The organism is Paracnuella aquatica (assembly GCF_003332885.2).
Lineage (GTDB): Bacteria > Bacteroidota > Bacteroidia > Chitinophagales > Chitinophagaceae > Flavisolibacter > Flavisolibacter aquaticus.
The window spans coordinates 57,672-115,156 of the sequence record NZ_QOWJ01000010.1 but is presented as its reverse complement, the minus strand read 5'-3'; the positions used below and the strand labels follow the sequence as shown (position 1 = coordinate 115,156).

The 57,485-nt window shown below is 50.1% G+C and carries 54 protein-coding genes (2 of these 54 cut by a window edge); 21 read left to right on the top strand and 33 right to left on the bottom strand.

The annotated features are described in order from the left end of the window. Positions 1–575, bottom strand: the 5' end (the start) of a protein-coding gene (locus DRJ53_RS14545; protein WP_241558561.1) for an LptF/LptG family permease. Its footprint begins 922 nt before the window's first position; 575 of the gene's 1,497 nt are visible here — the first part of the coding sequence; the start codon lies at positions 573–575; its stop codon lies beyond the left edge, outside the window. Positions 576–642: 67 nt separating this feature from the next. On the opposite strand from DRJ53_RS14545, the gene DRJ53_RS14540 reads away from it, so the two are divergent. Further along, positions 643–1,302, top strand: coding sequence for a hypothetical protein (locus tag DRJ53_RS14540; protein ID WP_114236378.1), 660 nt, complete (start codon positions 643–645; stop codon positions 1,300–1,302). Here DRJ53_RS14540 and DRJ53_RS14535 read toward each other — a convergent pair. Further along, positions 1,235–1,618, bottom strand: a complete 384-nt coding sequence (locus DRJ53_RS14535; protein ID WP_114236377.1) for an START-like domain-containing protein — start codon at positions 1,616–1,618, stop codon at positions 1,235–1,237. The two genes, DRJ53_RS14540 and DRJ53_RS14535, sit on opposite strands and share 68 nt — an antisense overlap. A gap of 280 nt (positions 1,619–1,898) precedes the next feature. On the opposite strand from DRJ53_RS14535, the gene DRJ53_RS14530 reads away from it, so the two are divergent. The 4 genes from DRJ53_RS14530 (at position 1,899) to DRJ53_RS14515 (ending at position 5,787) form a co-directional block, all read left to right on the top strand. Then, a complete protein-coding gene (locus DRJ53_RS14530; protein WP_206609796.1) occupies positions 1,899–2,777 on the top strand; it encodes a sigma-70 family RNA polymerase sigma factor in 879 nt (292 codons plus the stop codon). A 268-nt stretch (positions 2,778–3,045) separates the two neighbouring features. Beyond that, positions 3,046–4,368, top strand: coding sequence for a signal recognition particle protein (gene ffh, locus DRJ53_RS14525; RefSeq protein WP_114236376.1), 1,323 nt, complete (start codon positions 3,046–3,048; stop codon positions 4,366–4,368). A 285-nt stretch (positions 4,369–4,653) separates the two neighbouring features. Continuing rightward, complete coding sequence (gene rpsP / locus DRJ53_RS21835; RefSeq protein ID WP_114236375.1) at positions 4,654–5,103, top strand: 30S ribosomal protein S16; 450 nt, start codon at positions 4,654–4,656, stop codon at positions 5,101–5,103. Positions 5,104–5,268: 165 nt separating this feature from the next. Beyond that, entirely contained in the window at positions 5,269–5,787 is a 519-nt protein-coding gene (locus tag DRJ53_RS14515; RefSeq protein ID WP_114236374.1) for a ribosome maturation factor RimM, read from the top strand. Between the two features lie 93 nt (positions 5,788–5,880). On the opposite strand, the gene DRJ53_RS14510 is transcribed toward DRJ53_RS14515, so the two are convergent. Together DRJ53_RS14510 and DRJ53_RS14505 are read right to left on the bottom strand one after the other, a co-directional pair. After that, positions 5,881–6,498 carry a DinB family protein gene (locus DRJ53_RS14510; RefSeq protein ID WP_114236373.1) on the bottom strand — a complete coding sequence of 206 codons (618 nt, stop codon included), beginning with the start codon at positions 6,496–6,498 and terminating at the stop codon, positions 5,881–5,883. 179 nt (positions 6,499–6,677) lie between these two features. Continuing rightward, positions 6,678–7,256 (bottom strand): Crp/Fnr family transcriptional regulator, encoded by a 579-nt coding sequence (locus DRJ53_RS14505; RefSeq protein WP_114236372.1) that lies wholly within the window; start codon positions 7,254–7,256, stop codon positions 6,678–6,680. 160 nt (positions 7,257–7,416) lie between these two features. Between DRJ53_RS14505 and DRJ53_RS21145 the strand changes: the two genes are divergently transcribed. Further along, positions 7,417–7,677: a hypothetical protein gene (locus DRJ53_RS21145; protein WP_123893584.1), complete on the top strand. Its 261-nt coding sequence runs from the start codon at positions 7,417–7,419 to the stop codon at positions 7,675–7,677. A 106-nt stretch (positions 7,678–7,783) separates the two neighbouring features. Continuing rightward, the gene (locus DRJ53_RS14495) at positions 7,784–8,290 is read left to right on the top strand and encodes a c-type cytochrome (RefSeq protein WP_241558560.1); all 507 of its coding nucleotides are present in this window, start codon (positions 7,784–7,786) and stop codon (positions 8,288–8,290) included. A gap of 258 nt (positions 8,291–8,548) precedes the next feature. On the opposite strand, the gene DRJ53_RS14490 is transcribed toward DRJ53_RS14495, so the two are convergent. From DRJ53_RS14490 to DRJ53_RS14460, 7 genes are all read right to left on the bottom strand, one after another. Beyond that, positions 8,549–9,316, bottom strand: coding sequence for an ABC transporter permease subunit (locus DRJ53_RS14490; RefSeq protein WP_114236370.1), 768 nt, complete (start codon positions 9,314–9,316; stop codon positions 8,549–8,551). Next, positions 9,309–10,076: an ABC transporter ATP-binding protein gene (locus DRJ53_RS14485; RefSeq protein ID WP_114236369.1), complete on the bottom strand. Its 768-nt coding sequence runs from the start codon at positions 10,074–10,076 to the stop codon at positions 9,309–9,311. Before DRJ53_RS14485 ends, DRJ53_RS14490 begins: the two co-directional genes overlap by 8 nt. Positions 10,077–10,167: 91 nt before the next feature. Continuing rightward, a complete protein-coding gene (nosD, locus tag DRJ53_RS14480; RefSeq protein WP_114236368.1) occupies positions 10,168–11,400 on the bottom strand; it encodes a nitrous oxide reductase family maturation protein NosD in 1,233 nt (410 codons plus the stop codon). Positions 11,401–11,409: 9 nt separating this feature from the next. After that, positions 11,410–12,444, bottom strand: a complete 1,035-nt coding sequence (locus tag DRJ53_RS14475; RefSeq protein WP_114236367.1) for a nitrous oxide reductase accessory protein NosL — start codon at positions 12,442–12,444, stop codon at positions 11,410–11,412. A 101-nt stretch (positions 12,445–12,545) separates the two neighbouring features. Continuing rightward, positions 12,546–13,106: a fasciclin domain-containing protein gene (locus DRJ53_RS14470; RefSeq protein WP_114236420.1), complete on the bottom strand. Its 561-nt coding sequence runs from the start codon at positions 13,104–13,106 to the stop codon at positions 12,546–12,548. A 117-nt stretch (positions 13,107–13,223) separates the two neighbouring features. After that, complete coding sequence (nosZ, locus tag DRJ53_RS14465; RefSeq protein WP_114236366.1) at positions 13,224–15,233, bottom strand: Sec-dependent nitrous-oxide reductase; 2,010 nt, start codon at positions 15,231–15,233, stop codon at positions 13,224–13,226. 101 nt (positions 15,234–15,334) lie between these two features. Further along, on the bottom strand, positions 15,335–15,805 hold the full coding sequence (locus DRJ53_RS14460; RefSeq protein WP_114236365.1) for a c-type cytochrome: 471 nt from the start codon (positions 15,803–15,805) through the stop codon (positions 15,335–15,337). Between the two features lie 271 nt (positions 15,806–16,076). Here DRJ53_RS14460 and DRJ53_RS14455 point away from each other — a divergent pair, with 271 nt between their 5' ends. From DRJ53_RS14455 to hemN, 7 genes are all read left to right on the top strand, one after another. After that, on the top strand, positions 16,077–16,568 hold the full coding sequence (locus tag DRJ53_RS14455) for an RrF2 family transcriptional regulator (protein WP_114236364.1): 492 nt from the start codon (positions 16,077–16,079) through the stop codon (positions 16,566–16,568). Continuing rightward, on the top strand, positions 16,549–17,289 hold the full coding sequence (locus DRJ53_RS14450) for a DUF542 domain-containing protein (RefSeq protein ID WP_162303882.1): 741 nt from the start codon (positions 16,549–16,551) through the stop codon (positions 17,287–17,289). The genes DRJ53_RS14455 and DRJ53_RS14450 overlap by 20 nt, the downstream gene beginning before the upstream one ends. Before the next feature lie 160 nt (positions 17,290–17,449). After that, positions 17,450–17,830 (top strand): hypothetical protein, encoded by a 381-nt coding sequence (locus DRJ53_RS14445; protein WP_114236362.1) that lies wholly within the window; start codon positions 17,450–17,452, stop codon positions 17,828–17,830. Positions 17,831–18,105: 275 nt separating this feature from the next. After that, entirely contained in the window at positions 18,106–19,689 is a 1,584-nt protein-coding gene (locus DRJ53_RS14440) for a sensor histidine kinase (RefSeq protein WP_240040687.1), read from the top strand. Beyond that, complete coding sequence (locus DRJ53_RS14435) at positions 19,664–20,743, top strand: response regulator (protein ID WP_114236361.1); 1,080 nt, start codon at positions 19,664–19,666, stop codon at positions 20,741–20,743. Before DRJ53_RS14440 ends, DRJ53_RS14435 begins: the two co-directional genes overlap by 26 nt. A 291-nt stretch (positions 20,744–21,034) precedes the next feature. Then, positions 21,035–21,781 carry a DUF4114 domain-containing protein gene (locus DRJ53_RS14430; protein WP_114236360.1) on the top strand — a complete coding sequence of 249 codons (747 nt, stop codon included), beginning with the start codon at positions 21,035–21,037 and terminating at the stop codon, positions 21,779–21,781. A 283-nt stretch (positions 21,782–22,064) separates the two neighbouring features. Then, positions 22,065–23,441, top strand: a complete 1,377-nt coding sequence (gene hemN, locus DRJ53_RS14425) for an oxygen-independent coproporphyrinogen III oxidase (protein WP_114236359.1) — start codon at positions 22,065–22,067, stop codon at positions 23,439–23,441. A 276-nt stretch (positions 23,442–23,717) separates the two neighbouring features. On the opposite strand, the gene DRJ53_RS14420 is transcribed toward hemN, so the two are convergent. Beyond that, positions 23,718–24,635, bottom strand: a complete 918-nt coding sequence (locus DRJ53_RS14420; RefSeq protein WP_114236358.1) for a pirin family protein — start codon at positions 24,633–24,635, stop codon at positions 23,718–23,720. 353 nt (positions 24,636–24,988) lie between these two features. Beyond that, the gene (locus tag DRJ53_RS14415; RefSeq protein ID WP_114236357.1) at positions 24,989–25,399 is read right to left on the bottom strand and encodes an RNA-binding S4 domain-containing protein; all 411 of its coding nucleotides are present in this window, start codon (positions 25,397–25,399) and stop codon (positions 24,989–24,991) included. A gap of 187 nt (positions 25,400–25,586) precedes the next feature. Between DRJ53_RS14415 and DRJ53_RS14410 the strand changes: the two genes are divergently transcribed. Next, positions 25,587–25,895, top strand: a complete 309-nt coding sequence (locus DRJ53_RS14410; RefSeq protein WP_114236356.1) for a hypothetical protein — start codon at positions 25,587–25,589, stop codon at positions 25,893–25,895. 81 nt (positions 25,896–25,976) lie between these two features. Further along, on the top strand, positions 25,977–26,705 hold the full coding sequence (locus DRJ53_RS14405) for an energy transducer TonB (protein WP_114236355.1): 729 nt from the start codon (positions 25,977–25,979) through the stop codon (positions 26,703–26,705). 160 nt (positions 26,706–26,865) lie between these two features. Here the strand turns inward: DRJ53_RS14405 and DRJ53_RS14400 are convergent, their stop codons facing one another. The 5 genes from DRJ53_RS14400 to DRJ53_RS14380 all read right to left on the bottom strand — a co-directional run bounded on the left by DRJ53_RS14400 (position 26,866) and on the right by DRJ53_RS14380 (position 32,122). Then, entirely contained in the window at positions 26,866–27,168 is a 303-nt protein-coding gene (locus tag DRJ53_RS14400; protein ID WP_123893582.1) for a hypothetical protein, read from the bottom strand. Positions 27,169–27,365: 197 nt separating this feature from the next. After that, the gene (locus tag DRJ53_RS14395) at positions 27,366–28,733 is read right to left on the bottom strand and encodes a dipeptidase (RefSeq protein ID WP_114236353.1); all 1,368 of its coding nucleotides are present in this window, start codon (positions 28,731–28,733) and stop codon (positions 27,366–27,368) included. A 129-nt stretch (positions 28,734–28,862) separates the two neighbouring features. Beyond that, complete coding sequence (gene dinB, locus DRJ53_RS14390) at positions 28,863–30,026, bottom strand: DNA polymerase IV (RefSeq protein WP_114236352.1); 1,164 nt, start codon at positions 30,024–30,026, stop codon at positions 28,863–28,865. Positions 30,027–30,122: 96 nt separating this feature from the next. Continuing rightward, entirely contained in the window at positions 30,123–30,740 is a 618-nt protein-coding gene (locus DRJ53_RS14385) for a GNAT family N-acetyltransferase (protein ID WP_114236351.1), read from the bottom strand. A 50-nt stretch (positions 30,741–30,790) separates the two neighbouring features. After that, positions 30,791–32,122, bottom strand: coding sequence for a hypothetical protein (locus DRJ53_RS14380; protein ID WP_114236350.1), 1,332 nt, complete (start codon positions 32,120–32,122; stop codon positions 30,791–30,793). 278 nt (positions 32,123–32,400) lie between these two features. Here DRJ53_RS14380 and DRJ53_RS14375 point away from each other — a divergent pair, with 278 nt between their 5' ends. Next, positions 32,401–32,700, top strand: coding sequence for a metal-sulfur cluster assembly factor (locus tag DRJ53_RS14375; protein ID WP_114236349.1), 300 nt, complete (start codon positions 32,401–32,403; stop codon positions 32,698–32,700). Positions 32,701–32,785: 85 nt separating this feature from the next. Here DRJ53_RS14375 and DRJ53_RS14370 read toward each other — a convergent pair whose 3' ends face one another. The 4 genes from DRJ53_RS14370 to DRJ53_RS14355 form a co-directional block, all read right to left on the bottom strand. After that, entirely contained in the window at positions 32,786–33,859 is a 1,074-nt protein-coding gene (locus DRJ53_RS14370; RefSeq protein WP_114236348.1) for a hypothetical protein, read from the bottom strand. Then, the gene (locus tag DRJ53_RS14365; protein ID WP_114236347.1) at positions 33,856–34,287 is read right to left on the bottom strand and encodes an RrF2 family transcriptional regulator; all 432 of its coding nucleotides are present in this window, start codon (positions 34,285–34,287) and stop codon (positions 33,856–33,858) included. Before DRJ53_RS14365 ends, DRJ53_RS14370 begins: the two co-directional genes overlap by 4 nt. 240 nt (positions 34,288–34,527) lie before the next feature. Next, positions 34,528–35,511 carry an iron-sulfur cluster repair di-iron protein gene (gene ric, locus DRJ53_RS14360; protein ID WP_114236346.1) on the bottom strand — a complete coding sequence of 328 codons (984 nt, stop codon included), beginning with the start codon at positions 35,509–35,511 and terminating at the stop codon, positions 34,528–34,530. A 402-nt stretch (positions 35,512–35,913) separates the two neighbouring features. After that, complete coding sequence (locus DRJ53_RS14355; protein ID WP_114236345.1) at positions 35,914–36,219, bottom strand: hypothetical protein; 306 nt, start codon at positions 36,217–36,219, stop codon at positions 35,914–35,916. 109 nt (positions 36,220–36,328) lie between these two features. Between DRJ53_RS14355 and DRJ53_RS14350 the strand changes: the two genes are divergently transcribed. Then, complete coding sequence (locus DRJ53_RS14350) at positions 36,329–36,865, top strand: c-type cytochrome (protein WP_114236344.1); 537 nt, start codon at positions 36,329–36,331, stop codon at positions 36,863–36,865. Positions 36,866–37,123: 258 nt separating this feature from the next. Here the strand turns inward: DRJ53_RS14350 and DRJ53_RS14345 are convergent, their stop codons facing one another. From DRJ53_RS14345 to DRJ53_RS14305, 8 genes are all read right to left on the bottom strand, one after another. After that, positions 37,124–37,552, bottom strand: coding sequence for a DUF4440 domain-containing protein (locus DRJ53_RS14345; RefSeq protein ID WP_123893580.1), 429 nt, complete (start codon positions 37,550–37,552; stop codon positions 37,124–37,126). Positions 37,553–37,637: 85 nt separating this feature from the next. Next, the gene (gene trmD, locus DRJ53_RS14340) at positions 37,638–38,318 is read right to left on the bottom strand and encodes a tRNA (guanosine(37)-N1)-methyltransferase TrmD (protein ID WP_114236342.1); all 681 of its coding nucleotides are present in this window, start codon (positions 38,316–38,318) and stop codon (positions 37,638–37,640) included. A 611-nt stretch (positions 38,319–38,929) separates the two neighbouring features. Continuing rightward, positions 38,930–41,128, bottom strand: coding sequence for an ATP-binding protein (locus tag DRJ53_RS14335; protein ID WP_114236341.1), 2,199 nt, complete (start codon positions 41,126–41,128; stop codon positions 38,930–38,932). Between the two features lie 263 nt (positions 41,129–41,391). After that, on the bottom strand, positions 41,392–41,580 hold the full coding sequence (locus DRJ53_RS14330) for a hypothetical protein (RefSeq protein WP_114236340.1): 189 nt from the start codon (positions 41,578–41,580) through the stop codon (positions 41,392–41,394). Between the two features lie 375 nt (positions 41,581–41,955). Continuing rightward, a complete protein-coding gene (locus tag DRJ53_RS14320; RefSeq protein WP_114236338.1) occupies positions 41,956–42,654 on the bottom strand; it encodes a LytR/AlgR family response regulator transcription factor in 699 nt (232 codons plus the stop codon). Between the two features lie 254 nt (positions 42,655–42,908). Further along, the gene (locus tag DRJ53_RS14315; RefSeq protein WP_114236337.1) at positions 42,909–46,028 is read right to left on the bottom strand and encodes a WD40/YVTN/BNR-like repeat-containing protein; all 3,120 of its coding nucleotides are present in this window, start codon (positions 46,026–46,028) and stop codon (positions 42,909–42,911) included. 439 nt (positions 46,029–46,467) lie between these two features. Further along, positions 46,468–49,536: a VPS10 domain-containing protein gene (locus DRJ53_RS14310; RefSeq protein WP_114236336.1), complete on the bottom strand. Its 3,069-nt coding sequence runs from the start codon at positions 49,534–49,536 to the stop codon at positions 46,468–46,470. 158 nt (positions 49,537–49,694) lie between these two features. Continuing rightward, positions 49,695–50,414 carry a LolA-like protein gene (locus DRJ53_RS14305; RefSeq protein WP_123893578.1) on the bottom strand — a complete coding sequence of 240 codons (720 nt, stop codon included), beginning with the start codon at positions 50,412–50,414 and terminating at the stop codon, positions 49,695–49,697. Positions 50,415–50,600: 186 nt separating this feature from the next. Here DRJ53_RS14305 and ade point away from each other — a divergent pair, with 186 nt between their 5' ends. Beyond that, the gene (ade, locus tag DRJ53_RS14300; RefSeq protein WP_114236418.1) at positions 50,601–52,256 is read left to right on the top strand and encodes an adenine deaminase; all 1,656 of its coding nucleotides are present in this window, start codon (positions 50,601–50,603) and stop codon (positions 52,254–52,256) included. Between the two features lie 218 nt (positions 52,257–52,474). On the opposite strand, the gene DRJ53_RS14295 is transcribed toward ade, so the two are convergent. Next, positions 52,475–53,107: a YceI family protein gene (locus tag DRJ53_RS14295; protein ID WP_114236334.1), complete on the bottom strand. Its 633-nt coding sequence runs from the start codon at positions 53,105–53,107 to the stop codon at positions 52,475–52,477. Between the two features lie 205 nt (positions 53,108–53,312). After that, positions 53,313–54,404 carry an anhydro-N-acetylmuramic acid kinase gene (locus tag DRJ53_RS14290; protein WP_114236333.1) on the bottom strand — a complete coding sequence of 364 codons (1,092 nt, stop codon included), beginning with the start codon at positions 54,402–54,404 and terminating at the stop codon, positions 53,313–53,315. A gap of 431 nt (positions 54,405–54,835) precedes the next feature. Between DRJ53_RS14290 and upp the strand changes: the two genes are divergently transcribed. Both upp and DRJ53_RS14280 read left to right on the top strand, forming a co-directional pair. Further along, complete coding sequence (gene upp / locus DRJ53_RS14285) at positions 54,836–55,486, top strand: uracil phosphoribosyltransferase (RefSeq protein WP_114236332.1); 651 nt, start codon at positions 54,836–54,838, stop codon at positions 55,484–55,486. A gap of 90 nt (positions 55,487–55,576) precedes the next feature. Next, on the top strand, positions 55,577–56,590 hold the full coding sequence (locus DRJ53_RS14280; protein ID WP_114236331.1) for a PorP/SprF family type IX secretion system membrane protein: 1,014 nt from the start codon (positions 55,577–55,579) through the stop codon (positions 56,588–56,590). A 192-nt stretch (positions 56,591–56,782) separates the two neighbouring features. Here DRJ53_RS14280 and DRJ53_RS14275 read toward each other — a convergent pair whose 3' ends face one another. Beyond that, positions 56,783–57,485, bottom strand: partial view of an SLC13 family permease gene (locus tag DRJ53_RS14275; RefSeq protein ID WP_114236330.1) — the final stretch only. Its footprint extends 716 nt past the window's final position; 703 of the gene's 1,419 nt are visible here — the last part of the coding sequence; its start codon lies off the right edge, out of view; its stop codon occupies positions 56,783–56,785.

Sequence of the window (57,485 nt, the reverse complement as noted above, 5' to 3'; positions counted from 1 at the left end):
ATTACGCTGTCGTTCGGTTCTTTTTTACCGATCTTGATGGCGAAGCCCGAAATCTTATCGTAAAAAACGCCTTCCTTGATGTCGAATGACGGTTTTGCATAAACGATATCAGCCAGCAGGGTGCGGCTTTTGAGATTGGCTACGGGAATGATGTAGTTGGAAAAAAGAAACGCGATGAAACAAATGGTCAGCGTTACAAAAAAAAGAGGCCGCATAAACCGCAGCAGCGATATGCCTGCCGATTTGATGGCCACCAGTTCGTAGGTTTCGCCCAGGTTGCCAAAGGTCATGAGCGAAGACAGCAATACCGCCAGTGGCAGGGCCAGCGGCACCAGCACCGCACTTTGGTACCAAATAAATTCGGCAATGACACCGGCACCCAGGCCTTTGCCCACAAAATCGTCGATATACAGCCAGAAAAACTGCATCACCAGCACCAGCAGCGTGATGAAGAACGTGGCCACAAACGGGCCGATAAAGGCTTTTATAATGAGTTTATCCAGCTTTTTCAGCACCTGCGTAATTTTTTCTTTTGAACCACCAATACACCAAGACAGGAACGGTACACGAAGCAATCTTCTTTGTGTTGCTTCGTGGCCTTTGTGTCTTAGTGGTTCAAATTAATCCACTTAATTTCCGTTTATGGAGGAGGCAAAAATACAGCTTTCGGCTGCCGAGATGGCGTTGGTATACGATGCGGAACTGATTTTAACGAAGAACCGTATTATGGAAAAAGCAAAGGCGCTGCTGGCAGGGCTGCAACACCAAATGCAAGGGGTGCAGGTGGCGGCACCATTTGCCACTGTACCGCCCAAAATTGCCCGCGGCGAAAACTATGGCGGCCTTCCCTACCTGATGCTCGATTACCCAAGGCTGTTTGGACAGGAAGACATTTTTGCCATCCGCACATTTTTCTGGTGGGGCCGTTTTTTCAGCAGCACCCTGCACCTTTCGGGGGTTTGGAAAAATGAGCTGGCAAACCGCATTTCTGAAAGTTATCCACAACTGGCCCAGCGCGGCTATTTTGTACAAACGGGTCCCGATCCGTGGGCACATCATTTCGATGGCGGCAATTACCAGCCGGTCAAGGCATTTACAGCAACGGGCTTTGCAGAACTGGTGCATAGCCGGCCGCATATAAAAATTGCTGCATGGTGGCCGCTTCAAAGCTGGCCTCATGCAGCAAATAATTTATGGGAAAGCTGGTGCTTTTTGCTGGAACAGTGCGGGGCGCTTAGTTGCTACCCAGGCGGTGAAACAGGTCTTTCACCTGATAATCCCAAAGCATGCTCTGGTCTTTGATTTCTTTTTTTTCCGCAAAATCTTTGATCACCAAAATGGTCTGGTTGGTTACTTCCGATTTTTCGATGCGGAACTCAAAGTATTCTTCCTTCGGGGCATGCGTCCAGTGATACCGCACAAAACGGTCCTCTTCGCTTTCCACCACTTCGGCAATTTCCGAAGAGCCATTCCACGAAAAAATAAACTGCCCGTCCCGCTCATCTACCTTATCGGCAAACCACTCCTGCAGGCCGCTGGCCGTAGACAGGAACTCGTACAGGATTGCAGGAGAACAGCGAACCGGGTATTCTAATGTATAGAGTTGCTTTTTACTCATTTGCGCTAATTAAGCTTGTCGGGGGGTGCAATAACAGGAAAATAATTCAACCACCAAAATTTTTTCCTACCTGCCGATAGAAACGTATTTAAGCCTTTTTCAAAAAATGTAAAAGGAATCTTAAAATAATTTTTTTTCACATTGCAGGTTTTCTTAATTTGGACAAACGAACACACAACCTACGAACTGATGCACCCGGAAATGTGATGGAACATTTGGGATCCCTTAGCCAAGACGGACCTGAACTGCAACCTCAAATAACCATCTTAAATGCCATCCTATGAGCATGCGTCAACTGAAGATCACGAAGTCAATCACCAATCGTGAATCTCAAAGCCTGGAAAAATACCTTCAGGAAATTGGCAAAGTGGACCTTGTTTCACCAGAAGAAGAGGTACGCCTCGCCACACTCATCAAACAGGGCGATCAGCAAGCCCTCAACCGCCTCACCAAAGCCAACTTGCGCTTTGTAGTGTCTGTTGCCAAACAGTACCAGAACCAGGGCCTTTCCCTCCCCGATCTCATCAACGAAGGAAACCTTGGCCTGATCAAAGCCGCTCAACGCTTTGACGAAACCCGCGGGTTTAAATTCATCTCCTACGCAGTTTGGTGGATCCGCCAATCTATTTTGCAGGCTCTGGCCGAGCAGGCCCGTATTGTGCGGCTGCCGCTCAACAAAGTGGGCCTCACCAACCGCATCCAGAAAGCGTTTTCGCAACTGGAACAGGAATTTGAACGGGAGCCTTCCGCCGAAGAACTGGCCGACCTGCTGAACATGGACCTCGAGGAAGTGGCCTCCAGCCTGGGCATCAATGCCCGACATGTAAGTATGGATACGCCCCTTTCGGAAGGTGAAGAAAGCACCCTGCTGGATGTGCTGGAAAATACCAACGCCGAAAAAACCGACAACGAGCTGGAATACAAACAGTCGTTGCGGATCGAGATCAACCGGTCGCTGCAAACCCTTACGGAACGCCAGAAAGATGTGATCTGCTACTTTTTCGGCATCGGGGTTGACCACCCGCTGAGCCTGGAAGACATTGGTGAAAAATTCAACCTCACCCGCGAACGGGTTCGGCAGATCAAAGACAAAGCCATCACCAAACTCAAAGCCAACAGCCGCACCAAAGCGCTCCGGCCATACCTGGGTGGGAACTAGTTGGGTGTTGACAGTTGATAGCTTGGGGCATTATTGATTATTGGATTATTTATTATTGGCTGCAAAACAGAGCAAACTTCAGGTTTGCCAATCTTCTTATATTTGCAACTTGTACAAGTGAATAGGCTCTATTCACTTTTTTATTGCCCTGAAATAGAACCACAAAGGCACAAAGACAAACAAGATGCACCAAGAAATACTTTGTGTGCCTTTTGTTCCTTGGTGTCTTTGTGGTTCAAAAAACATAATTCAAAGCACTACTCATACTATGTTCGAATCATTAAGCGACCGGCTGGAAGGTGCCTTTAAAAACCTGAAAGGTGAAGGAAAAATCACCGAGCTGAACGTAGCGGCCACGGTTAAAGAAATTCGCCGGGCCCTGGTGGACGCCGACGTAAACTTTAAGATTGCCAAGGAATTTACCGACAAAATAAAAGACGAAGCCCTCGGCGAAAAAGTGATCAACGCCATTTCGCCCAGCCAGCTGATGGTGAAGATCGTAAAGGACGAACTGGTATCCCTGATGGGTGGCGAAGCAGCCGAATTCAATTCCAAAGGCGCACCGGCAGTCATCCTGATTGCCGGCCTGCAGGGTTCGGGTAAAACCACCTTTAGCGGCAAGCTGGCTAATTTCCTGAAAAAGCAAAAAAAGCTGTCTCCCATCCTGGTGGCTGCCGACGTGTACCGCCCTGCGGCTATGGAGCAGCTTCGTGTGCTGGGCGAGCAAATTGGCGTAGACGTGCACTTGGAACCGGAAAATAAAAACCCGGTGGAGATTGCACAAAATGCCATTCGCGAAGCCCGCGCTAAAAACAAAAACGTGGTGATCATCGATACTGCAGGCCGCCTGGCGGTAGACGAAGCGATGATGACCGAAGTGGCTAATATCAAGGCTGCTGTGGCCCCGCAGGAAATCCTGTTTGTGGTGGACAGCATGACCGGCCAGGATGCGGTAAACACTGCCAAGGCCTTTAACGACCGCCTCGATTTTAGCGGAGTGGTGCTCACCAAGCTCGATGGCGATACCCGCGGCGGTGCGGCGCTTTCCATTAAATACACCGTTGATAAGCCCATCAAGTTTATATCGAGTGGCGAAAAGCTGGATACCCTCGATGTGTTTTACCCCGAGCGGATGGCACAGCGGATCCTGGGGATGGGCGATATTACTACGCTGGTAGAAAAAGCCCAGGCGCAGTTCGACGAAGAGCAGGCCAAAAAGCTGGAAAAAAAGATCCGCAAAAACCAGTTCGATTTTGCCGATTTCAAACAGCAACTGGAGCAGATCAAGCGGATGGGTAACCTGAAAGACCTGATGGCGATGATTCCCGGTGTAGGCAAAGCCATCAAGGACATTGATATTTCCGACGACGCATTTAAAGGCATCGAGGCCATTATCAATTCCATGACGCCCATGGAGCGGGCCAACCCCGACAAAATTGACGGCAGCCGCCGCAAACGCATTGCCAAAGGCTCCGGCAAGGACATTTCGGAAGTAAATGCCTTTATGAAACAGTTTGAGCAAATGCGGGAAATGATGAAAATGATGAACAAAATGCCAATGGGCCGCATGATGCCCGGCATGAAAAGATAGTGGCCGCACACACCCATTTTAAGCCCCGCCAACAGCCGTTGCGCGGGGCTTTTTATTTGGGTAAAATGCGCTGCCTTAATCTTGCTGCTGTGCTAACTGATTAGAAATCATGCAAAAAATGGATCGTTTGCCACCCCGGTTTTACCGATTGTTCAGCCAGCGCTTTTTATAGCCGGCAGTTCTTAAATTTTTCCGTAAAATCCCCTCCGGTTTGTCTATATTGTCAGACGGCCTTACTTTTGCGCCGTTAACCTTATCATTCACGCATTTAAATGTCTATTTAAGATGCCAGTTAAAATCCGACTGCAAAGGCACGGGTCTAAGAAGCGCCCGTTCTATTTCATTGTTGTGGCAGATGCCCGCGCCCCACGCGATGGTAAATTCATCCAAAAACTCGGTACTTACAATCCCCTGACCAGCCCCGCTACCGTTCAGCTCGACCGTCAAAAGTCGCTGGAATGGCTGCACAAAGGCGCTCAGCCTACCGACACCGTACGGAAGATTTTATCTCAAAAAGGCGTACTGTACCTGAAGCACCTGTTGCGCGGAGTGAAACTGGGTCTGTTTGATGATGCTACCGCTATGGAGAAATTCCAGTCGTGGCACCTTGAGCACGAAGCCCAGATTCAAAAGCGCCAGCAGCAGGCCATGCAAGAAAGAAGAGCCCGCAGAAATCCACCCTATCGCCGTCAGGAGCGCCCAGCGCCCCGCGCCAGCGAAGGTCAAGAAGGATAACAAACCTGCCTGCTTGAATGTATTAAGGTGGTTTTGCCCGGTGCAAAACCACCTTTTTTTTATGGCGCATACCGCCCATGTTTGCGCCGCTGCTAACTTTAATCAGTTAAAAATCAACACCCCGGCCGGAACTTAGCTGTCCGATTTAAACTTTATCCTCCTGCAATGACCGATTATTTTAAAATTGGAAAACTGGTTTCCATATTTGGCCTTAAAGGCGAACTGATCCTGAAACACAGCCTGGGAAAAAAAACGGCGCTGAAAGGCCTTTCCGCATTTTTTATTGAAGAGCGGGCCAACTCGTTTATCCCTTATTTTATTGAAACGGCCCGCGCCAAAAGCGAGGAAGAAACTTATGTGAAAGTGCAGGATGTGGACACCCGCGAAGCAGCTGTGAAGCTGGCGCAAAAAGAAGTGTGGCTAAAGGAGGAAGATTTCAAAAAGTTTTCGGCAAAAACGGCACCCATCAACCTGCTGGGCTACACCATTGAAGAAAACAAGCAGCCGCTGGGCACCATCCTCGAAGTCATTGAGCAGCCGCACCAGGTAATTTGCCGCCTCAGCATCCAGGAAAAAGAAGCATTTATCCCGCTCAACGAAAGCACCCTGCTGCGCATCGACCACAAAGGCCGCCGCGTGGTGGTGGAGCTACCCGAAGGGCTGCTGGATGTGTATCTCCTGTAAGCAATGCTCTTCCCTATTTGTTATTTATAAAAAAATGCAGGGCACCGTGCCAACGGCACAACACCCTGCATCAAAAATATACAGGTCTTACTATTATCGGCCGGCCAGCGCCATGCCCGACATCAGCACCGGGAACTGGCTGGTAGAAATGCCCAAGGTTTTCAAAGCATTGCGGGCCTGCAGCATATGGCGCTGCTCGTGTGCCACCAAAAACCGGAACGTATCGCCCAATTTTAATTTCACCAGTTTAGAAATCGTGATCGGGATCCGGATCTCGTTGAGGTTGCGTTTCCGCGATATTTCCAACAGTTGGAGGAGCTTGTTCTGGTGTTGGATAAATTCGTCCAGCACGGCCTCGCTGTTCAGCGTTTTCTCGGGGCGGTAGCCCTTGGGCGCCTTCATTTTGTTCTTTACTTCGTACACGTTGCCGGGTAGCATCAGGCGGGTAAAATAATCGCCAAAGAAACCCGGGACAAACCAGGAGCTCCACTCCTTTGGAATAATGGCCACCGATTTTTCGATCTCGGGCAGGTAGTGGCGGTTGTACATATTGAGGTGCTCCAGCACCTGCACCACGCTCCACGAGCCCTCGGCCGGCGGGTAATTGAGCTTTATTTTGTCGATGCCGCGGAAATGCTCTGCGGCGGCAATGATCTGGCGTACGTCTTCCTGGAGTTTATGGATAAGGTCTTCGCTTTTAAACTTTTTCATACAAATGGCTTTTTGAAAACTATTTGAAATGGTTTTGCAAAATCTTTGCCCGCACCCACGCCTGTGGCGCAACACCCCAATCTGCCGACTTAACCAATAAAAAAAAGAATGTTTCCGGCAATTTGCCGCATCAATGTGGCGGAGGAAACGGCCATCAAGTGGCAGTTGTAAGCTTGAGCTTAAATACGTACCGAGCCCAGCAGCTTGCTGAATGTTGCGGGATCGATGCCGAGATACGACGCCAGGTATTTGTGTGGAATAAGTTGCAACACATGCGGGCTGCGTTGCAACAGGCGCCGGAACTTGTCCTCGGCGCTAAAATATTGCAGCTCTGCCTGCCGCTCCAGCAGGCCTTTAAAAGCCAGCGCCGTTGTTTTAAAGAAAAGCGTTTGCACATTGGGGTAATATTGCATCAACCGCTCCATTTGGCCGTAGGTGGTGCGCAAAAACCGGCTGGCCGTTAAGGTTTCAAACACATACTGGGTGGGCGTTTGCGTTAAAAAAGAATCGGCTACGCCGGAAAAGGAATAGGGGTAGGTAAATACCAGCGTGGCTTCGGCACCTTGGGGCGTAATGCAATAACAGCGCTGCACGCCGTCCAGCACAAAATAAAGATGGCGTTCGGTGGTGCCGGATGCGGTGAGTACCACTTTGCGCTTACAGGAAAGGGGCTCCCATTGCGCCAAAAATGCGTCGAGCTCTTCGCTTTTGAGTGGATGAATGGGCGCAATAAATTGTTGTAACAACTGCAGCGGCAACAGTAAATATTTGTTCTAAGATACCTTGCCCTTTTGTTATAAAAAGATGCGTTTTTGCAGGTTATAAAAAATGCGTTGCAACACTGATGCACGCAGTATTGCATATTGAATAAATGCATGCTATTTTTTTTGCACAACCAAAGCAAACAACGCGGTGTACATGCAGCAAAAACACAAAGCATTATGGCACCGCTTTTGGAGGCCTGTATGCATGAAACGGTTTTTATTCATTGTAGTGGTGGCAATGATGTTTGCCGCATGTGGCAACGATTCCGGAGCCAGGCTGGAAGATCCTTCCGGCACACAGCCGCCTTCGGAAGCCATACCTGATTCAATGACCATTGTCAACGATTCGGCTATTGTGCCGGACGCTGCAATAATCAGGGGCGATACAACAGATACGACTCACCAGCACCCATAACCGAAAATGCGATCTACTCATTTTTGTATAAACTATTGCGCTTAACTTTAGGATAAGCCTCAGAACAAGCCTCATATATATTTACTCACTCATCAAATTCATGATCATGAAACTCAACAAACTCATTCCCATCGCAATGGCAGTTGCTGTTGTTATTGGTATTGGTTGCGGCAACGACAGCAATAATGCAGCAAGCACAACAGACAACGATGCCACTGCCACAACGCCTACAACTACCGATGCAGCACCCACTACAGCAGATGCAACTGCCAGTGATAAAGGCATCGGCAAGTTTCAAAACGTGGAGCTTACCCACCCCCTCGATCAAAAAATGGTAGCCAGCGGCAAGGCCGTGTATGAAATGAAATGCCAGAGCTGCCACAAACTCACCGATGAAAAAATGGTGGGCCCGGGCTGGAAAGGCGTTACCGACCGCCGAACTCCGGAATGGATCATGAACTTTTCCACCAACGTGGATGAGATGCTGCAAAAGGACCCTGCTGCACAAAAAATGCTGGAAGAGTGCCTGGTGCGCATGCCCAACCAAAACCTCTCTGATGAGGACGCAAGGGCTATCCTGGAATTCATGCGCAACAACGACGGCAAAAGCTAACGACGATTTCTTAGGTTCCTGAAATCAGGAGTTTTGTACGCCATAACGGTTGTTTATTTTTTTACAAAAAAAGACCACTGTTTGGCTGTTTAAAATTTACCTCCCGAATTTCTCTATAAAAAAACGGGGTGCATACATTTTGAATGTATGCACCCCGTTTGCATTTTTCTCAGTGGCCTTCGGCAGCGCTACACGTCGTCTGGCTGTTTATCTATCGCCTTTTATCTTTTTCTTATTGTATATCTCCTATCGCAATAATCATAGGTCTTTTTTCTTAAACACCCGCACTGCAAGCAGCATGGGAATAATGGCCCACACTACCATGATGCCAATGGTATACAACGCACCAACAGACGAACCAAAAAAGTCTTTATAAGTAGCACCGGTATATCCCATCAAGGCACTGATGTCCATTTTCAACATCAGGAAAATGCGGCCCAGATCCACCGGGTTGAGCGATGACAAGGCTAGTGTCAAACTTTCCAGTGGATAGTCGGAAAAAGCAAACAGGATGCTCAGCACCAACCCATCGTAGATCAACGCAAAATAAAACCACAGCATCAGCGCAATGCCGATGCCCCGGGCTTTATCGCGGGCCAACACAGAAGCCAAAAAAGCCAGCGATGTGAATATAAACGTAAGCAACACACCGGTTAGCAGCAGCGCCATGCCTACCGCATCGGGCTGAAACAAGAGCACCGGGATACCCACACCTGCAAGGAAAGCAGTGGCCATCGAAAACGCAGTGCCGAAATATTCACTCATTAAAATGCGCGACCGGCTCACCGGCTGCGACAACATCAGTTCAATAAACTCGTATGAATTGTAATAGTGAATGGTGGCAAACACCATGCTTACCAGCGGCACTACAATCAGCACAATATTGGTCAGGCTCATCACCGCTTTACTGGTGTTGTCTTCCATGCGAAACAGCGTAACCGCCACTGCCAGCAAAAACAAAGTATAGGCAATCACTACTTTGCTGCGCAAAATATCGTGCAGCACATAACGCGATAGTTTAAGCATAACGCACCTCCATTGATTTTACAATTGCACCCGACTGCTCGGTCGGCTGCACATAACCACTTTTCATTACCGATGCAATGGCGCGGCCCAAACGTTCCTCGCCGGTCAGTTCTTTTAGTTTTCCAATGGATTGATACAGGCGTAGCTTACCATCCTGCAAATACATCACGTCGGTAGTTAGTTCATCCAGGTCAGCAAGTATATGGCTGGTGATCAGGATCAGTTTTCCTTTTTCCTTTTCCCGCATGATTTTTTCCTTTAAAATTTCGGAAGCCAGCGGGTCGAGGCCTGCAGTGGGCTCATCGAGAATCAGCACTTCGGGATCGAACAGAAACGCCAGCACGGCACTTACTTTTTGCCGCGTACCACCCGATAGCGACCGCATGTTTTTTTCCATCAACGCATGCATGCCGTATTGCTCAATCAACTCTTCATCCAGCTTGCGGGTGCCATGGTTGCGTATGTTTTTGATCATCGAAATCACCTGCCCGATGGTCATGTTATCGGGGTAGCGCCCAATCTGCGGCATATAGCCAATTTTATCGCGGTAAGCTACTTCGCTTTGTATGGGTTTACTGTTGAAATAGATCTGGCCCGCATCGGGCTGTACAATACCCAGTATCGATTTGATGAGTGTTGTTTTACCCGAACCATTGGGGCCCACAAGCGACACTACCTGGCCTTTGCGAAAAGCCGCAGAAACATCGTCCAGCGCATGCAGCTTTTTAAACTTTTTGGTGATATGCTCAATCGTGATCATGTCGTTTCATTTTTTATGTCAAAAGTCAAAAACCTGGTGTTTCATCCTGGTGCTTTTTTGCCTTTTATTTTTAATTTTTTACTGAATTGTGCTACAACTTCAATGCTTTTAAAAGTGGCCGTTCATCCCTTAAGTTTTCAGGTGTGAGGCTAGGCAAAGCCTTCTCAGCTTTTTCCAATAGCGCCACCATAAACGAACGCAGCAGCATCAGTGCATTGGGGTTTGTTTCAATGATGGCGGCATACATACTTACAGGATGATAGGGCACATCGCCCACGCCATCGCGGTTACGGTCGTAGCCTTCGTATTTATCCCAGTAGTTCTGGTTAAAGTCGTTCAGCACCAGCGACCCGTTGGTGCTGATGTCGAATGTATTGCGGTGAAAATTGTTGCGGTTAAATGCATTGTCCATACAGCTGGCCGATACTTTTGCGGCCCAGCCGTTTTCTTCAAAACTGTTGCTGGTGGCCTGTATGCGGCTGGTACCTTCCATCAGTATGCCTACGGTGTTTTTAAAAAAACGGTTGCCTTCAATGCGGCTGTCGTTGATGTCTTTCAGCAGCAGGCCATATGCCGCAGGGCCCCAGTTGTTGATAAACCGGTTGTGCAGCATCGTTACTTTTTTCGAATACATCACAGCTACACCGGCACCGTTGTTTTGAAACGTATTGGATATATAAGTATCGTCGTTGGAGAACATAAAGTGCAGGCCGTAGCGCAGGTTGCCTTCGCTCTTATTTTTACGGATCAGCGAGTGGCTTACAAATTCAAAGTAAATACCATCGCGGTGACCATGCACTTCGTTGCCTTCTACCAGCATGTTGTTGCACTTCCACAGATGTATGCCGTTGCCGGTGGTATTTTCTGTTTTGGTTAAGCCAAAAAAGTAATTGCCCCGAACGGTTGAATGCCGCGTGTTGGCCACGTGCACCCCGAAATATGTTTTGAAAAAGCGGTTGCCTTCGATGGTTACATTGGTGGCATCGATCACCTTGATGGCTGCATAATCGTTCATGGCCGAATAGCCCGAGTTGGTGAACTGAAAACCTTTTACCGTAATGCGGTCACCACTGAGGGTAAAGATCTCGTATTTATCATCGCCATGCAGCAGCGGCCAGCCTTCGCCAATAATGGTGAGCGGCTTGGTCACCACAATGTTATTGATATAATACAGCCCGTTTTTTACCAGCACCGTATCGCCGGCAGCTGCTGCTGCCACCGCCTGCCTGATGATGGCATATTGCTGGCCTTTGCCCACGGTAAGTGTGCGGCTTTGTGCCTGTATGCCCAGTGCAAAAAATAATATGGTCAGGAGTACTTTCATGCCGAAAAATTATTGGAGGCCGTTCCAGTCAACCGCTTTGCCGCCGCTTTGTGTCGCAGCCGCATCGGCCGCTTCTTTAGTGGCAAAACCAGCAGTGTTGCTGCCCATTGGGCTGCGCAATGCACCACCCTGAACAAAGTGGGCCGCTTCCACTGAAACGAATTGGTCTTTGTTGGCGTAATCGGTGGTGAGCACCTGCGCAATGTCGGATTGCGGCACGTCGCCGGCTTTTAAAAATCCTTTCATGCAATGCAGATCATCAAACTTAAACACCTTGCCTTTTTTGGTGATGACCTCGCCGCCAAACTGTGCGGTCATAAGGGTCATTTTGCAAAAATGACAACCGTCTTTGCCAATGGCAAACGGCTGCGGGCCGCTTTGGCAGGCCGACAACACAAAGGCCAGCATCAGCAGCGCTGCAAAACTTTTGGTTGAAGCAACGGTTCCTTTCAGCATCGGTGATGTTTTTAATTTTTTTCCGCGGCGCCATTCCAGCACCAGCACGGTAATAAAGATCAAACCTGCTACCACAATCACCCAACCGCCCGAATCGGGATAGGAATAAGCGTCGAAATTCAGCAGTTTTTTATGGCCGATGAGTGGTGGCTGATAGCTAAAACCGGGCACCTGTATGGCTGCCGTTGGATCGAGGTTGTGGCCGTAATCGTATCCCCACATCCAGAAATCGACCATGGCTGCCACGCCGCCGGCCAGCAATAAAATAACGTAAGCCAGCAGGGCTTTAAGGCGGCCCAGTGCGGCTACCAGCAATCCCAGTACAATAAATGCGCCTACCACGTAAACGAGGTAGGTAAACTCGGGAAACATTTCCACTTTAATATGCTTCATGCCGATGTAGTGGTTGAGGCCATTGATGATCTCCACCTGGCCGGTAAGCTGGTTCAACCAGATCTGCATGCTCAGCCCTTCGGGATATTGCGGGGCCATGAGGGTAATTTCCCAAACGGGTAAAAAATAAGTCAGGATCAGCAACAGCGACGCTGCTACCAATGCCATACGGTTGAAGGGGCTGATCTTGTTCATATCGAATCGTTTTAGAAAGTTGGAAGACCGATGTCCGAAGTCCGAAGAAGATTAACCAGAACTTTCTTCCGACTTCGGTCTTCAGACTTCGGACTTTCGGACTATTGGGGCAACAGCACGCCGTCGATTACATGAATGATTCCATTCGATGCAGGCACCGATGCAACCACTGTTGCAGTGCCGTTGATCACGGTCTTGCCGTCTTTTTTCGAAACAGTAATATTGCCGCCATTCACCTGGTTCAGGGTTTGGCCGTCCTGCAGCATTTCGGGTTTGATGATGCCTACATACACATGGTATTGGAGTATGTCTTGCAGGTCTGCTTTTTTATCATCTTTCATCAGTGCATCCAGCGTTGCTTTGGGCACTTTATCAAATGCAGCATTGGTGGGGGCAAACACGGTAAAAGGTCCGGCGTTGCTCAGCACATCTACTAGTTCGGCCTGCTTTACAGCGGCCACCAGCGTTGTGTGGTCGGGCGATGCCGCGGCAACTTTCACCACGTCTTTTGCCGATTCATCGTCCTGCACCGCCGACTGCCCGCCGAGGGATGCAGCTTCGGTATTGTCTGATGCTGTTGCCGTTTCGGCAGCACCGTTGCCACAGGCCGAAATACTTGCGGCGATCAGTGCGGTAAAAGCAAGGTGAACAATGCGTTTCATAATCATTTGTTTTGGCAAGTTGATGTTAGGAAATAGAGTCCGGCAAGTGGTAAAAGATTTTACTTTTTGCTAAATATGCTGTTTGGTCTTTACCGTCTTTCCGGACTCTTATTTTATTTAAGGTTTAACTGCTGATGTATCGGCAGGGGCGGCTTTGTTGGTGCCGGTGCTGAAGTGCAGCGCCACGCTGGAGCCCGCAGGCGATACCCTCAGGTAGCCTTGCATTTCCTGGTGCAGTGCCGAGCAGAAGTCGGTGCAATAGAATGGGAAGATGCCCACTTTTTCTGCTTTCCACTTCAGGGTTTGTGTTTCGCCGGGCATTACCAAAATCTCCGCAGTGTTGGCGCCTTTGATGGCAAAGCCATGGGGCACATCCCAATCCTGCTCCAGATTGGTTACGTGGAAATAAACCTCGTCGCCCACTTTAATGCCTTCAATGTTATCCGGCGTGAGGTGCGAACGGATAGCGGTCATCCACACATGCACCTGGTTGCCTTTGCGCTCCACTTTGGCCTGCCCTTCGCCTTTGGCTGCAAACGGATGGGTGTTTTCTTCGATTTTGAAAATTTTCCGTTGTTTGTCTTTGATTAAAGCGGCCGGAAGTGCTTCGGCATAGTGTGGCTCACCGGTGGTGGGGAAATCAAGCAGGAGCTTCATTTTTTCACCGCTGATGTCGTACAGCTGTGCGCTTTGGGTCAGTTCGGGGCCGGTGGGCAGGTAACGGTCTTTGGTAATTTTGTTATACGCTACCATGTATTTGCCGTGAGGCTTGGTGGTGGGGCCGCCCGGTACCGACAGGTGACCAATAGAATAGTAAGTAGGAACGCGGTCCAGCACTTTCAGGGTTTTGATGTCCCATTTTACAATCTCCGACGAAACGAACATCGAAGTGTAGGCATTACCGCGGCCGTCAAACTCGGTGTGCAAAGGTCCGAGGCCTGGTTTCTGAACCTCGCCATGCAGCACTGCGTCGTATTTCAACACGGGGATGCCGTCGTAGTTGCCTTCGAAAGATTTGTTGGCAATGGCTTCCTGCATTTTGGTAAAAGAAAATACAGGGATGGTAGCGGCCAGTTTACCCGAAGCTACAATGTACTCGCCGGTAGGATCGGTGTCGGTTCCGTGCGGGCTCTTGGGGCATGGGATCATGTAGAGCAGGTCGGGAAACTCGGTGGGATCCAGCACCAGCACTTCTTTCTTCATGGTTGAAGTAGCAGTGTGGGTGTTTTCGTCGTACACATTGTGTGCATAGTTCACCGCCTGTTTTTTAGCACGGCCGGCTTTTACATACTCCTCTGCTTTTTTCCAGTTTACTGCCATCACAAAGTCTTTGTCCCGGGCCGAAGCGTTTACTTCCAGCAGGGTGTTGGCTTTTTCGGAGTTGTAGCAGCTAAAGAAGAACCAGCCATGCGATTTGCCTTTACCGGCCCGCGACAGGTCGAAGTTGAGTCCCGGAGTGCGGATCTGGAACGCAATGTTCATTTCACCCGACTGCTGGTTGATGGAAACAAAGGAAATGGATCCTTTGAAATTGTCTTTGTACGTGTTGATGGGCACGTCGCCATTCTGGTCATCCAGCGGCACGCTGAAACGGGTGGCGGCTACGATGTACTCCGAGTTTTGGGTAATAAACGGAGAGGCGTGGTTGCCGGCGCTGTTGGGGATTTCCAGGATTTCCGAGGTGCGGAAAGTGGAAAGGTCGATACGGGCCAGGCGCGGTGTGTTGTTGCCGTTGGCAAATGCCCAGCGGCCATCGTGCTCGCCATTGGTTTGCGACAAGGCTATGTGGTGCAGGTCATCCCAGGGCACTTCGCCGTGCGATGTATTGAGCAGCGGTTTGGTTTCTTCGGAAAAGCCATAGCCGCTTTCGGTGCTTACCGAAAACACGGGAACAATGCGCAGCAGGCGGCCCGAAGGAATGCCGTAGATGCCGATCTGGCCATTGAAGCCGCCGGAAACAACATTATAAAATTCGTCGTATTTGCCCGGTGCAACATACACTTTGGAAGCTGCATCGGCGCTGGCTGTTGATGTAGCCCCGCCTTTTGGTTTACAGCTATGCAGGCCGCCCGCAAGGGTTGCCGCAGCCGCAGTGGCAAGGAACAATCGTGATGTGAAGCGTTTCATATTTGAACTTTGTTTGTGTGGGAAAAATTTGATTGAACTTTTTGTACAGCTTTCGCTTGTATTTGAAAGGTATTATTTAAAAATTTATCTAAGCTCATGCGTTACTTGGCGCCATCGTTCTGGCGCATAAACTCCAGCAATTGCATGGCTTCTTCTTTCGACACATTCTGGTTGGGCATTTTCACCAGGCATTCCTCCAGCAGCTTTTGCGCATCAGGGTCTTTTTGCAGCATTTCGTCGGGGTTGGTGGTCATGGCTACAATCCAGCCTGGTGTGCGGCGTTTGGTGATGTCTTTCCAGCCGGGGCCTACCAGTTTTTCGTCGGTCAGCTTGTGGCAGCTCTGGCATTTCATTTCGTACATGCTTTTGCCGGCGGCCACCCACTCCGCATTGAGCGGGCTGTTTACCTGCACTTCTTCAATGGCAAAACCCGAAGCGGCTGGTGTTTCTGTTTCGGTGGCGGCAGCGGTGTCGTCGGCTGGTGCGGCATTGTTGCTGCCACAGGCCCAGAGCAGGATAGCTGCTGCCAGGGCGGTAAATAAGGCTCCTCTGGAAAATCTTGTTTTGTTCATGTTTGGTGGTGCGACTTTTAAAAAAGACGTCAATGTCTTTTAATGCTCAAAAGTAACCCCGCGCCCCTGCCCTGTTCGGTGAGGGTTGTCAACGAAATTGTTGACTTTGATCATGCCATGAAAAACACGGCATCGGTAGTTTCGAGCCTTATCTTGGGCGGATTTTTTTTTTTAATAAAAAGCCTTTGATAAACACAACGCGGCAGGCCAAACCTGCTGTTTTATTTAAAAAGTATACAGCAGGCCGGCAAGCCACAGAAACGAAAACACCATGCTATTTTCCAAATCATTTGGTTACGCCTTGCGGGGCATTTTATATGTAGCGTTGGCACAGTCGGAGGGGCGGCGGGTGCAGGTGGATGAGATATCCGAAAAACTGGGCGTGCCCCGGCATTTTTTGGGCAAGATCCTCAACCGCATGGTAAAGGAAGGTTTGCTGCAATCGGTAAAAGGCCCGTATGGCGGCTTTGCGCTGGCGGCGGCCACGCTGCAAACCCCGCTGCTGAAGCTGATTGAACTAACCGATGGGCTGGGTACCTTTAATAATTGTGTGCTGCGGCTGCATGCCTGCAATGCCGTTAACCCCTGCCCGCTGCACCACCAGGTAATGGATATTAAAAACAACCTGCAGCACATGATGATGGGCACCCTGGTTTCGGACCTGATGATTGGCGACCGCGAAGCATTTATCCGAAGCATTGCCACCGAAGAATTGGATGGCCTGCTTCAAAAAATTACGAACCATGACGAACACGATGCTTGACATACCCACCGTATCGGCCATAGTGCGGAAAGACTACCGTGCGGCGGATGTTTTTAAAAAATGGGGCATTGATTATTGCTGCAGCGGCAACGTGCCGCTGGCCGATGCCTGTGCCCAGAACGGTGCCGACCCGCAGGTGGTGCAGCAGGAACTGGATTTGCTGGCCGACAATTTATTGTCGCCGGAGATAAAGGCCGCCGCCGATTGGCCGCTGGATTTTTTGGTGGACTACCTGGTGCATGTGCACCACGCCTACCTCAAACGCGAACTGCCCCTGCTGCGCAACATGCTGCGGGGTTTTGTGCACAACCACCGCCAAACTTTTCCGCAGCTCCGCGAAGTAGAAGACGTGTTCAACGACCTGGCCGCCGAACTGGCCGACCACAACCAGCAGGAGGAAGATTCCATTTTCCCCTACCTCAAACAAATCATCAGCACCCATAAACGCAGGGAAACGTATGGCTCCTTGTTTGTGCGGGCACTGGGCCGGCCGCTGGGCCAGCAGGTAGCGGCCGACCATAAACGCATTGCAGCGCTCCAGTCGCACCTGCGCACCGTTACCAACGGGTACTATTTCAGCCCGGACAGTTGTGTGAGCCAGCAGGTGATTTACCAGAAGTTTAAAGAGCTGGACGACAACCTGAAAGTGCACAAGCACCTGGAAAATAATTTGCTTTATCCGAGGGTGCTGCAAATGGAACGGGAGCTGTTGGAGGTGTAAGGTCTTTTTAATACACTGGATAAAATCTACAACTTAGGAAGCTGTCACGCCGAACTCCATTCGGCCTCTCCTTGAACGAAAAGTATTTATGATCAAACTCGTGTAATCGAATTAATCGCCGATAGAATGGAATAACGGTTCACTGCATTAAAGCAATTATATGCTTACCTACTTCCTCCTCTGGTTTCCCATGTTATTCATCGCCATTGGCAACGGCGCACTCCGCGACCTGGGTTATAAAAAACGCCTGGGCGAAGCATCGGCACACCGCCTTTCCACCATTACCCTCATCTTATTTTTTGCGCTGTACATCGGCTGGGCCATCCAAAAATTTCCGCCTGAAAATATAAGTAAAGCCTGGCTGGTAGGCCTGTTGTGGCTGGTGGTGACGCTGCTGCTGGAAACCGGCATGGGATTAAAACAGGGCAAAAGCTGGCGCCAGATTGCCGCCGACTACGACATTACGCAAGGCCGCATATGGATCCTGATCCCGCTGTGGGTGTTGGTAGCACCGGCGCTTTTTTACACCATCTTTAATTGACTGCACTAACGCGGTACATTTCCTTTCAAACGATCTGTTCAACCCCACTGCATCTACTGCCCGTTTATTAAACGCAGTGTTGTTATTTGGGTTAAAACAAAAACTACGAGGCCAAGCTTTTCCATACCTGGCAGAGCAACCAGCACCTTTGCGCTTAACCCTAAAGCCCCGGTTAGCGGAAATTAGAATAAATTCGCCCACAGAAACTGATTCAACCACCGGAACGATTGCCCGTTGGCAACCCATCGGACCACTGAAAATTTTCAGGATACAGCATGCCACAACTATCCAGCAGGCAGGCAACGGTGTATGCACTGCTTGTTTTTGCAGGCACCATTGCCCTCAGCTATTTTTATCCCGGTTATACCATTACACTGAGTGGCCTCTTGGTGGTTATTTTCCTGTCCGTTTTTGTGCAATCGAAAGGTGCCACCATCGTTGCCGCTGTAGTTAGCTGCGCGGTGCTGCTGGCTTTTATGGCTTTTAACCAGGACCATATCGACATCACACGGGTGTGGATGGAGTTTTATTTTATGCTGGTGCTGGTGTTGTTCACCACCCTTATTGTTTTATACATTAAATCCCTGATCCGGCGCATGCAGTTCGATAAATCGCACATGACATCGCTTTTTGAAAATGCCACCGAAGGCATTTTGGTAACCGACAACCGGGGCCTGATTATCCTGGCCAACCCATCGGCGCTGCGCATGTTTGCCTACGAGCCCAAAGAGCTGTTGGGCAAACCCGTGGAGGTGCTGCTGCCCAAACGCTACCGCGCAGGCCACTCGCAGCTGCGCGAAGGTTTTTACCAGGAACCGCAAAACCGCACCATGGGCTCGGGCCGCGACCTGTATGGACAAAAGCAGGACGGCAGCTCGTTTCCAGTGGAGGTAAGCCTCAGTGCCTACAAGCAGCAAAACGAGCAATATGTGATTGCTTTTATTGTGGACATTACCCACCGCAAGGAAATTGAGCAAAGCATGCTGAAGCAGCAGCAGCAACTGGAAAAAGTAACCAACGACATTCGCCGCCTCAACGCCGAGCTGGAAGCCAAGGTGGAAGAACGCACCGTTATTTTAAAAGAAGCCCTGCAGCGCCTCGAGCAGTCGCAGGAAGAACTGAGCGAAGCGCTGGACAAAGAACGCCAGCTCAACGAGATCAAGGGCCGTTTTGTATCAATGGCTTCCCACGAGTTTCGTACGCCGCTCAGCGCGGTGCTGTCGTCGGCTTCGCTTTTGGCAAAATACACCACCTCGGAGCAGCAACCCAACCGCGACAAGCACATCAACCGCATCCGCGATTCGGTAAAGCACCTCAACGACCTGCTGGAAGATTTCCTGTCGCTGGGCAAGCTCGACGAAGGAAAAATCGGCGCCGTGTTCCTGCCGTTTCACCTCAGCGACGCCATTGGCGAAACCGTGGAAGACATGAAGGGCCTGCTGAAAGAAGGCCAGCACATTGAGTACCACCACGATGGACCTAACGATGTGGAAAGCGACCGCAAGTTGCTAAAAAACATCCTGATCAACCTGATTTCCAATGCGCTTAAATTTTCCGACGCCAACGCCACCGTAATGGTGCGCAGCAATGTGGCGGCCGGCGAAGCAAGGATATCGGTTACCGACCGCGGCATCGGCATTTCGGAAGAAGACCAGAAACACCTGTTCACCACATTTTTCCGCGGCAAAAATGCCCTCAACATCCAGGGCACCGGCCTGGGGCTCCATATTGTGAAACGCTACGCCGATATGTTGCAGGGTACGCTACATTTGCAGAGTATATTAAACCAGGGCACAACTATTACCCTGACTTTTCCTATAAACCACAACGCTGATGGCAAAGACTATTTTGGTAATTGATGACAACAACGACCTCAGGGAAAATACCGCAGAGATCCTGGACCTGGCCGGCTACCGAACACTTACGGCAGCCAACGGCAAACAGGGCGTGGATGTAGCGGTGCGGGAAAAACCATCGCTGATCGTTTGTGACATCATGATGCCCGAACTGGACGGATACGGTGTGCTGCACCTGCTGCGCAAAAACCCCGACACCCAGAACATTCCTTTTATTTTCCTGACGGCTAAAACCGAACGGAGCGATTTCCGGAAAGGCATGGAAATGGGCGCCGACGACTATGTGACCAAGCCATTTGAAGATATTGAACTGCTCAATGCCATTGAGGTGCGCCTGAAAAAGGTGGACGTGCTGGAAACCAAATATGCACCCACGCCACAGGGTTTGACCCAGTTTGTGCGGGACATTAAGGACACCGGCATGCTGAAGCAGCTTTCGGAGCAATACGCCGTGGAGCAATATGCCAAAAAGCAAAACCTCTATGCCGAAGGCAAGCGGCCCCGCTTTTTGTACTACCTCGTAAGCGGCAAGGTAAAAGCATACAAAACCCATGAAGACGGCAAGGAATACATTACCGACCTGTACAGCGCCGGCGATTTTGTAGGCTACAGTGCCCTGATTGAAGACAAGAACTACGACGATACCGCCATTGTGATTGAAGACGCCGAACTGATGCAGATTCCGCGGGAAGACTTCCTTTCGATGATCTACAGCGATGTAAACATTGCCGCCAAGTTTATCCGCATCATTACCCAAAACGTAAAGGAAAAAGAGGAACGCCTGCTGAGCCTGGCTTATTCTTCGCTGCGCAAAAGGGTGGCCAAAGCGCTGGTGGACATCAACGGCAAGTTCAATGCTGCAGGCACCAATACCAACCCCGCTACTCCCATCAACCCCATCGAAATTTCGCGGGAAGAAATTGCCCAGTATGTAGGTACCGCCACCGAATCGCTGATCCGTACGCTGTCGGATTTTAAATCGGAAAAACTGATCGATATCCGCAACGGAAAGATCGTGGTGAGCGATACCAACAAGCTTAAAAACCTGTTGTACTAAGCATTTATAAACCCAGTTGCCGGGGTGGCAAAGATTTTGCAGCTCATCTGTAAAGCCGCTCCTCAATTATATCGCATAAAAAAGGGAGGGCTTTTGGCCTTCCCTTTTAAACTTTTAGCGGGAAGGTTAGTCCATCCCATTTGCTAAGCCCCATATCCCTTCAAAGCCAGCCCCACTTCCTATAACCAAAACCACCTGTGCTGTATCAGGTAATTGTTTCATATAACGCATTACCTTGCCGCACTGATCTGAGCTCATTCATTTTTATTGTAAAAAAAACACCCCCTATTTATGAAAGCGACTAACCTGCTCTCATTGTGTGCTGCGATTTTTGTGCTGACTGCCTGCGAAAAAGAAGACAATGCCGTAACCCGCCCCGTTCAGTTTACCTCCACCACGTACAAAAGCCTGGGTGGACACGACGACAAAGGCAAACCCGACAACCTGTTGCCCAAAGACCAGATTTCGCCGGCCGTAAGCAACCTGATCACCGGCTCGCTGCCCGAAAACAAGGACATGCGCACCTCCAACCCCGAACTGCTCAAGAGCAAATCTTTTGAAGACATCGCGGTAACGCAGCAGTCCGACATCTTCCTCACTTTTGTGAGCCATGGTACCATTTCCAACTACAACACTATTGCATTTTACACCTACCCCAGCAACCAGCCGCCCAAAAGCCCCAAGGATATAAAGGACATTACCTACATTTTCCCCAATGCCGGTTACCAAACACCGTTGCAGTCGGGCGACAAGGTAAAAATTGGCCGCTTTGAGCCGGGTACTTCAGTTGGTTTTGTGCTGATGCAAAATGCATGGAACCCCACCACAAAAACCATCAATAAAGACGCAGTGCATTTTTGCGCCAATGATATTTTGAACCCCGAAGTGGACCCGAACCTGAAAAAGCACACCGTGCTCATCAACTACCCGGCGGAAAACAAAGTGCTGGTTGGCTTTGAAGACATGGACCGTACCCGCGAAGATTGTGACCACGATTTTAACGACGTGGTGTTGTATGCCACTGTTGTGAAGCTGTAAGCTGCAGTGCACAAGGAGTAATTTTTGTGCTAAAAAATATTAAGGGCAGGCCACCGGATTTTGTTGCTACAAACTGGGGGCCTGCCTTTTTTATTTTACAACTAAATAAAAGCCGAAACCCTCACCGGCAGCGGTTTTCAGCAAAATGAGCAACTTTCTCTGAAACTGCATTTTAGCTGCATTGGCCCCTGCTGAACCTGCTTATTTTTTGGCTTGACGATTATCTTACCAAAAGATAACATGCGTCACCCCCGGGGGCACAAACGGACGGTAGTTTTGTGGCATGCTACCTTCAGAGATCAATCCATTATTAATTCGCAAATACAACCAGCCGGTGCCGCGATACACCTCGTATCCAACCGTGCCGGTATGGGATGAGCAATTGGATGCCGACGCCTGGAAGGAAGCTTTCCGGCAACGGTTCGATGAGCAGAACCATACCTCGGGTATTTCGCTGTACCTGCACCTGCCCTTTTGCGAATCGCTGTGCACTTATTGCGGTTGCAACAAAAAAATAACCACCAATCACAAGGTGGAGGACGACTACATTGCCGCCATTGAAAAAGAGTGGAAACTGTACCGCAAGCTGATCAAGCAAACGCCGGTGATCCGTGAAATTCACCTGGGCGGCGGTACCCCCACTTTTTTTTCGCCGCAAAACCTCGACCGGATCATGCGCATTTTGCTCAAAGACAGCATTGTGCACCCGGGCCGCGAGTTTAGCGTGGAAGGGCACCCCAATAATACTACCCGCCAGCACCTGCAGGTGTTGTACAAAGCAGGCTTCCGCCGCATTTCGTATGGCGTGCAGGACAACGACCCCGAAGTACAGCGGGTGATCAACCGCATACAGCCTTTTGAAAATGTGGCAAAGGCCACTGCAATGGCCCGCGAAATTGGATTCACTTCGGTCAACTTCGACCTGATTTACGGCCTGCCGCTGCAAACCCTGGCCAGTATTGAACGCACCATTGAGCAAACCATTTCGCTACGCCCCGACCGCATCGCGTTTTACTCGTATGCCCATGTGCCCTGGACCAGCAAGGCGCAGCGCCTGTTTGATGAAAGCCACCTGCCGCCTGCCGAACTGAAAGTGCAGCTGTACCTGAAAGGCAAAGAGCTGCTGACGGCTGCCGGCTATACCGATATTGGCATGGATCATTTTGCCCTGCCGCACGACGAGTTGTATAAAAGCTGGAACAGCGGAAAATTGCACCGCAATTTCATGGGCTATACCACGCAGCAAACCGGCCTGCTGTTGGGCCTCGGTGTTTCTTCCATTTCGGACATTGGCACCACTTATGCCCAAAACGAAAAAACCCTGCACGACTATTACGCAGCGATTAATGCCGGCAGGCTGGCCATTAAAAAAGGCTACCAGCTCAGCGCCGAGGACCGCTCGTTCCGCAAATATATCCTGGACATCAGCTGCCGTGGAGTAACGCATTTTGAGCCCAAAGACCTGACCGTGTTGCAGCAGTACAGCTTTCCAAAACTGGAAGCATTTGCCGAAGACGGACTGGTAGAATGGGATGAAAAAGGCGTGGCGTTAACGGCGCAGGGCCGCCAGTTTATCCGCAATGTGTGCAGCGCCTTCGACCTGTATTTACAAAGGCAACTGGAGGCACCGCCCAAGCCGGTGTTCAGCCAGGCAATATAAATTTTCTTATGTGTGTTGTTTTTTAGCGCAAGGCCCAGGGGATCACATCCTTTGGGTTTTGTGCTTTTGGGAGGGGTATGCTTTTACATGTCAATGAGTGTAGGTTCGAAAACATAAATTCACCGTAGGCTGTCCTACCGAATTCCATTCGGCATCTCCTCCTACCTCATTAACTCTAACTAACAGAAGGGGATGCCGAAACAAGTTCGGCATGACAATAACTTACTTCAGAAATGTATTCAACGGAATAGGCAAACCCGCTTTCTCTAAACCATACTACGACAGCGGCTCGGGCCGCGGCGCACTGCCCGCCGGACGTGACTTATCATCGGGCAGCGGTATAAACTCGTGGTCGTCGTTGGGTGGTAAAATAATGCGTCCCTGTTTCCAGTCTTCCTTGGCCTGTTCAATCCGCTCCTTGCGGGACGAAACAAAATTCCACCAGATAAAACGTTCGCCCAGCGGCTCGCCGCCCAGCAGCATCAGCGTAGTGTGTTCCTGTGCTTTAATCAGCGGGTCAACGCCTTTGGTAAACACCAGCATTTGCCCCGCGTTATATGTAATGCCACCAATTTCCACACTGCCCTTGGCAATATAAAAGCCCCGCTCGGCATGCTCTTGCGGCAGGCCAAAACGGGCACCGGGCTCCAGCACCACGTGCAGGTAAAACAGTGGCGAAGCCGTTTGCACACCATTGCTCAAGCCATATGCTGTGCCGGCAATCAGCCGCATCCACACACCGGTATCGGTAAACACCGGCAGTTGTTCGGGTTTATAGTTGGCGAACGATGGCGCTGCTTCTTCGTCTTTTTCGGGCAGGGCCACCCAGGTTTGGATCATTTCCAGCGTGCCGCCAGCCAGCGCCGCCGGGTCTTCAAACCGCTCGGAGTGGGCAATGCCGCGGCCAGCCGTCATCCAGTTTACTTCGCCGGGCCTGATGATCTGTTCTACGCCCAGGCTATCGCGGTGGGTAACCTGCCCGCCAAAAAGATAACTGACCGTGGACAGCCCAATATGCGGATGCGGCAACACATCCAGCGTGGAAGGCTGCGGGGGCACATTGGTAACGGGGCCGGCATGATCCATAAAAATAAAAGGCCCGATCATGCGGCGCAACCGGAACGGCAGGATGCGCTTCACTTTCATCGATTCGGAGATGGCGGCGTTGCGGGCTTCAATAACAATATCGAGCATGGGTGGTGATGTTTTGCGAAGTAGCTTGAAGTTACTGCTTCCGGGCCAGAAGCGTTTTATGGAGTGCTTATCAATGGCATATAGAACACCAACAATTTCGCACTGTTCTCATTCAATCCAAGTCTTCAAATCTGTCCAACGCATGCATATTTACTTGCAATTTTATGCCTGCAAATAGGGACCAATAAAAAAAGCCTAAAAGCAATGACAGCCCAACTTCTAGGCTGTCATTGATAGGATTTAATACCATCGTGATGATGTGCTACAAACGGATATTCAACCATGAACCGGGCATCTGATTTTTACTAACACTATCCGTGGATGATGTGCTTTTCCTTACTGCCGTAACACGATCATTCACCCACGCCATCCGCTTCATCATCGCCCATAAAGCCATCCAGTTCGCGACGTTGTTTTTTCGTGGGGCGGCCAATTTTGCTTTGCCGCTTGCCGGTATGAAATGATGGGGCAGTAAACTTGGTTACGTCCAGTTCTTCCTCCGGCGTCATGTCGAGGTAGTACTTGATGGCTTCGCTATACGCCTGGCGGTTGTGCAGCAGGCCCGTTACTTTAATCACCCATTTACGGGCTTCGGTTTTTACTTCATACTCATCGCCCACAGCCACGCTTTTAGCCGCTTTTACCGACGTGCCGTTTTGCTTTACCTTACCGGTATCGCAGGCAGCCGCAGCCAGGGTGCGGGTTTTAAACAGGCGTATGGCCCAGAGGTATTTATCAATGCGCAATTTTTCTTTTTCCGCCATTGGGCAAAATTAGTCCACTCCTGCACATAAGACATAGATCACTGCTTGTTAAAAATAGGCCGGAGCGATGCACCGGCTGCATTTACGGAACCCCAATCTGACACCTGTAGCTTTTCTACAAAATGTGTTGCCTATATTTAATGGACCAAATTAACGGTATGAACAAAATTGCCCACTGTTTGCCTGTATGCTGCTGGGCCGCGCCGCGCAGGCACAAGAAACCATCATCAACCAGCAAGTACTGCAAGAGCGGGCCCAGAGTTACCTGCAAAAGCTAACAGATACTTCAGCGCTGGGGAAAATACCGAATATAGCAGTGGTGGCACCCGGCCACAAAGGGATAATAATACTGCCACAGGACGGCATGCCCTGTATTGTGCCCGACACCCGCGGCATTGCAGCCATACCCAATGCAATGGAAATAAAAAAAGTGCCGGAAGCAGGCCGCATGCCTAATGCATGGAACGGCAAGATAAAAGTAATGCCTGTGAAATAATGGCGCGGTGGATTGCGAAAGCTGTAAGGAATTTTACACGACGCCTAACTACCAAACAAAAAGAAGTTAACCAAAACCCTTATGAGAACAACATCAATTGTTATTTTTTTGACTTTTCTATCAACTGAATCATTTGCGCAAAACTCAAAATCATTATTGCGAAATTGGATTAAAACATCTGTTGAAAATTTATCAGACAAGGCAATAGCGCCAGATACGCTTTACACAAGGTATTCGTTCGCTAAGTCACATTTGAACATAAGCTTTTACCCGGGCTGGAATGATTACACACAGCCATGGTCGAAAAGTGGAAACGATTTGACATTGGGCTTCGATACCTATAAAATTGAGGTGCTTAATGACACAGCACTGACGATTGCTTTAGATGGTTTCCGCCGCTTCAAGTTTTTATCAGAAGAATATTTAAGTAACAAAGCAGAACACCTCGATTCGATTGGACAATATGATAATAGGCCATTATTTAGGGCAAATAGTTTTATCACACCGCGATACAAAGGGAACGGTTCGTTTAAAGATTATGTGCAAAAAGATTTGGAAGGCTACAACATTAAGAAAGCAAGTTATTTCTTAGCAACCTTCATTGTAACAGAAGAAGGAAAAGTTGAAAATATAATCGTACACAATGGAATTTCAGCTGGCTTCGATGCTGCTGTTTCAAAACAACTTTCAAAAAGTACGAACAATTGGACTCCTGCTAAATTCAACGGCAAGCCAATTCAGACCAAAATGATTTACGAAATCAAGTACCTGAATTCCTTAACGCCGACGAGCTCCGGTATTTTACAATAAATCAAAATTGGGAATACTACTCACAGCGGCCGGCAATAGTACAAGCTGACATCACGAACAGATTTTCTTTAATACACTCAAATACAGTTTATGTGGAAGCGCCACTAATTTCTGCGCTACGGCAAAAGGATTTCAATAACGCTGCAACCGTGCATAGCATTTATGCCATTTCCGGCTTGCATTCCAACTGTTCGATCTTTTGGCGCAGGTCGGTCAGCATCATTTTCTTTACTTCATGTTGGGCATTGTTGGTGTGAAGTGCTACTGCCCGGATAAATGCAAAGCGTAAAACCAATCCCCAAAAAATAGTGTTGACCAAAAGAAAAACTGCTGCTTTCAAAAAGTTTTCTTGCAACTGATCATAGAATTTGGAATCCAATAGATAGAACATCATTGGAATCCCAAAACTGGTCAACAAGATTTCCCGTTGCAGATGCTTTCGCTTCTTTAGAAACGCTTCCATAAAAGGCGATTGCCGGTAAGCCTGCAAGTGCACGCCAAAGCTTAAGCGTTCATTCCATTTATTCCTTTTTTCTGCTTCCTGCAGTTGCGCCAGCTTTTCATCTATGAGTTGCAACACTTCGTTTTTCTGCATGCATTAAAAATAAAAAAGACGGAGCAAATGCCCCGTCTTCCAAGATATTTTAATGCGCCGGTTTTTTAGCCTTCGGCAAAATAGCGGTGAAAATGCGGGATGGTTTCGATGCCTTTGTAATAGTTATCGAGGTTAAACTTTTCGTTGGGCGAATGCAGGTTATCGCTATCGAGGCCAAAGCCCATGAAGATGATTTTTACACCCAGCTCTTTTTCCAAAATAGCACAAATAGGAATGGAGCCGCCACCCCGCACCGGGATGGGATCTTTGCCAAATGTTTCTTTAATGGCCTTAGCTGCAGCCTGGTAGCCTTTGCTGTCGAGCGGCGTCATGTACGCTTCGCCACCGTGCAGGTTGTAGGCATTTACCGTAACCGATGCCGGCGCAATGCTGCGGAAATATTCCAGCATCATTTGCGTGATCTTTTCCGAAGATTGATTGGGCACCAGCCGCGCCGATATTTTGGCAAATGCTTTTGAAGGTAGCACTGTTTTAGCACCTTCGCCGGTGTAGCCGCTCCACATGCCGTTTACTTCCAGTGTGGGCCTGATGCCGGTACGTTCGTTGGTGGTAAAACTTTTTTCGCCCCACAATTCCTGCACACCCAGATCCTTTTTATACTCCGCTTCATCATATGGTGCACGGGCCATCAGTTCCCGCTCTTCGGGGGTCGCTTCCACCACATCATCATAAAAGCCGGGAATGACAATATGATTGTTCTCATCGTGGCAGGAAGCAATCATTTTTGCCAGAATGGTAGCCGGGTTGGCAACGGCACCGCCATACACACCGCTGTGCAGGTCGCGGTTGGGCCCCGTAACTTCCACCTGTATGTATGCCAGTCCGCGAACGCCTACATCCATCGAAGGGTTTTCCAGCGACAGCATAGCGGTGTCGGAAATCAGTATCACATCGCAACGGAGCAACTCTTTGTTATCGGCAATAAACTGCTCCAGGTTAGGCGATCCTACTTCCTCTTCGCCCTCAATCAAAAACTTGATGTTGGTAACCTGCGTGCCGGTTTGCACCATCGTTTCAAATGCTTTTACATGCATATAAAACTGGCCCTTGTCATCGGCCGAGCCACGGGCATATATTTTACCGTCTTTGATCACCGGCTCAAAAGGGCCGCTGTTCCACAGTTCCAGCGGATCGGCAGGCTGCACATCGTAATGGCCATACACCAACACGGTGGGTTTAGATGGATCAATGATCTTTTCTCCGTACACTACCGGGTGGCCGGCGGTGGGCATTACCTCGGCACGGTCGGCACCGGCATCGCGCAGGCGCTGGGCCACTGCTTCGGCGCATTGCTGCATGTCGGCATTATTCTCGGTTTTTGCAGAAATAGAAGGGATGCGGAGCAGCTCCAGCAGTTCCTGCAGAAAGCGGTCTTTATTTTGTTCCTGATACTCTTTCCAGGTTTGTTGCATAAAAAATCAATCGTTAATGTGAACAAATAAATAAGCGGTTAAAGATAGGGAGTTAGCGTACTGGTCTGGCCACTTGCAGATGCATTTAGCTGGTTAGTACCCTTACTAGTGGCCTGACCAGTAAGCGTCCTACTCCTCTTTTCTACCTTTCAATGCGCCAGCCTTGGTAATCATGGCGCTGCCAAAACGGGCTTTCAGGTCATCTACCGTTTTATACAATTCCAGCTTTTCTTCGGGCCTGTCAAATAAGTTCATCTGCATCGTCATCGGTATCAGGTGGCTAAACCTTACACCCAGCAACCGCACTTTTTCGCCACGGCGGTACAGCTTTGCGAACAAGGCTTTGACCCGCGCCAGCAGCACATCGTCCAGTGCGGTGTATTCCATTACTTCCTGTTTTGAAACAGTGGTAAAATCCGAATACCTGATTTTTACGGTTACACATCCTGTTAGCTTTTCATCGCGCCGCAAATCATAAGCATTCCGCTCCGTCAGCTTCAATAGTTCGGTGTGCAAAAACTGCCCATCGCTGCTGTCGGCATCAAAAGTTGTTTCATGCGACAGCGACTTTTGTTCGCTCCAGCCCTCCACCGGGTTATCATCTATCCCCATCGATTTTTCCCACAGCCTGCGCCCCCATTTACCTAGTTCCCGCTCCAGCGCATCGGGGCCGCGTTGTGCAATTTGTGCAATGGTGTTGATGCCGATGCTGCGGAGTTGCATTTCGGTTTGCTTGCCCACCATTGGAATTTTATCCACCGTCATGGGCCACAAAAACGCCGTTTCCTTGCCTGCGGGTATTTCCAGAAAACCATTGGGCTTGGCTTCGCTGGTGGCCATTTTGCTCACCAGTTTAGAAGTGCTCAATCCGTATGAAATAGGCAGGCCGGTTTCCCGAATGATCTTCTCCCGCAGTTCGCGGGTGTATTGGCTGGCGCCAAAAAAGCGGTCCATGCCCGTGAGGTCGCAGTAAAATTCGTCGATGGAAGCTTTTTCAAAAAGCGGCACTGCGTCGGAAATGATGCCGGTAACCACACGCGAATAATGACTGTAATCGCCACGGCTGCCAGAGATGAAAATGGCTTCGGGACAAAGGCGTTTGGCAGTGGCCGAAGGCATGGCGCTGTGGATGCCAAATTTGCGGGCTTCGTACGAACAGGCGGCCACAATACCGCGTTGGCCGTTGCCGCCTACAATCAGCGGCTTACCCTTCAGCGCAGGGTTTTTCAACACCTCCACCGATACAAAAAATGCATCCAGGTCGAAGTGGGCTATGTGGCGCTGTGGGGGCATGTTGCAAAGGTAAACGGAACCGGTGATGCGCAGGATTATGAAAGGATTTGCAACAGCTTTTTTACAACTGCATTTGTTACAATGGCACCAACAGCATCATAGTGCAACGGTGCGGCCAATTTTTTCCAACAGCATTCCTTTTACGCTGTTCGTCCATTCTTCTTTTAAAATACTCAGCACAGCGCTGTTGCGGCGGGTGCCATCGGGGCGCAGGCCATTGCTGCGCAAAACACCTTCCATGGTACAGCCAATGCTTTTCATCGCCGCCAGGCTGCGGCTGTTTTCTGCATCGGCACGGAACTCGACCCGCTCCATGCCCCACTGCTCAAATGCGGCCTGCAGCAACAGGTATTTGCAATGCTTGTTCAGCCCCGTGCCTTGGTGCGCTTTGCCATACCAGGTGTAGCCCAGCTGCAGCGTTTGCTGCGCCGGCTGAATATCATAAAACCGGGTGCTGCCCGCCCATTTTTTTTGCACTTTATCAAAAACAATAAAGGGATATTCGCGGCCTTGCGTACGTGCATCGAGGGCCAGTTGCATGTAATGCCGCAGCCCGTCGGCGCCAGCGGCCTGCACCAGCGAGTAGCGCCACAAATCCGGTTCGTTTAAAGCAAAAGGCAGGAGCAGGTCGTAATCACTTTGCTGCATAGGCCGCAGCAGCGCGGCGCTATTTTCTAAAACATACTCTTGATGTGCATCAAAGGCAGCGGGCATACAATGGCATTTACCGGTAAGGTAAAAACTAATTTTTTGCTGCAAAAAGGCTATGCAACTATTGCATTTGTCACACGATTTTGTATTGCAGCAAAAGGTTGCGCATGCCGCCACAAAATGCCTGCACCCAACAACATGCCCAACACCAAAGCTGCAAGCAGTTGTAATTGATATGGCACAAAAGCACCCAGTCCATTGGCGGCCAGCAACAGTTCAGTTGCAGCAAACGATGCAATAAACAACCACAAGCCAAATGAAAGCGTACGGTTGATTGTTAATGCAAACAGGCGCAATACCTGTGCAATCAAGGCAAGGCTTACAAACCCAACCAACACCAGGTGTAAATAAGCAATTACCAGGTTGCGATGCAGTGCGGCCTGTGCCGCCACTGCGGGCAATGCCGACAGCGCCTGCAACACATTTTTCAACACAAAGGAAGCCAGCGCCAACACCAACAATATCCGCACCCAGCCTTTTGCCCGGGCTATCCATGCTGCATCGCGCAACAAGTAGTACACTGCTGCTAACTGCAGCAAACCAGCTATGCCGCCAACCACATGCAACAGCAACGGCGGCTTGTTCCACAATAGGGAAAGTGCATAAGCCGGGATGCATGCAGCGTTGAGTAAAAGGAGCACTTTATCGCCATTGCTATTTTGCACTTGCGACCTGTTGCCATACCATAGGGCCAGCACTGCAAAAACAAACAACCCGTTGTAGGTAAAATGCAGGTAAAAATAAATGGCGTTGTAATAAAGCGGCGAACCCTGGTACCCCATTGCAATAATGGGCCCCGTGGCCAACGGCCCCAATGCAGCAAGCACACCATATAACAAACCCCATTTTAAAAAACCATACGCCGTATGATGCGGCAACCGGGACAAAGCTTTACACACCACCACAGCGAGGTAACAAACAGCAGCCAATGAAAGCGTGGAAAAGGCAATACTCACCGCACCATAACCCTGCACCGGAAACGAAAGCAGCATGCCATATGCAGCAACCAACAACATGCTTGCGATATTGCGCCAATGCCGATAGGCTACAGCAGCTGCCAGTTGCGGAAATGTTTGCAGCATTAGCGCCAATAAAAGCGGAATGATCCAGCCACCAAATGCGGCATGCGAATGGCCGTGCAAAAGGTTTTTGTATTGCAACGGAAAATTGGGTAACAGCGGCACTGCACGCAGCAGCAATCCCAACAAAGCCACCAAAATAAGATTGAACAGCGTCCAGCGAACAAGGTTTGCAGCCAACTGCATCACCGGCAATTGTGGTGCAGCAAAATAGCGGGCTGCCAGTGGCGTAACAGGTTTTCGTTTCCGGAGCAACATGGCCCAAAGTTCCACAATGAAAGCCGCAATGGTGGCCAGCCGCGTCAAACCGGTGGGTGATAATGGTCAATATAAAATCAGGGCAAATGTTGTGTTGAACGTTTATGAAAAAACAACAAAAACAGACCAACATCATATGCACATAATGACGCACATCAACTTTACTGCTACAACATACCCCGAATTTTATATGGAACGAAAGGCGCATGCAGGTGCAAACTATTGCAAGCCTTAGTTGAGGCCGAGCAAGGCATCATGTACCATTTCAACATTCAAATTTTATCGGCCCAGGCACCATGCCGGGTTTATTCTAAAACATTTCATCTATGATTACTCAGGATAGCATTGTTGCGCAAATCAAAAAAGTGTACGACCCCGAAATCCCGGTGAACATTTACGACTTGGGACTGATTTACGACCTGAAAATCTTGGGCAGTGAAGTGTATATTTTAATGACCCTCACAACTGCTACCTGCCCTGCTGCCGCATTTATTCCGGAAGAAGTGAAATCTGTGGTGGGTGAAGCGATGGGCGTATCGGCGGTTCATGTAGACATCGTGTACGAACCCCGTTGGAGCAAGGAAAAAATGTCGGACGAAGCAAGAAAAGTGCTGGGTTTTGCATAGACAAAACAGCTAGCTTTTTTTGCCAAACAAAATGCCCTGTACACCGCGATGTTGCCCTGCAACAGTTGCCCGGTGCAGGGCGTTTTTATTTTGGAGCAACGCCAAGTTTTACTCCCCGGCGGCGCAACTCCTGCCGCACAATAATGATCACTGCAATAAAAAAGAGCAGAATCACCACGCCATTCAACAAGCCACCCCAACGGCGCAAATGTACTTGCTGCGCTACATCACCGACAATGCGCAACAGCAGGGATGCCTGCAGCAACACAAACAATAAATACAATTGTGGCCGGAATAATTTTACCGGCAGCTTTAATACTGCAGGCAAAATGATGGGTGCATGTGAAAAGATCATGGAAAACACGAAGCCGATGAAAAAAGAGTGCAATGCCGCATCGTATAAAAATGGGTTGCTGCTATTGACCACCAACAAAATTGCAGTAGTAGGCAGCCAAAAATAACCGGTGATGAGGAGCAGCGCAGAATAGCGATGCTGCCCCCTGATGCGCACCGATTTCCAAGCCATATCGTAACGCAACAGCCACAGTGCAGTGCCCGTAATGCCTGCTGCAAATACGGCCCGGCCCCACCCATGAAACGGCACAAAAAGGGAAAGCAGCACCAGCACCAAAGCAGCCAGCAATGCATTGCGCATGAATGCCGTTATGTTGAGAAAACGGCTCAACTCAAGCCGCTCTGCAACGATGGTGAACAGCAAAAAGGCCATCCACCAGTTGACCGCGTTGGGATAGAAATGAGTTTTGTAAACAATGACGTTGCCACCCAGTAATGCAAACGCACCAGCCAGAAAAACATAGTAATACAACTCGCCGTAGCGCCACACAAAATAGGTGCACATGGCCATGAAGCCCGCCGCTCCGGCTACCAGCAACAGTTGTGCAATGAGCGGTTGTTGCAGTAAAAAAAATACCACGCTCAAACCATTGATCACCGGCAGCAGCAACACCCATTTTCGCCGAAAGGTGACGGCCCGTTCCAGGAAAATAAGCGTTGCTAAAAATGAAGATACCATCAACGCACCGTGTTGTGCGGCTGCATTGGTTATGGGCAGCGACCAGCCAATGCGGAGCCAACCGGTCCAGATGGCTAACAGCAATGAGAAGAAAATCAGGGGCAGAACGAGCAGTGCTTTGTTCATCGTTTTAAAAATGCTTTGCCAAGGGAAAGGTCCTGTGCTAACTGTTGTACCGTGATGGTAGAAAACTGTTGGTGCAATGCCTGCCGTGCCGCTTTGTACTGGTGATGAATGGGACATGGCTTGCTTTCGGAACACTCTTTTAGACCCAACCCGCAATCAAAGAAAAAATGTACGCCATCAATCACCCGCACAATATCAATCAGCGGCAGGGGCGCTGCATTTAACGGGATATAAAAGCCGCCATGCGGGCCTTTTGCCGAACAGATCAAACCTTCACGAACCAGTTGCTGCAATATTTTTCCCGTGGTATGTTCGTTGGCCTCTATGCCCTCGGCCACATCATGAATGCCCAGGCGGCGTCCCTCGGGTGCTACTTTCATCAGCAGCACCGCGGCACGCAAAGCATATTTGCAGGAAGTAGAAAGCATAGGGTGAAAATAGGGAATATAGCTGCGATGTGTGGGTTGTGAGTTGACAGTTGACAGGAGACAGTTGCGCGTTGTAAGCTAAGAGTTGCGGGTAAAGATGCTATGCCATGCCACATGGACTGTTGTATTGTATCGGCTCGTAACTCACGGCTCGCTACTCATAGCTCCAAAAAAGCCCGGGTGCACATGTACACCCGGGCACCACACAAAGAAAAGGAAAGCACAGGGCAGCAGCACAAATCAGTTGCTGGCGCCCTTGAGCGCTTTATCCAATTGCAGCGCTTTTGGAAAAAGTATGTTGTTTTCAAGGTGGATATGCTGGTGCAGATCGGCTTCAAAATCGGCCAGTTTTTTATACAACAGCGCAAACGAATTGCAGGCACCTTCGGGCGGTGTAAATCCGTTGGTCAATTTGCGCAGGCCTGCCAGCAGTTCGCCGGCCGCTTCATGATCGGCTTCCATTACCTGCACGGGTTCGGTTACGGAAGGAAAGGCATTCAGCTGGCTGTAGTCACCGGTTTTCTTTGCTGTTACCATTGCTTTAATGAATGGAAACAGGATGCGTTCTTCCTTCATAAAATGCGTATTCAACTCCGATACAATTTGCTTCCAGATGGAGGCTACCGTTTTTAATTCCGGTGCATGATCGCCGTGGCGGGCTGCCACTTTTACCACCAGGTCGGTGATCACCGGCCCTTCTTCGTAGTAATAATTGTGGTGCTGGTTGTAGATATAATCGGCGAGGAAATCGGCATCCCAGCGGTTGAATTGTGCGGTGGCAGCAACGCTTACCGGCGCCTTTTCTGCATTGTCCAATGCTGCTGTTACTTCAGCTTCGCTTACACCTGCTTCAGCACATGCCTGTGCCAGCGATTTTTTGCCGCCGCAGCAAAAATCAATGCCGTATTTTTTAAACACTTCGGCCTTGCGTACGTCTTTTGCAGCCAGCTCACCTACGGTTTCGCCCGGTGCATTTTTGCGGATCTCTACAATCCAGCGCTGCGGGCCTTGTTCGTGGTAGTTCCAGGTAAAAATGTTGCCCCGCTCTGCAATCATTTGATAGTACAGGGGCTTGGGGTCGTGGTCGTTCAGAATCTGGAAGGCATCGCCGGCATCCAGCGTATCGAAATGTCCGAAAATAGTGGGGTGCTTCAGGCGTGGTTCCAGTTCGGTTACGTTGAGGATATAGATCCCGGTATTAGTGGGGGTTTCCAGTACAGGCATATTTTTCTGTGTTTTGAGGCAATAAAAGTATTTGTATACTTTTATTATTTTACTGACTTTGCTCAGGTGGGTGGAAATAGGGTTGGGAGATGAAATGTTTTGATGGCGAATGATGATTGTTTATGCACCACTGTGTTAGTAGATTTGCAGTGAGCTTGCGTTTTTTATTTGCAAAAAACCTGTTGTACACCATCATGGAAAAGCTGGCATTGAAATGGACTGAGGATATTATAAGAGTGATTGCAGTTTGGCGCAGTGCACAGGGCTGGGCTACGCCAACCATGATAATTCAAAGTTGATGCGCTACCAACAGGAATGGGCTATCCCCATTCATTCATTTGTAAATGGAGTTGATTGTAATGTTAGGATTTGTGTCCGCTTCAAATTTTTGCGGCGTGTTTTTTACAAACGAATTGTAAATAGAACCTTTTGCTCAGCATCTCTTTGTTTAAATACAACTGGTGCTATTACCAGTTTCGATTTTAAATCGCAGCACAATGTTTTGAGCCAACGTATTTCCAGCTTAATTACATCTAAAAGAATAACGTTTGCGCATAAATATTTTCCTGCCAACATCAAAGAACCACTACTTTTTATAGAACCAAACACTGTATAATCAAGCGCCACCACGCCTGCAAATACGCTCATTTTTGCCTTTTGAATTTTGCCTTTTGACTTCACCAAACTATTACCTACAAATTCTTCCACTTTCGCAGCTGCCTGATAAAAATCATCCCCATGCCTGCCATTAGTAAGTTTTTAACAGCGCGGCGCAGTACAAATTTGCATCAGAAACAAGCCACTAACGCTAAGCAACATGAACTCGAAACGCCTTACTTTTTTACTTGTACTGTTTGCCTCGATTACTGCATGGGCCACGCCGCCGGTTGAAGAAGGAAAAAGCATTTTCTCTACCCGGTGTGCAGGATGCCACAGCGTAACTAAAGTACTGACCGGCCCCGCACTGGGCGGTGTAGATGAGCGGCGTTCGATGGATTGGATTGTAAGCTTTGTGCAATCGTCGCAAAAAATGGTGAAGGCCGGCGATAAAGATGCGGTGGCGCTGTTTGAAAAATTCAACAAGATCCCGATGCCTGATCATCCGGATCTGACCGAAGAAAATATTAAGAACGTAGTTGCCTATATAAAAACCGAAAAAGAAACCGCAGCCACGGCTGCCAAGGCGCCAGCAGAAGCCGAACCTGCACAACGCCCCAGTTACCTGTCAATTGCCACCGATAATTATGGCCTCCTCCTGACCTATCTGGCCTTGGGTACTCTGTTGATTGCAACGCTGCTTTTTGCCTACAAGGTAATGGGCCTCAAGCGACGCATGGACCAGGAGCAAGTGTAATTGCTTAATCGTTGGTTTTCGTTTCAATGTACGACGCCCCTTTCCAGGGGCGTTTCTGTTTTATACAACATTTGAAATTTACGATTGACGATATTGGATCGTACGATTGAAAGGCAAATGTGATGGGTTGAATGTTTACAACGTTCAACAGTTTATGATCGTAATTAAATAACAAAACAAATGAGCGGTGCAACAAGCACTTTACTATCAACAACGTTGTAGGAATGCATCGCTCCAGCAGCATAACTTATGTGCACACTAGTTCTTCTTTGTTGAATGAAGCAGTTGAATGATCCACCTGTCCTTGTTTTTTACAAGAACTGCACTCTCTAACCATCTTACTTGCTGCCGTTTTTCACCAAGCTGATAATCGGCTGTATTGTCATAGCTAACCCACGCAGTATTACCATGTATCCTGGTCGTTAAAAAGTTGAAGCTATTGATACGAATTACGTTTGAGCCTTTCATGGGCGCCATCTTGTTCAACAGCGTGTCCATGGTCCATTGCTCGCCGTCTTCCAATAATTCGAAATCCGCTGTAGTATAATAGCGTAATGTATCGGCATTAAGCAGTGATAAACCGTTGAAAAATCCAACAATTGTTGCCTGAATAGCTTGCTGGTCTTTTTGTGCCACTATAACTCCAGAAAAAATCATCAGAAGAATGAGTAGGCAAATCTTTTTCATTGCGCCATTTTTAAATTCATTGATGATAAAACTAGGCAACCACAATCGTAAATCCGAAATCCAAAATCGTAAATCGTCAATCTCCTCATTCTTCGTCCAGCAAATCGGGCCGGCGGTCTTTGGTGCGTTGCAGCGCCTGTTCGTAGCGCCATTCTTCTATTTTTTTAGGATCGCCGCTCAGTAAAATGTCGGGTACTTTCCAGCCACGGAAATCGGCTGGGCGGGTGTACACCGGCGGCGCCAGCAAACCGTCTTGGAACGAATCGAACAAAGCAGAAGTTTCATCGTTGAGCACGCCGGGCAACAGCCGCCCAATGGCATCCACCAGCACCGCAGCGGCCAACTCGCCACCACTCAGCACATAATCGCCAATAGAAATTTCATGCGTAATGTAATGCTGCCGGATACGTTCATCTATGCCTTTATAATGCCCGCAGATCATGATGAGATTTTCCTTTAACGACATCTGGTTGGCAATGCCCTGGCTCAGTGTAACGCCGTCCGGTGTGAGGTAAATAATGGCATCGTAAGTTCGTTCGGCCATCAATTGGTCCAGCGCTTTTGCCAGCGGCTCACACATCATTACCATCCCGGCGCCGCCGCCATATTGATAGTCGTCTACCTGCCCGTATTCGTTCACCGCCCACTGCCGCAGGTGGTGCACCTGCACCTCCAGCAAGCCCTTTGTTTGGGCACGCTTCATTATGGAGTGGTTCAGCGGGCTTTCCAGCAGTTCGGGCAAAACAGAAATGATATCAATGCGCATGGCGCAAAAGTAAGCAGGCAGCGGGTTAGCTGTTGCAATTAGGTTTGGGTTTGAACCACTAAGGCACAAAGGGAAGAAGAAACACGAAGAAGAAAGGCTATAAACTGATGCAGTTATTTACAGGCAAATAATCAAAAGCAACAAGGAAAAAGAAAATGAAAGAAATGCAAGGCGAAACCTTAAGGAAAGCATCCTGTAGAAACAGGATGCGGTTTTAGATTAGGACATTGCTCCCCGACCAAAGGCCTGTGGCAGCAAAAAATTGGAATAAGTTTTTTTGGAAAAAAAAGTGCCCCGCTAAGAATAGCAGGGCTTCACCCTTAACCATACGAAACCAAGTCGTTTATCTGTATATAGAAGTCAGATTATCTATTTGATCGTTGACAATGTAAAAGTAAGTCGCGCCAACGCACCTACCCTTTTCCTTTCGGCGAAAAGGTCATTTTGGTCGATGAAGTTAATATTCTACCAACTAAAGCATCTGCTGCAACCCTTTATTGATGGGCATTACAGGCTTTTGCCACTACAAACAACAGCCATAAATGCACCTGCAGCCGCAACAGCCCGGCAGTAAAAAATGGATAGAATTTATTTGGGAATCAGCCGGTGTGTTACCGGTTCAGGTGGTCGTTCAATTCGGCCAGTGCCTGCTGCGCCACATCGGTCACGGCGGCAATTTGTTCGCCTACGCCTTCGGTGCGGCCATCACGTGCTGCATGCTCAATGCCATCGAGGTGGTGCCGCACCAGGTCGGACAAGCCCATGTACCCGAGTGTAGATTTCAGCGTATGCGCCACCGATTTTAATTGCGACATATTGCCCGCTGCAAAGGCCTGCTGCAGTTGCTGCAACTCGTCGGGTACCTGTGTGGCAAACTGCGCCATCATTTCTTTTTCAAACGCCTCATCGCCGCCCGAAAGCTGGCGCAGGTAATCGAGGTTTAATATGGAAAATGAATGGCTGTGCCCATCACCATTGTTGCCGGCTTGCTCTTGTTCCCTTATAGCCGTTGCCTGCGCATACCGGGCTATCAGGTTGTACAATTCGTTTTCTTTAATGGGCTTCGATAGGTAGTCGTTCATGCCCAGCTGCAGGCATTTTTCTTTTTCGCCAATCATGGCGTGGGCCGTCATGGCAATGATGGGCACATCCATACCCAGCTCGGTGCGAATCACCGACGTAGCCACGTAGCCATCCATCTCCGGCATCTGAATATCCATCAGTACCAGCAAAAACCTTTTTTGCCGCAACTGCTCCACCGCCTGCAACCCGTTTGATACAATGGTGCAATGAAAACCCCAGTTGCGCATCAGGTGGCGCATCAGTTGCTGGTTCATCAGGTTGTCTTCGGCCACCAGCAGGTGCAGTTGCTCCGGCGCCACCCAGGGCACATCCGATACCAGCCCTGCCGATTCCACTTCCGAAATATCCGGAATACGGTAACCAATGCCTACGGTAAACGTGGTGCCAGCGCCCTGCTGGCTCTCTACCTCCACCGATCCGCCCTGCAGCTCCACCAGTTGTTTTACAATGGAAAGCCCCAGGCCCGTGCCGCCATAACGCCGCGTGGTATCGGCCTCGGCTTGCTGAAAGCGGTTGAAAATGGTTTGTTGCTTTTCGGGAGAAATGCCGATGCCGGTATCCTGCACCATTATGAGCAGGTCCACCTTATCATCATTTTGCTGGCGCAACTGCACTTTTAGCCAAATGCTGCCGGTGCGGGTAAATTTCACGGCATTGCCCAACAGGTTGACCAGCACCTGCGTGAGGCGCACCGCATCGCCGGCCAGGATGTCCGGAACATCTTCATCGATCTCGGAATAAAAACGCAGCCCTTTTTCTTCCATTTTATCCATAAACATGGCAGCCACCGATGCAGCCAAACTGCGTATGGAAAAACGGGTTTCTTCAAGGTGCATCATCCCCGCTTCTATCTTCGAGAGGTCGAGTATATCGTTGACCAGCGCCAGCAGGTTGTCGCCGGCCGAGTGGATGTTTTGTACGTATTCGCGTTGGGTGGCATCGAGCTGGCTGCGGCGCAGCAGGTTGGTAAACCCGATGATGGCGTTCATGGGTGTGCGGATCTCGTGGCTCATGTTGGTGATGAACTGCTCTTTCAGATAAGCCGCCTCTTTGATGCGCCGCTCCGATTCGTTGAGCGATTCGATCACTTTACGCTGGTGCTGGCTTTGGCTTACGATGTATAAAAATGCAGCCACCACCACCGCACAGGCAATAATGGCCAGCGCCAGGCCCCAGCTGAATGCCTTTTTACCACTTGCCTCAAAATTGCTGATGATGCCTTTGGACCGGGCCTGCCGGGCGTTGTCGAGGTAATTGAGCACCGTTACAATGCTATCGCGCAGCAGGCGGCCGCGGCCGGTATTTACCAGGTCGGCGCCGGCATTGGTACCGCCCTTGGCCAGGGCGTCCAGAATCTGGTTGTTGAATGCAATTTTTTGGCGTACCAGGTAGTCGAGGCGTTGCACTTCCCGCTCGGTGCCGGGTATGCCCAGGAGGCGTTCAATGGAAACAAGCTGTGTATCGAGGCGGGCCAGGCTAGCGGTGATGTTGTTGACAAAAACACCGTCGCCGGAAATAACAGCACCCCGCACATCACTTTCCAGTGTGACGATGGTGGTTTGAATCTGACGAAGTTCGTTCCGGATGTGCAACTCCTGCTGCAGGTTGTTGTTGCCATCAATGAGGCGTTTAATATTTTGCCCCGACAGCACCTGCAATAAAACGATCAATACAACGCCAATCAGAAACCCAGCCAGTGCTATGCTAATGAATTGCCTGTTCCTCATGGTTAAGAAAACCTAAAATACAAAAAACAGACCTCAAGTTTTTATTTACACAACTCGTTTGGCAAATAAAAAAAATATCGCTGCACAACGCAAGCATCATATAAAATAAATGCTGCGTATGTATTGATGCATCATTTGAAAATGGAGCAAGCAAACAGCACGAAAAACTGTTGCAACAACAAAAAATAACGGAGCTAAAAATGCAGCAAAAGTAAAAAGAAAGGCAGCCTAAGGAGCCGCAGCAAGAAAGATAGCAGCTTGGTTTATTTCAGCGATTCGCGCCACTCTTTATAAAAGCGCACCACGAAGAATACGCTGGCCAGCAACACGCTGCCACTTACCAGCACCGGCAGCATGTTGGCCTCCGCCATCAGTTCGCTCAGGAGCAGGTACTCCGAAGCGATGAGCAGCAGGATGGACACAAGAAATAAAATAATTCGTTTTCTGGACATAAGTACGTAGCTAGGCTTCGCGTTGGTGGTGGGCAAAAATTGATTACAAACACCAGATTTTACCATTGCAGCAAATGTAAAAACAAGGGGCTGCCCAAGGGGGTACATTTAGGTTAATGCTAAAATCGCTTCGGTGAAGGGGGCATTTGCAACGGTGGAAAAAACCGGTTGGCCACAGCCGCTGCAACCGGCACGGGCAGCAAAAAACCGGCAGGGGCAACAGCACGCCTTTTGGGCGATGTGTAACCGCAATTTTTGTGCTGTTTATGCTTTGGGCGGGCACAAAATAAAAGGTGCCCCATAACAGGACACCCTTTATTTACGTATTAAAAAAGCAAATGCAGGAACGTGCAACAGCAACGATACTGCAACGGCCTACAACATGTTCAGGCGTTTGTTCATCATTACTTTATAGGTTTCGGCCAGCGGCACCGAGGCCTTGCCAATGTAAATGGTGCCTTCCTGTATGTAATCGATTTTGTTGAGGGCAACAATATAGCTGCGGTGTACCCGCAAAAACTTACTGGTGGGCAGTTTTTCTTCAATGGCCTTCAGCGTGGAATGCAGCACATGAAATTTTTGCGCCGTGTGCACTTTTACATAATCGCCCATTGCTTCCAGGTAAAGGATGTCTTCTACATTGAGCTTTTTGAGGATGCCATTGTCTTTTACAAAAACAAATTCCTGCCCATCGATGCGCACATCCTGGCGGTTGCTGTCGAGGGCTTCTTTGGCCCGCTCAATGGCCTGCAAAAAACGCGGCAGCGCCACGGGTTTTACCAGGTAATCTACCACGCTTAATTCAAAAGCCTCTACGGCATAATCGGTTTTGGCGGTAGTAAAAATAATGAGGGGGCGAATGTTGGCAGGCAGCTGTTTGGTGAGTTCAATACCGGTCATTTCAGGCATTTCAATGTCGAGCAGCAGCAGATCGATGTGTTCCTTGCTCAGGTGGTTGTAAGCCTCCAGCGCATCGCTGCACTCGGCCACCAGCTGCAGCGACTGTACCTGCCCCACAAGCTGGCGCATGGCAAGACGGGCTACCTTGTTATCATCAATAATCAGACACTTCATGCTAAGGGTGTTACCAACAAATATAGGGATGCTGTGGGAAAGAATAGCGAACAGATGAACAGAGGAACAAGGAACAGAGGAAGTTGGGAAAGAATATCGAACAAGGAACAAGGAACGCTGAACCGCAGAAGGAAACAGCCAATAATTAATAATCCAATAATTAGCAATGATTGATTTTTGGATTATTGGAAGCAAACATGCATCCCACTTCGTCCTTCATCTGTTCTTTATTCCTTGTTCGATATTTTGCTGCGCTATTCTTTCAGCCCAATCACCGGCAGGGTACTTTGGCGGATCAGGGCATTCAGTGCGGGCACATCCGTTTTATTAATCGCTTCCAGCTTGGCTAGTTCTGCATCCACCTGCCGCGCCAGTTCGGCATACACCTGCTGCACCTGCTGGCTGGGCGCCGTGTGTCCGCTGTTGGCTACATCAAACAGCCCGCCCAGCTTATCATTCAGCCGGATTGGATAGTTGAGCACATCCTGTGTGCTTTTGGCCTTGGTTTGATACAATGCTTCTTCAATGGCCGTGAGTTTTTTATTGATGCTGTCGCCCATGGCCTTGATGGGCGCTGCAGCGGCGTCTTTTGCATTGCGGCTGGCAAATTCATTGATCTGGCTGCGCAGGGCACGGATGTCGCGGATGGCCTTTTGCGTCTGGTTGAATTTTTCCCGCACCGACCAAAGGAACTTAAATTGGGCTGCGTAATCGGCGTCAGTTGTTTTGTAATTGGGGTTGGCTTTTACTACAAAAGGCATATCGGCCGAGTCCTTGCCGGCACGAAAACGGGCCGTGTATTTTCCCGGAGGGGCCAGTATGGCACCCGGCACACCATTCCACAGAATCATGCCGTCAATGCGTTCTACCTCGGGGTATTGCAGGTTCCAGGCAAAACGGTTGATGCCCTGGCGAACGTCCAATTTGGCGCTTTCTTCTTTTGCGTCGGTGCTGTAAGTGCGGATGGTTTTGCCTTCGCCGTCCATAATCGTAACCGAAGCTTTCAACGAATCAGGGGCTTCTTTTACATGGTAATAAAACAAGGCGCCGCCCGGCGGGTTGGTACCGGCATTAGTGGGGGTGCCAAAGTTTTGCCGGAAGGTGTTGCCCGCCATACGATACACCTCTTTCGGCGCAAACACGTGCAGGGCTTTGTTAGCAATGCCAGGCGCTGTTTGCTGCACCAGCCCCAGGTCGTCGAGTATCCAGATGGAGCGGCCCTGCGTGCCTACAATCAGGTCATTTTCTTTAATGGTCAAATCAGTGATGGGTGTAACCGGCAGGTTCAATTGAAACGGCTGCCACGATGCGCCATCGTTGAAGCTGATGTACATGCCGTACTCGGTGCCGGCATATAGCAGGCCGGGGCGCTTGGCATCGGCACGGGCCACGCGGGTAAAATGCATTTTGTCTATACCAGCCGTGATCAGTTTCCAACTTTTGCCATAATCTTCGGTTTTGTAGATATAGGGCGTAAAGTCGTTCAACTTGTAGCGGGTGCCCACAGCATACAATGCGCCTTTCTTAAATGGGTCGGCATCAAGGCTGTTCCACATCATCCATTTGGGTGCGCCTTTCGGCGTTACATTTTCCCAAGCCTTACCGCCATCGCGGCTTACATGAATCAGTCCATCGTCCGACCCGGTCCACAGCAGGTCCTGCTCATACGGCGATTCCATTGCGGTAAAAATGGTGCTGTAGTATTCCACCGAAGTATTGTCTTTGGTGATGGGGCCACCGCTAGGGCCCTGTTTGCTTTTATCATTGGTGGTCAGGTCAGGCGAAAGTTCGGTCCAGCTGGCGCCTTCATTTTCGGTGGCAAAAAGGTGGTTGCCCGCCGTGTATAATTTCTTTGGATTGTGCGGCGAAAAAAAGATGGGAAAATTCCATTGAAACCGGTATTTCAGTACATCGGCGCCGGCGCCCATCGGGTTGTCGGGCCACACGTTGATGGCGCGGTTCTCGCCGGTGCGGTGATCGAGCCGCGAAAGATAACCGCCATAGTTGCCGCCGTACACAATATCAGGATTCAGTGGGTCGGCCACTACATAACCGCTTTCTGAACCTGCCGTTTCTTCCCAGTCGCTTTCGGTGATGGCTGCGCCGGTGCTGCGGTGGCGAATACGCAGGGTGCTGTTGTCTTGCTGCGCAGCCAGTATGCGGTAAGGAAATGCATTGTCGGTGCTAACGCGGTACAACTGCGCCGTGGGCTGGTTCATCATGGTACTCCAGCTATCACCGCCATTGAACGAAACCTGTGCGCCGCCATCGTCGGCCACTATCATCCGGTTGCCATCTTGCGGGTCGATCCACAGGTCGTGGTGATCGGAGTGTGGCGTACGTATCGACTGAAATGTTTTGCCACCATCACGGCTGCGCATAAAGCCCACGTTGGGTGCATATACTGTTTGTTCGTTTTTAGGATCAACAAAAACCTTGGTATAATACCAGGCTCGTTGGCGGATGTTGTTATCCGATGAAACCAGCGACCAGGTGGTGCCGCCATCGGCCGACGAAAACAGCCCGCCCGCTGCATTTTCAACCAATGCATATACGCGGTCGGGGTTGGATGGCGCTACGGCCACACCTACAATACCCCACACGCCGCGGGGTAAGCCTTTACTGGCCGTGATGTTCTTCCAGGTTTCGCCGCCATCCACACTTTTCCAAAGGCCACTGCCTTCGCCGCCGCTTTCGAGGCTGTAAGGTGTACGCAAAATGCGCCAGGTGCCGGCATACCATACCTGCGGGTTGCCGGGCTCCATCACCAGTTCGCTAGCGCCTGTTTGCCCGTTTACAAAAAGCGTACGTTTCCATGTTTTACCACCGTCAGTAGTTTTATAAACGCCACGCGTTTCGTTGGGGCCAAACAAGTGCCCCAGCACTGCAGCCCACACCGTGTTGGGATCGCGTGGATGCACCACGATGCGGATGATGTGCCGGCCATCTTTCAGGCCAATATTTTTCCAGGTCCGGCCGCCATCTTCCGACCGCCACATGCCGCCAAGGCCTTCGCTTACATTGCCCCGAACGGTATGTTCGCCTTCGCCAACATAGAGCACATTTTCATCGGAAGGGGCAACGGCAACGGCGCCAATGGTGCCACCAAAATAGCCGTCGGAAATGTTTTTCCAGGTAGTGCCGGCATCGGTTGTTTTCCAAACGCCGCCACCGGTGGCGCCAAAATAAAAAGTATTGCGCTGGGTGTAGCTGCCTGCAACCGCAGCACTGCGGCCACCGCGGAACGGGCCTACCTGCCGGTATTTGAGGGCAGTGTACACCGGCTCATTGTTGGTGTTTGCAGTGGTTGCAGGTTTTTGTGCACCGGCCATCATGCTGGCGCATAAGAGAAGAAACAAGATCGTTTTGCTCATGTGGTGTTAAATAGGATTGGAATGTACGAAGGGATGGGGATTTTGTAATGGGCAACTGATGTTGGCTTAGACTTTTGCTTTTTTGTTCCTGCAAAAAGTGCAACTGCTATATTCGATAACTGAACGCTGCGTTAGTTCCTTGCTTAAACTATTGCGCCGTTCCGTCATTGCGAGGCGCAGCAGTGACTTTATAAGTAAATGCATTGTTGGCGCCGAAGCAATCTCCTTTTCCAATTACCGCATTACACTGACCAATGTAGTTTTTAGCCGGAGATTGCTTCGGCACACTGGACACAACCAATAAATACAATCCCGCAGCGCCTCGCAATGACGGCAAAAGCCGGCTGAACGCCGGCTCTTGCAACAATAACATTGAACGTGTTGAACAATATTAAACGTAGGGAACATTTTAAACAATAAACACCAACCGCAGCAGACTCTAAAAAGTCTTCACCGCAGGTTTGGGCGCCGTATCGGGCTGGGAAAGCCGCTGCGCCACTGCGCTGTGTTTTTTGGCAATGTTTATTAAATCAGCAGCCGCTTTATCTACATCCTTGCGCAGCATCGCCGCACTTTGTACCTGCAAGTTCGATGGCGCAGCTTCTTGCCCGGCTACCGCGGTATATACTTCGGTTATCCGTTCCCGTAAGCGCACTTCATCGGCAAAAATGCTTTTTTGCTGTGTGGCCAATAGCGTGCTGCGCAGCGTTTCCAATTCATCGTGGTAGCCTTGCAATGCTTTTTTGGCCTTAGCATCGCCCTCTTTTGCTACCAGCGCTTTCAATTGCGCCTGCCGCGTATTGATGGTTTCCACAGTTCGCGCCAATTCTTCCTGCATCGCGTACAGTTCCATCGCTGTTTTATATTGCGCCTTGCGGTCGGCTGGGGTAAAATCCGGGTTGGCATCGTCGTGCAGCAGCGTCAGGTTTTGCGTGTACTCCCTTTCACCCACTTTCAGGCGCATGGTATAAGTGCCCGGCAACACCATCGGGGCAGTAAAACCAGAAGCATCGATCTTGGTGCCGCCAGCAGCCACTTTCGGCGGGTTCATGCGCAGGTTCCAGTACACTTTGTTCACGCCTTTGCGCTTGCCACCCGGAATGGTTTGCACCAGTTTACCTGTACTGTCCAAAATATCAATCTTCACATCGCCGCTCATCAGGCGGTCTTTCAGATAATACTGCAATGGCTGGATGTTGGGCGGGTTACCACCGTTCCACCCGCCGGTTGACGGGAAGCCTGCAGCACCCAAACTACCCATATTGATGGGCAGTGCCGGCGTGGCAAATATGTGCACTTCTTTTTCCAAGATCTGGGGCGTCAGCTCCCGCATGGGGCTGATGTCGTCCACCACAATCACACCGCGGCCATGCGTGCCCAGCACCAGGTCGTTGGTGCGTGGATGAATTTGTATATCGCGTACCAGCGTGTAATCGGGAATTTTGTTTTTCATGCGAAACCAATTGGCGCCGCCATCCAGCGTGGCAAACAATCCCATTTCGGTGCCCATAAAAAGGAGGTCGCGGTTCTTGAGGTCTTCTTTTATTTTATGTGCAAAACCGGCAAACTCGCTGCTTTGCCACATCGTCCATGTTTTGCCTCCATCCTTCGATACAGCGCCATAGGTTTTATGATCGCCATACATGTGGTTGTCGAAGGTGGCGTACACCCAATTTTTATCAAAACGCGATGGCTCGATGGAACTGACCCATGTTTGCGCCGGCACACCTGCAGCAGCAACGGCCTTCGAAATATTGGTCCATGTTTTTCCGCCATCCTTTGTTACCTGAAGGTTACCATCATCGGTACCCACCCAAATCATCGCTTCATCCAGCGGCGATTCGGCAATGGTAAAAATGGTGCAATGGTTTTCGGCAGAAGTGTTATCAGCCGAAATACCGCCGCTTGCTTCCTGGTCTTGTTTTCGCTTATCGTTGGTCGTTAGGTCGGGAGAAATGCGTACCCAGTTAGCGCCCTTGTCTACACTTTTAAACAGGTACTGTGCGCCAGCATACAGGTTGCGCGGATTGGCCACTCCGGTAGCTATGGGTGTATTCCAGTTCCAGCGCAGCTTTTCATCGCCGGGGCCTGCAGTGGGCTTGATGGTTACCGATTTTAACGTAGCCAGGTTGATGCGGGCCATATTACCGCCCTGGTATTCGGCATAGGCAATTTTAGGATCGATCGGATCGGGAATGGTCCAAAATCCATCGCCGCCATAAATGGCCGTCCAGTTGCCGTTGCCCACACCACCCGGAAAAGCCGAAGGCGCCACCCAGCTGCCATTGTCCTGCAAGCCGCCGTAGATGCGGTAGGGCTGCTGGTTATCTACAGCCACATGGTAAAATTGCCCTACGGGCAAATTGCCAAAAAACTGCCAGGTGACACCGCGGTCGAGGCTCAGGTACACACCGCCATCGGTGCCCAAGTACAATTTGTTGGTATTAACCGGGTCGATCCAAAGTGCATGATGATCGCTGTGCACCCAGCCGCCTTCCGATGAAGCTTCGGCAAATGAAAAACCGCCGTCGTCGGAATAAGCAAACGAATACGCCGGACGATACACCCGCTTCGGATCTTTGGGATCAACTACCAGTGTGCTGAAATAAAATGGCCGCGCCGTTACATTAAATGTGGCGCTTTGCTGCTTCCATGTTTCGCCGCCATCGGCAGAAATATAGAGACCTGTTTCTTTATTTTCTACGATAGCCAGCAGGTTGGATGGTGCCGATGGCGCCAGCGCCAAAGCCGTGCGGCCAAAGGGTTTGGGCGGAAGTCCCTTGTTTAATTCTTTCCATGTTTTGCCACCATCGGTGCTTTTATAAATGCCGCTGCCTTTGCCGCCGCTGCTAAACGAATACGGCGTACGCCTGAACTCCCAGGTAGTGGCATAAACCGTCTGCGGGTTTTTGGGATCAACCGACACGTCGGCACAACCAGCATCGGCTGATATGAACAGGCTTTTCTCCCATGTTTTACCGCCGTCGGTGCTTTTGTACAAACCGCGGTGGGGACTGCTGTGCCACAACGGGCCCGGCGCCGCTACATAGATCGTGTTGGGGTTGGCGGGGTCGATCACCACTTTGGCAATATGCTCGGTGCTGTCGAGGCCCAGCAGCGTCCAGTTTTCACCGCCATCCGTGCTTTTGTACAGGCCGTTGCCGATGCTTACCGAGTTGCGCATATTGCTTTCGCCGGTGCCGGCATAAATCACTTTGGGGTTTTGCTGGTCAATGGCTAGTGCGCCAATGCTTTGGCAGTATTTATCAAAAATGGGTTTAAACGATGCGCCTGCGTTGGTGGTTTTCCAGATGCCGCCGCCGGCGGTGCCCACATAAATGGTTTTGCCGTCCTGTGCGGACCCATCGATGGCAGTGATGCGGCCACTCATGGTGCCGGGCCCCAGCCAGCGGGCTTCCAGCATACCGAAGGTGGCCGAAGAAGGTTTGGTTTGCGCAGCGGCAGTAATGCCCGCCACTAATGCGGTGGAAAAAAGGAGGAGTCTCATGTGCTGAATTTTGGTGGAGCAGAATGGAACTACGAAGACACGAAGGGTAGCAAGTAACACCAAGAGGTTTCTTCGTGCAGCTTCGTGTCCTTCGTGTCTTCGTGGTTTAAAAAACTTCTAAACAAAAACCCGGAACAACGCTCCGGGTTTTCATCTCGTTATAAATTTTCGGGCTTGAATACCTTTTCATCAACCGGTGGGTTCACCTCAACTTTGGTGATGGTAAGTTCGCCAAAGGGCAGACCAATGCTCATGGGAACCACAATGCCTTCGGGCAGCTTTTTATAGTTCGACAGATTGGTGGTAACATCCATTTCCTGGCCGTTTGCTTTTTGCTTGGTAATGGTCCGCACAATGTAGTAAGATGCCGGGTCCACAAAGATGGTTTCGGTTTTGCCGCTTTTGTGTGTTACCCGCAGTTTAAAGGTTTCGGTGCCTTCAATATCTTCTTTGCCCAGGTACTCCACGCTGTGGCCTTTTTGCTTAAAATTTACCAGCGCACCATGTGCATCGTAGCTGTCGGCGCTTTCTTTCAGTTGGTCGGCAGTAACCGGTTCGGGTTTGGTTTGCCCCTGGAACGGCATATAGCTCCAGCCTGCAGTGGGCGTCAGGATCTGGTAACCGCTCATGCCCATTACGGCAATATCCTGGCGGCTGCCTTTGCCGTGCAATACGGTGATGGAAACGGCAACATCGGCGCCCTGCACCTGCACATTTCCTTCCTGTTTGATGGAGTTGATTTTTTGCCAGGCGTCTTTGCCGCCAATAGCTGTAAGGTGCTTGTCAATAATTTCGTCGGCGGTTTGTGCAACTGCGGCCATGCCCGAAAAAAGAATGCAGGCGCCCAGTACGGCACGTTTGATTGTGGTGGTATACATATAGTTGATTTGAAAAGGAGGCATGCCGCTGGCTTTTTGCAAACGGCTAGCATAACTGCCGGACAAATTAGGTTTTTTTTTAAGTAAAAAACAAAAAACTCAGTGCGGTAAATAATGCGCCACATCAAGGTTAAAACATTGGTGACGGCTATGCGCTGCGTTGGTATTTTCGCACAAACTCCCGGCATGCAACAATCCATTAGCGCCAACATTGTACAGATTGCAGCACAAAGCATACAACCCGGCACCATTCATATTGCGGATGGTAAAATCCAGCGCATTGAATGGAGCGCAACCAACGAACCTGATTCAACATTGCCGTATGCACTTCCGGGCTTTGTGGATGCACATGTGCATATTGAAAGCTCGCTGCTGGTGCCGTCCGAATTTGCCCGAATGGCAGTGGTGCACGGCACGGTGGCTACGGTAAGCGATCCTCACGAAATTGCCAATGTTTGCGGCATGGAAGGCATCCGGTTTATGATTGAAAATGGAAAAACGGTGCCGTTTCATTTCAACTTTGGTGCGCCGCCCTGCGTGCCCGCCACCACCTTTGAAACCGCAGGCGCTGCAATTACTGCAGCCGATGTGGAAGCCCTGATGGCGCAGCCCGAAATAAAGTACCTGAGCGAAGTAATGAACTTTCCCGGCGTGCTGGCTGGCGATGCGGACATGCTGGCAAAAATGGCGGCTGCAAAAAAATGGAACAAACCTATTGACGGCCATGCGCCGGGCCTGCGCGGAGATGATGCACGCCGATACATTGCGGCAGGGCCATCCACCGACCACGAATGTTTTACTGAAGCGGAAGGCCGCGAAAAGCTGGAAGCGGGCATGAAGGTGCTGATCCGCGAAGGCAGCGCCGCCAAAAATTTTGAGGCCCTTATTCCGCTGCTGCAAGATTATCCGGATCGCATCATGTTTTGCAGCGACGACAAGCACCCCGACAGCCTGCTGCTCGGCCACATCAACCATTTGTGTGCACGGGCTGTGGCGCAGGGCATACCACTATTTCATGTGTTGCAGGCCGCCTGCATCAACCCGGTGCAGCATTATGGCCTCGACGTGGGCCAGCTGCAGCCCGGCGATAGCGCCGATTTTATTTTGGTAAACAACCTGCAGCAGTTTGCAGTGTTACAAACATACGTACAGGGAAAGTTGGTAGCAGACAACGGTCGCAGCCTCATTGAAAGAAGCACACGGGCAAACCCGATCATTCATTTTGCCTGCAACAAAATAAATGCAGCGGCACTGGCCATTACCGCCAACCAATACCCGGTGCGGCAGGAAGGTGACCAATTATTGATGCCTGTAATTGAAGCCCTTGAAGGGCAACTGATCACCAACCAACTCTGGCTGCCCGCCACTTTGAAGAATGATCATTTGGTGAGCAACACCGAAGCAGATGTATTGAAAATAGTGGTAGTCAATCGCTACCGAAATGCACCGCCTGCCGTTGCCTTTATCAAGGCTTTTGGATTAAAAAGCGGCGCACTGGCTTCATCGGTTGCGCATGATTCGCACAACATTGTAGCCGTAGGTGTAAATGATGATGATATTGCTGCTGCTATCAATGCCGTGGTGAAACAAAAGGGTGGGCTTTCTGTTGCTACCGATGCAGGCATTCAGGTGTTGCCGCTTCCCGTTGCGGGCCTGATGAGCACCGACGATGCCTGGCAGGTGGCCGCTCAATACACTGATTTGGATGCAGCAGTTAAAAGCCTGGGCTCACCGCTGGCCGCACCGTTTATGACGCTTTCGTTTATGGCGTTGCTGGTCATCCCGCACCTCAAGCTAAGCGACCTTGGCCTGTTCGATGGCGACCGGTTTCAACTGATGTAAAAAAAGGAGCAGACACTACCAGGTCTGCTCCTTTTGTACTCCTGTATTTTCTCGTGTAAACCTCGGGTGCAAGCAAAAAAACCAGAGGTCTAAAAAAACAAAAACATCCTTTCTATACCGTTACTTCCGTTGTTGAAAAACGGCGGCTATCCAACAATTTATTCACCCTTAGCCTTTGTGGCCGTTGCCTGGATAGCCGGTACCGTTTTGTTTCCTGCCTATTTATATGGTCCGTAAACAAATAAACACTTTACTTCAATTTGCTCCGATATTTTCTGGAACAACAGGGTTGGGATTTTGATATTGAAATCGGCCAGTTTTACCACAAAAGCCGACTCCAGCCGCAAGCTGTTTGGCGCCACCTGCACCGTGCCTTTAATGGTGCGCTGCTGTGCCACGCCATGGATATTGAGCACGCCTGTTGCCGTTACAGTGTAGGTTCCGGGCTTGTTCCAAGTCACTACTTCGTTGATCTTTCCTTTAAACGTTGCCACCGGGTATTTCGCCGTTTCCAAAAAGTCGTCGTTAAAATGCTCCTGCATCAGGTCGTTTGGAAATTCAAATTTGTTTACCGGTATCCGCACCGACACTTCGTTGTTCGTTGTATTCAACAAAGAAGAAGCGGCATTGTTCTCAGCTTCGATGTCTTCAAGGGGTGCTTTGGAAAAAAATGAAACCTTTCCGGCCGGGGTGGCAAATAATCCGTTTTGCGCATTTGCTGCCTGCGTTAATGCTAAAATGAGTAAGACAAACAACCATATTCTGCCCTGCAAAATATTGGCACCTGCTTGCGCCTTATTTAGCAAAAACAAGGGTACAGAACAACGGGCCTTTATTTTTTCTTTTAGCATCAATTCTTTTAAATACAAATCCTTTCAAAGGGCCGCGGCCCGTTAGCGGCCGAAGCAGCAGTTATGGGTGTAAACACAAACTTTATAGCCTTCAACCTCAGCGGTGCAACACCAGTGATATATATTCAGACACCACCAGCGGCAAAAATGCTGTTTGAGCGGCAAAAATTTTCTGAACAGGAGCGTCAGGTTGTTATATAGAACGCTAGGCTTCCTGGCCAATCCACACCGCGCCGCCGATCGAATCGCGGCTGGCACCAGTAACCGAAGCCAGCACCGTGGCCTCCTGCCGCCAGCGCAGCACGCCCAGCAAGGCCATGACCAAGGCTTCTTTAAAATTGACCACGTTGGATTCCGGCACCATTACTTCTATACCCAGCGGTTGCAGGGCATTGGCTAGTTCGGACACCAAAAAATCGTTGAACGCACCGCCGCCGGTAACCAGCATTTTACTGCCCTGCGGCTGTTGGCCCCCTCCCTGTACTGCCCGCACCACCTGGGCCACCACATGGGCCACATAGGTACGCAAAGCATCCTGCACAGGCAAGCCCGCCGACACCACCATGGGCAACACCACATCGGTTCCAAAAGTATTGGCCAGGGATTTGGGCGCCGGCAGCGCATAATATTCCAAGGCATCCAGTTGGGTCAGTAAGGCATCAGCTATGCCGCCGGATGCAGCAAGGGCACCACCAGCGTCAAACTCCTGGCCCGCTGTTTGGGCCAGCCCGTTCAACACGCGGTTGGCTGGGCAAATGTCAAATGCAGTGTACTCGCCACCCTTATTTACCGTGAGGTTGGCAATGCCGCCAATATTGAGCAGGAGGTTATAATCGGAAAAAAGAAGTTTTTCGCCCATGGGTACAATGGGTGCACCCTGCCCGCCAAAGGCCACATCCAGGGCCCGCAGGTCGCTCACCACCGGCAGCCCGGTTGCGGCGGCAATGGCAGCGCCATCGCCCAACTGGCCCGTCATGCGCTGGGCCGGCAAGTGAAAAGTGGTGTGTCCATGCGAGGCGACCAAAGCCACCTGGTAGTGCAGGTTGTGCGCCTCGATGAACTGGTTGACGGCTGCGCCTAAATAATGGCCGTAAGCGGTATGCAACAACTGGTAATCAATGGCCGAAAGCTTCGGTGCATCCTGAAGCTGTTGCTGCCAGTGTGCATCGTACGGATAAGTTTCAGCGGCTATTATTTCAAAACTCCATTTGCCGCCATTTACATGCAGTTCGGTAAAGACAATATCCAGCCCGTCGAGTGAAGAGCCACTCATCAAACCAATGACTTTATACACCATGCCGCGAAGATAAGCGTAGGTGGGAAGTTGGGAGATGACAGTTAACGGATGGGAGTTGATAGTTGACAGTTGATAGTTATGAGTCGGGAGTTTTAGTGAGTAAATTGCTTTAGCGGGCTGTTGAGCAATGTGAAGCGTCATTGCGCGGCGCGGCGGCAGTAATGTAGTTAGGGAAAAGTGGTGCGCCGAAGCAATCTCCAATACTATCAGCCCGTTCAAACCACTTGGGCAAATGGGGGATTGCTTCGGCGCGGGAAACCCATTTACCTACAATGCCACCGCTGCGCCTCGCAATGACGGATGGGCCAAAGCATTTCAGCAATAGCACCATACCGCTATCAACTACCAACTGCCAACTCCCATCTGTCAACTCCAATCCTCCAACTGCCAACTATCCCTTAGCTTTGCCGCCGGGAAAAATCGCCAACATCATGATCATTAACTTAAGCAGGGAACATTCGCTGGTAAGCAACTGGATGGCAGAGTTGCGGGACGTGCAGGTACAAACCGACCGGATGCGGTTTCGCCGCAACCTCGAACGCATTGGCGAAGTGGCTGCTTTTGAGATCAGCAAACGCCTGGCTTACGAAGAGCGGGAAGTGCAAACACCCATGGGCACGGCCCTGTGCCACACCCTGTCCGAACAGCCTGTGCTGGCCACCGTGCTCCGTGCAGGTATGCCGCTGCACCAGGGCTTGCTTAATTATTTTGACAAAGCCGACAACGCTTTTATTTCGGCTTACCGCAAACACAATGCGGACGGCGATTTTGAAATTGCCATCGAATACCTCTCTTCTCCCGAGATTGAAAACCGCATCCTGATCGTTTCGGATCCCATGCTGGCCACTGGCGCCTCGCTGGCCAAAGCGGTGCAGTACCTGCAAGAGGAAGGCGATCCTAAAAGCATTCATATCGTTTGCGCCATTGCCTGCTCTGTAGGCATTGAGTATGTGCGGCGCCAAGTGCCGCTGGCCACCATCTGGTGCGGCGCCATCGACGATGAGCTAACTGCAAAGGGCTATATTGTTCCGGGCCTGGGCGATGCCGGCGACCTGGCGTTTGGCGCTAAAATACAGGCATAGAACGAGTTCCTGCCCTCCACACATCTATTTTCGTTTTTTGGTACCGTTCTTTTTTTCGTACTTTGAAACTTCCTAACTCTTGTGCGAAAAATGAATAAGCTTTTAACCGTAATCTCGCTGTGTTTGCTGGGCCTGTGTGCATCGGCACAAGACCCAAACTTTTCACAGTTCTTTGCCTCACCCCTCACACTAAACCCTGCACTTACCGGTAAATTTAATGGCGACCTGCGTGTGGCGGCCAACTACCGCAACCAGTGGCCTACCATCAATAATGCATTTACCACCTACACGGCTTCAATCGATGCGGGCATTTTAAAAAACCGCATTCCCGAGATCGACCAGTTTGGCGTGGGCCTGCTGGCGTTTCAGGACCAAAGCGGCAACGGCATTTTAAAAAACACGTTCCTCGGCATTTCTACCGCTTATCACAAAGGGTTGGATGAAGATGGATACCACCAACTGGGCGTGGGCTTCCAGGGTACTTTTGTAAACAAACGCCTCGACATTACCAGCCTCAAGTTTGAAGACCAGCTTACCTCGCTGGGTTTTACCGGTGTAACCAATGAAGTTTTTTCGGCGCAGCAAATAAATGTGGCTTATGTAGATGTAAACGCGGGCATTTTGTACAACGGCACTACCAACGGCCTCAACAACATGTACGCCGGCGTATCGATGTACCACATCAACCGGCCCAAGGAATCGTTCCGCGGCGGCAACTACCTGCTGGAGCCGCGCATTACATTCCAGGCGGGTTATATGCACCCCATTGAAGGCGGATTGGATGCCCTGCATTTCAGTGCCAACCATAGCCGCCAGGCCAATGCCACCAACACCGTGTTTGGCGGTGCGTACATGATGAACCTGAACGCCGATCCCACCAACCCTACCAACCTGTACCTGGGTACCTGGTACCGCGTAGGCGACTCGTTTATCCCTTACGTGGGCCTGCAGTTTGGCGAGTTTCACCTGGGCGCCACTTACGATGTAAATACCTCAAAACTGAAACCAGCCTCCAACATGCGGGGCGGCTCGGAAATATCACTCATCTACATCCGTCAGCACCGCGACCCGAATGCACGGAAGCTGAATTGCCCGACGTTCTAAGAAGACCGAAGTTGGAAGTCCGAAGTCGGAAGACGAGAGGCAAGAGGCAAGAGACAGCCGAAAGAAATTTGATTTGATTTTACAATAAAGAGTCCTCCAGGTTTTGAAAGCCGTCGCTTTCAAAACCTGGAGGACTTTTCAATTCTGCACACTTCCTCTTCCGACTTCCGACCTCGGACTTCCGACTCCTCCCTACATCACCAACGGCAGCACGTACCAACAAAACAGTGTGATGAGGAAAATGGAGATCAGGTTCATCACCAGGCCCACGCGGGTCATTTGGTGCAGTTTAATATAGCCGCTGGCAAATACAATAGCGTTGGGTGGCGTGCCCATGGGCAGCATCGAAGCACAGGAGGCGGCAAGCGTCATGGGGATGCCCAACAGGTAAGGATTTATGTGCAGCGCATCAGCCAGTGCCGATACCACCGGTGCAAATACAATTACCTGCGCCACATTACTCATTACTTCGCTCAAAAAAACAGAAATCAGCGTAACAAGCAAAACCAACAGCAGTCCGTTGCCGGCAAACTGCGCAAACCAGGCGCCCAACTGTTCGATCAGCCCAGCCCGCTCCAACGCACCGGCCAGCGCAATGCCGCCGCCAAATAGCAGCAAAATGCCCCAGGCCATGTTGCGGGTATCGCTCCACTCCAGCAGCGCGGTTCCTTTCCCCGACGGCAGCGCAAACAGGAGGATGGCGCCGCCAATGGCAATCATATTGTCGTCGAGTTTTACCGCCCCGGTTTTATTGATCAGGTCTTTGGTGATCCACAAAAAAGCAGTGAGGGCAAACACACCAAGCACCCGCTTTTCGGCTACCGTCATGTTGCCCAGTTTCGCCAGTTCGCCCTGGATCACGCCGCTGGTTTGCACACTTGCTTTCAGCCCATTA

What these genes read in the sequence shown, in the direction of transcription:
- DRJ53_RS14540 (WP_114236378.1), top strand. Translation starts at nt 643, where the DNA reads ATGGAGGAGGCAAAAATACAGCTTTCGGCTGCCGAGATGGCGTTGGTA.
- DRJ53_RS14535 (WP_114236377.1), bottom strand. Translation starts at nt 1,618, where the DNA reads ATGAGTAAAAAGCAACTCTATACATTAGAATACCCGGTTCGCTGTTCT.
- DRJ53_RS14530 (WP_206609796.1), top strand. Translation starts at nt 1,899, where the DNA reads ATGAGCATGCGTCAACTGAAGATCACGAAGTCAATCACCAATCGTGAA.
- ffh (WP_114236376.1), top strand. Translation starts at nt 3,046, where the DNA reads ATGTTCGAATCATTAAGCGACCGGCTGGAAGGTGCCTTTAAAAACCTG.
- rpsP (WP_114236375.1), top strand. Translation starts at nt 4,654, where the DNA reads ATGCCAGTTAAAATCCGACTGCAAAGGCACGGGTCTAAGAAGCGCCCG.
- DRJ53_RS14515 (WP_114236374.1), top strand. Translation starts at nt 5,269, where the DNA reads ATGACCGATTATTTTAAAATTGGAAAACTGGTTTCCATATTTGGCCTT.
- DRJ53_RS14510 (WP_114236373.1), bottom strand. Translation starts at nt 6,498, where the DNA reads ATGAAAAAGTTTAAAAGCGAAGACCTTATCCATAAACTCCAGGAAGAC.
- DRJ53_RS21145 (WP_123893584.1), top strand. Translation starts at nt 7,417, where the DNA reads ATGCAGCAAAAACACAAAGCATTATGGCACCGCTTTTGGAGGCCTGTA.
- DRJ53_RS14495 (WP_241558560.1), top strand. Translation starts at nt 7,784, where the DNA reads ATGAAACTCAACAAACTCATTCCCATCGCAATGGCAGTTGCTGTTGTT.
- DRJ53_RS14490 (WP_114236370.1), bottom strand. Translation starts at nt 9,316, where the DNA reads ATGCTTAAACTATCGCGTTATGTGCTGCACGATATTTTGCGCAGCAAA.
- DRJ53_RS14485 (WP_114236369.1), bottom strand. Translation starts at nt 10,076, where the DNA reads ATGATCACGATTGAGCATATCACCAAAAAGTTTAAAAAGCTGCATGCG.
- nosD (WP_114236368.1), bottom strand. Translation starts at nt 11,400, where the DNA reads ATGAAAGTACTCCTGACCATATTATTTTTTGCACTGGGCATACAGGCA.
- DRJ53_RS14475 (WP_114236367.1), bottom strand. Translation starts at nt 12,444, where the DNA reads ATGAACAAGATCAGCCCCTTCAACCGTATGGCATTGGTAGCAGCGTCG.
- DRJ53_RS14470 (WP_114236420.1), bottom strand. Translation starts at nt 13,106, where the DNA reads ATGAAACGCATTGTTCACCTTGCTTTTACCGCACTGATCGCCGCAAGT.
- nosZ (WP_114236366.1), bottom strand. Translation starts at nt 15,233, where the DNA reads ATGAAACGCTTCACATCACGATTGTTCCTTGCCACTGCGGCTGCGGCA.
- DRJ53_RS14460 (WP_114236365.1), bottom strand. Translation starts at nt 15,805, where the DNA reads ATGAACAAAACAAGATTTTCCAGAGGAGCCTTATTTACCGCCCTGGCA.
- DRJ53_RS14455 (WP_114236364.1), top strand. Translation starts at nt 16,077, where the DNA reads ATGCTATTTTCCAAATCATTTGGTTACGCCTTGCGGGGCATTTTATAT.
- DRJ53_RS14450 (WP_162303882.1), top strand. Translation starts at nt 16,549, where the DNA reads ATGACGAACACGATGCTTGACATACCCACCGTATCGGCCATAGTGCGG.
- DRJ53_RS14445 (WP_114236362.1), top strand. Translation starts at nt 17,450, where the DNA reads ATGCTTACCTACTTCCTCCTCTGGTTTCCCATGTTATTCATCGCCATT.
- DRJ53_RS14440 (WP_240040687.1), top strand. Translation starts at nt 18,106, where the DNA reads ATGCCACAACTATCCAGCAGGCAGGCAACGGTGTATGCACTGCTTGTT.
- DRJ53_RS14435 (WP_114236361.1), top strand. Translation starts at nt 19,664, where the DNA reads ATGGCAAAGACTATTTTGGTAATTGATGACAACAACGACCTCAGGGAA.
- DRJ53_RS14430 (WP_114236360.1), top strand. Translation starts at nt 21,035, where the DNA reads ATGAAAGCGACTAACCTGCTCTCATTGTGTGCTGCGATTTTTGTGCTG.
- hemN (WP_114236359.1), top strand. Translation starts at nt 22,065, where the DNA reads ATGCTACCTTCAGAGATCAATCCATTATTAATTCGCAAATACAACCAG.
- DRJ53_RS14420 (WP_114236358.1), bottom strand. Translation starts at nt 24,635, where the DNA reads ATGCTCGATATTGTTATTGAAGCCCGCAACGCCGCCATCTCCGAATCG.
- DRJ53_RS14415 (WP_114236357.1), bottom strand. Translation starts at nt 25,399, where the DNA reads ATGGCGGAAAAAGAAAAATTGCGCATTGATAAATACCTCTGGGCCATA.
- DRJ53_RS14410 (WP_114236356.1), top strand. Translation starts at nt 25,587, where the DNA reads ATGCTGCTGGGCCGCGCCGCGCAGGCACAAGAAACCATCATCAACCAG.
- DRJ53_RS14405 (WP_114236355.1), top strand. Translation starts at nt 25,977, where the DNA reads ATGAGAACAACATCAATTGTTATTTTTTTGACTTTTCTATCAACTGAA.
- DRJ53_RS14400 (WP_123893582.1), bottom strand. Translation starts at nt 27,168, where the DNA reads ATGGAAGCGTTTCTAAAGAAGCGAAAGCATCTGCAACGGGAAATCTTG.
- DRJ53_RS14395 (WP_114236353.1), bottom strand. Translation starts at nt 28,733, where the DNA reads ATGCAACAAACCTGGAAAGAGTATCAGGAACAAAATAAAGACCGCTTT.
- dinB (WP_114236352.1), bottom strand. Translation starts at nt 30,026, where the DNA reads ATGCCCCCACAGCGCCACATAGCCCACTTCGACCTGGATGCATTTTTT.
- DRJ53_RS14385 (WP_114236351.1), bottom strand. Translation starts at nt 30,740, where the DNA reads ATGCCCGCTGCCTTTGATGCACATCAAGAGTATGTTTTAGAAAATAGC.
- DRJ53_RS14375 (WP_114236349.1), top strand. Translation starts at nt 32,401, where the DNA reads ATGATTACTCAGGATAGCATTGTTGCGCAAATCAAAAAAGTGTACGAC.
- DRJ53_RS14370 (WP_114236348.1), bottom strand. Translation starts at nt 33,859, where the DNA reads ATGAACAAAGCACTGCTCGTTCTGCCCCTGATTTTCTTCTCATTGCTG.
- DRJ53_RS14365 (WP_114236347.1), bottom strand. Translation starts at nt 34,287, where the DNA reads ATGCTTTCTACTTCCTGCAAATATGCTTTGCGTGCCGCGGTGCTGCTG.
- ric (WP_114236346.1), bottom strand. Translation starts at nt 35,511, where the DNA reads ATGCCTGTACTGGAAACCCCCACTAATACCGGGATCTATATCCTCAAC.
- DRJ53_RS14350 (WP_114236344.1), top strand. Translation starts at nt 36,329, where the DNA reads ATGAACTCGAAACGCCTTACTTTTTTACTTGTACTGTTTGCCTCGATT.
- DRJ53_RS14345 (WP_123893580.1), bottom strand. Translation starts at nt 37,552, where the DNA reads ATGAAAAAGATTTGCCTACTCATTCTTCTGATGATTTTTTCTGGAGTT.
- trmD (WP_114236342.1), bottom strand. Translation starts at nt 38,318, where the DNA reads ATGCGCATTGATATCATTTCTGTTTTGCCCGAACTGCTGGAAAGCCCG.
- DRJ53_RS14335 (WP_114236341.1), bottom strand. Translation starts at nt 41,128, where the DNA reads ATGAGGAACAGGCAATTCATTAGCATAGCACTGGCTGGGTTTCTGATT.
- DRJ53_RS14330 (WP_114236340.1), bottom strand. Translation starts at nt 41,580, where the DNA reads ATGTCCAGAAAACGAATTATTTTATTTCTTGTGTCCATCCTGCTGCTC.
- DRJ53_RS14320 (WP_114236338.1), bottom strand. Translation starts at nt 42,654, where the DNA reads ATGAAGTGTCTGATTATTGATGATAACAAGGTAGCCCGTCTTGCCATG.
- DRJ53_RS14315 (WP_114236337.1), bottom strand. Translation starts at nt 46,028, where the DNA reads ATGAGCAAAACGATCTTGTTTCTTCTCTTATGCGCCAGCATGATGGCC.
- DRJ53_RS14310 (WP_114236336.1), bottom strand. Translation starts at nt 49,536, where the DNA reads ATGAGACTCCTCCTTTTTTCCACCGCATTAGTGGCGGGCATTACTGCC.
- DRJ53_RS14305 (WP_123893578.1), bottom strand. Translation starts at nt 50,414, where the DNA reads ATGTATACCACCACAATCAAACGTGCCGTACTGGGCGCCTGCATTCTT.
- ade (WP_114236418.1), top strand. Translation starts at nt 50,601, where the DNA reads ATGCAACAATCCATTAGCGCCAACATTGTACAGATTGCAGCACAAAGC.
- DRJ53_RS14295 (WP_114236334.1), bottom strand. Translation starts at nt 53,107, where the DNA reads ATGCTAAAAGAAAAAATAAAGGCCCGTTGTTCTGTACCCTTGTTTTTG.
- DRJ53_RS14290 (WP_114236333.1), bottom strand. Translation starts at nt 54,404, where the DNA reads ATGGTGTATAAAGTCATTGGTTTGATGAGTGGCTCTTCACTCGACGGG.
- upp (WP_114236332.1), top strand. Translation starts at nt 54,836, where the DNA reads ATGATCATTAACTTAAGCAGGGAACATTCGCTGGTAAGCAACTGGATG.
- DRJ53_RS14280 (WP_114236331.1), top strand. Translation starts at nt 55,577, where the DNA reads ATGAATAAGCTTTTAACCGTAATCTCGCTGTGTTTGCTGGGCCTGTGT.